The sequence below is a fragment of the Methylobacterium adhaesivum genome (assembly GCF_022179065.1).
GTDB classification, from domain to species: domain Bacteria; phylum Pseudomonadota; class Alphaproteobacteria; order Rhizobiales; family Beijerinckiaceae; genus Methylobacterium; species Methylobacterium adhaesivum.
The window spans coordinates 391,963-449,633 of sequence record NZ_BPQD01000001.1; the positions used below are offsets into that span (position 1 = coordinate 391,963).

The 57,671-nt window shown below is 70.5% G+C and carries 42 protein-coding genes (1 of these 42 running past the window's edge); 19 read left to right on the forward strand and 23 right to left on the reverse strand.

Annotation, left to right across the window (positions count from 1 at the left end; translation table 11 throughout):
* The 5 genes from MFF01_RS01845 to MFF01_RS01865 form a co-directional block, all read right to left on the reverse strand.
* On the reverse strand, nt 1–1,008 hold the 5' portion of the coding sequence (locus tag MFF01_RS01845) for a nitrate/nitrite transporter (RefSeq protein WP_238221406.1). Its footprint begins 258 nt before the window's first position; the window shows 1,008 of its 1,266 coding nt (coding positions 1–1,008); the start codon lies at nt 1,006–1,008; its stop codon lies off the left edge, out of view.
* A gap of 281 nt (nt 1,009–1,289) precedes the next feature.
* The gene (locus MFF01_RS01850) at nt 1,290–5,045 is read right to left on the reverse strand and encodes an AAA family ATPase (RefSeq protein WP_238221407.1); all 3,756 of its coding nucleotides are present in this window, start codon (nt 5,043–5,045) and stop codon (nt 1,290–1,292) included.
* Between the two features lie 98 nt (nt 5,046–5,143).
* On the reverse strand, nt 5,144–7,921 hold the full coding sequence (locus MFF01_RS01855) for a PAS domain S-box protein (RefSeq protein WP_238221408.1): 2,778 nt from the start codon (nt 7,919–7,921) through the stop codon (nt 5,144–5,146).
* 265 nt (nt 7,922–8,186) lie between these two features.
* Entirely contained in the window at nt 8,187–9,452 is a 1,266-nt protein-coding gene (locus tag MFF01_RS01860; RefSeq protein ID WP_238221409.1) for an exonuclease SbcCD subunit D, read from the reverse strand.
* A gap of 153 nt (nt 9,453–9,605) precedes the next feature.
* Nucleotides 9,606–9,848 (reverse strand): hypothetical protein, encoded by a 243-nt coding sequence (locus MFF01_RS01865; protein ID WP_238221410.1) that lies wholly within the window; start codon nt 9,846–9,848, stop codon nt 9,606–9,608.
* A gap of 340 nt (nt 9,849–10,188) precedes the next feature.
* Between MFF01_RS01865 and MFF01_RS01870 the strand changes: the two genes are divergently transcribed.
* The gene (locus tag MFF01_RS01870) at nt 10,189–11,103 is read left to right on the forward strand and encodes a L,D-transpeptidase (RefSeq protein WP_238221411.1); all 915 of its coding nucleotides are present in this window, start codon (nt 10,189–10,191) and stop codon (nt 11,101–11,103) included.
* A gap of 40 nt (nt 11,104–11,143) precedes the next feature.
* Here MFF01_RS01870 and MFF01_RS01875 read toward each other — a convergent pair whose 3' ends face one another.
* The gene (locus MFF01_RS01875) at nt 11,144–12,181 is read right to left on the reverse strand and encodes an alpha/beta fold hydrolase (protein WP_283207147.1); all 1,038 of its coding nucleotides are present in this window, start codon (nt 12,179–12,181) and stop codon (nt 11,144–11,146) included.
* Nucleotides 12,182–12,285: 104 nt separating this feature from the next.
* On the opposite strand from MFF01_RS01875, the gene MFF01_RS01880 reads away from it, so the two are divergent.
* Nucleotides 12,286–13,671 carry an MFS transporter gene (locus tag MFF01_RS01880; protein WP_238221412.1) on the forward strand — a complete coding sequence of 462 codons (1,386 nt, stop codon included), beginning with the start codon at nt 12,286–12,288 and terminating at the stop codon, nt 13,669–13,671.
* Between the two features lie 136 nt (nt 13,672–13,807).
* A complete protein-coding gene (locus MFF01_RS01885) occupies nt 13,808–14,605 on the forward strand; it encodes an SDR family NAD(P)-dependent oxidoreductase (RefSeq protein WP_238221413.1) in 798 nt (265 codons plus the stop codon).
* Between the two features lie 4 nt (nt 14,606–14,609).
* Here MFF01_RS01885 and MFF01_RS01890 read toward each other — a convergent pair whose 3' ends face one another.
* From MFF01_RS01890 to MFF01_RS01910, 5 genes are all read right to left on the reverse strand, one after another.
* A complete protein-coding gene (locus MFF01_RS01890) occupies nt 14,610–15,275 on the reverse strand; it encodes a TenA family protein (protein ID WP_238221414.1) in 666 nt (221 codons plus the stop codon).
* Nucleotides 15,272–16,159 (reverse strand): aldose 1-epimerase family protein, encoded by an 888-nt coding sequence (locus MFF01_RS01895; RefSeq protein WP_238221415.1) that lies wholly within the window; start codon nt 16,157–16,159, stop codon nt 15,272–15,274. Before MFF01_RS01895 ends, MFF01_RS01890 begins: the two co-directional genes overlap by 4 nt.
* A gap of 333 nt (nt 16,160–16,492) precedes the next feature.
* Nucleotides 16,493–17,803, reverse strand: coding sequence for a UDP-glucose dehydrogenase family protein (locus MFF01_RS01900; protein ID WP_238221416.1), 1,311 nt, complete (start codon nt 17,801–17,803; stop codon nt 16,493–16,495).
* 12 nt (nt 17,804–17,815) lie between these two features.
* The gene (locus tag MFF01_RS01905; protein ID WP_238221417.1) at nt 17,816–20,677 is read right to left on the reverse strand and encodes a glycosyltransferase; all 2,862 of its coding nucleotides are present in this window, start codon (nt 20,675–20,677) and stop codon (nt 17,816–17,818) included.
* 174 nt (nt 20,678–20,851) lie between these two features.
* On the reverse strand, nt 20,852–21,928 hold the full coding sequence (locus tag MFF01_RS01910; protein WP_238221418.1) for an HD-GYP domain-containing protein: 1,077 nt from the start codon (nt 21,926–21,928) through the stop codon (nt 20,852–20,854).
* A 278-nt stretch (nt 21,929–22,206) separates the two neighbouring features.
* On the opposite strand from MFF01_RS01910, the gene MFF01_RS01915 reads away from it, so the two are divergent.
* The 4 genes from MFF01_RS01915 to MFF01_RS01930 all read left to right on the forward strand — a co-directional run bounded on the left by MFF01_RS01915 (nt 22,207) and on the right by MFF01_RS01930 (nt 25,037).
* Entirely contained in the window at nt 22,207–22,542 is a 336-nt protein-coding gene (locus MFF01_RS01915) for a DUF2293 domain-containing protein (RefSeq protein WP_238221419.1), read from the forward strand.
* 119 nt (nt 22,543–22,661) lie between these two features.
* Nucleotides 22,662–23,189 (forward strand): hypothetical protein, encoded by a 528-nt coding sequence (locus MFF01_RS01920; RefSeq protein WP_238221420.1) that lies wholly within the window; start codon nt 22,662–22,664, stop codon nt 23,187–23,189.
* Between the two features lie 70 nt (nt 23,190–23,259).
* Entirely contained in the window at nt 23,260–24,195 is a 936-nt protein-coding gene (mepA, locus tag MFF01_RS01925; protein ID WP_373319603.1) for a penicillin-insensitive murein endopeptidase, read from the forward strand.
* Nucleotides 24,196–24,266: 71 nt separating this feature from the next.
* Nucleotides 24,267–25,037, forward strand: a complete 771-nt coding sequence (locus MFF01_RS01930; RefSeq protein ID WP_238221421.1) for an endonuclease/exonuclease/phosphatase family protein — start codon at nt 24,267–24,269, stop codon at nt 25,035–25,037.
* A gap of 37 nt (nt 25,038–25,074) precedes the next feature.
* On the opposite strand, the gene MFF01_RS01935 is transcribed toward MFF01_RS01930, so the two are convergent.
* The 9 genes from MFF01_RS01935 to MFF01_RS01975 form a co-directional block, all read right to left on the reverse strand.
* Nucleotides 25,075–26,538, reverse strand: a complete 1,464-nt coding sequence (locus tag MFF01_RS01935) for a phospholipase D-like domain-containing protein (protein WP_238221422.1) — start codon at nt 26,536–26,538, stop codon at nt 25,075–25,077.
* Between the two features lie 149 nt (nt 26,539–26,687).
* Entirely contained in the window at nt 26,688–31,565 is a 4,878-nt protein-coding gene (locus tag MFF01_RS01940; RefSeq protein WP_238221423.1) for an NAD-glutamate dehydrogenase, read from the reverse strand.
* Between the two features lie 234 nt (nt 31,566–31,799).
* Nucleotides 31,800–32,000 carry a hypothetical protein gene (locus MFF01_RS01945; RefSeq protein ID WP_238221424.1) on the reverse strand — a complete coding sequence of 67 codons (201 nt, stop codon included), beginning with the start codon at nt 31,998–32,000 and terminating at the stop codon, nt 31,800–31,802.
* A gap of 165 nt (nt 32,001–32,165) precedes the next feature.
* Nucleotides 32,166–32,948 (reverse strand): YfdX family protein, encoded by a 783-nt coding sequence (locus MFF01_RS01950; protein ID WP_238221425.1) that lies wholly within the window; start codon nt 32,946–32,948, stop codon nt 32,166–32,168.
* 151 nt (nt 32,949–33,099) lie between these two features.
* Nucleotides 33,100–33,678 carry a DNA-3-methyladenine glycosylase gene (locus tag MFF01_RS01955; protein ID WP_238221426.1) on the reverse strand — a complete coding sequence of 193 codons (579 nt, stop codon included), beginning with the start codon at nt 33,676–33,678 and terminating at the stop codon, nt 33,100–33,102.
* Nucleotides 33,675–34,427 (reverse strand): ribonuclease HI, encoded by a 753-nt coding sequence (gene rnhA / locus MFF01_RS01960; RefSeq protein ID WP_238221427.1) that lies wholly within the window; start codon nt 34,425–34,427, stop codon nt 33,675–33,677. The genes MFF01_RS01955 and rnhA overlap by 4 nt, the downstream gene beginning before the upstream one ends.
* Before the next feature lie 103 nt (nt 34,428–34,530).
* Nucleotides 34,531–34,914 (reverse strand): hypothetical protein, encoded by a 384-nt coding sequence (locus MFF01_RS01965; protein ID WP_238221428.1) that lies wholly within the window; start codon nt 34,912–34,914, stop codon nt 34,531–34,533.
* A gap of 192 nt (nt 34,915–35,106) precedes the next feature.
* Nucleotides 35,107–36,090, reverse strand: coding sequence for a CobW family GTP-binding protein (locus MFF01_RS01970; RefSeq protein ID WP_238221429.1), 984 nt, complete (start codon nt 36,088–36,090; stop codon nt 35,107–35,109).
* An 85-nt stretch (nt 36,091–36,175) separates the two neighbouring features.
* Complete coding sequence (locus MFF01_RS01975) at nt 36,176–36,748, reverse strand: TetR/AcrR family transcriptional regulator (protein ID WP_238221430.1); 573 nt, start codon at nt 36,746–36,748, stop codon at nt 36,176–36,178.
* Nucleotides 36,749–36,878: 130 nt separating this feature from the next.
* Between MFF01_RS01975 and MFF01_RS01980 the strand changes: the two genes are divergently transcribed.
* The 5 genes from MFF01_RS01980 (at nt 36,879) to MFF01_RS02000 (ending at nt 40,889) form a co-directional block, all read left to right on the forward strand.
* Nucleotides 36,879–37,847, forward strand: a complete 969-nt coding sequence (locus MFF01_RS01980; protein WP_238221431.1) for a quinoprotein relay system zinc metallohydrolase 2 — start codon at nt 36,879–36,881, stop codon at nt 37,845–37,847.
* A gap of 35 nt (nt 37,848–37,882) precedes the next feature.
* The gene (locus MFF01_RS01985) at nt 37,883–38,731 is read left to right on the forward strand and encodes a quinoprotein dehydrogenase-associated SoxYZ-like carrier (protein ID WP_238221432.1); all 849 of its coding nucleotides are present in this window, start codon (nt 37,883–37,885) and stop codon (nt 38,729–38,731) included.
* A 13-nt stretch (nt 38,732–38,744) separates the two neighbouring features.
* Nucleotides 38,745–39,329, forward strand: a complete 585-nt coding sequence (locus MFF01_RS01990) for a rhodanese-like domain-containing protein (RefSeq protein ID WP_238221433.1) — start codon at nt 38,745–38,747, stop codon at nt 39,327–39,329.
* Between the two features lie 312 nt (nt 39,330–39,641).
* On the forward strand, nt 39,642–40,466 hold the full coding sequence (gene panB, locus MFF01_RS01995; RefSeq protein WP_238221434.1) for a 3-methyl-2-oxobutanoate hydroxymethyltransferase: 825 nt from the start codon (nt 39,642–39,644) through the stop codon (nt 40,464–40,466).
* Between the two features lie 123 nt (nt 40,467–40,589).
* Nucleotides 40,590–40,889, forward strand: a complete 300-nt coding sequence (locus MFF01_RS02000; RefSeq protein ID WP_238221435.1) for a YjjA family protein — start codon at nt 40,590–40,592, stop codon at nt 40,887–40,889.
* A gap of 41 nt (nt 40,890–40,930) precedes the next feature.
* Here MFF01_RS02000 and MFF01_RS02005 read toward each other — a convergent pair whose 3' ends face one another.
* Nucleotides 40,931–43,120, reverse strand: coding sequence for a TonB-dependent siderophore receptor (locus MFF01_RS02005; protein ID WP_238221436.1), 2,190 nt, complete (start codon nt 43,118–43,120; stop codon nt 40,931–40,933).
* 222 nt (nt 43,121–43,342) lie between these two features.
* Nucleotides 43,343–46,627, reverse strand: a complete 3,285-nt coding sequence (locus MFF01_RS02010) for a DEAD/DEAH box helicase (protein WP_238221437.1) — start codon at nt 46,625–46,627, stop codon at nt 43,343–43,345.
* 210 nt (nt 46,628–46,837) lie between these two features.
* Here MFF01_RS02010 and MFF01_RS02015 point away from each other — a divergent pair, with 210 nt between their 5' ends.
* Together MFF01_RS02015 and MFF01_RS02020 are read left to right on the forward strand one after the other, a co-directional pair.
* Entirely contained in the window at nt 46,838–48,469 is a 1,632-nt protein-coding gene (locus MFF01_RS02015) for an alpha-D-glucose phosphate-specific phosphoglucomutase (protein WP_238221438.1), read from the forward strand.
* Nucleotides 48,470–48,701: 232 nt separating this feature from the next.
* Nucleotides 48,702–49,592, forward strand: coding sequence for a DMT family transporter (locus MFF01_RS02020; RefSeq protein ID WP_238221439.1), 891 nt, complete (start codon nt 48,702–48,704; stop codon nt 49,590–49,592).
* Here MFF01_RS02020 and MFF01_RS02025 read toward each other — a convergent pair.
* Entirely contained in the window at nt 49,583–49,843 is a 261-nt protein-coding gene (locus tag MFF01_RS02025) for a hypothetical protein (RefSeq protein WP_238221440.1), read from the reverse strand. The genes MFF01_RS02020 and MFF01_RS02025 overlap by 10 nt on opposite strands.
* Nucleotides 49,844–50,251: 408 nt before the next feature.
* Here MFF01_RS02025 and ileS point away from each other — a divergent pair, with 408 nt between their 5' ends.
* The 5 genes from ileS to MFF01_RS02050 all read left to right on the forward strand — a co-directional run bounded on the left by ileS (nt 50,252) and on the right by MFF01_RS02050 (nt 57,631).
* The gene (gene ileS / locus MFF01_RS02030) at nt 50,252–53,227 is read left to right on the forward strand and encodes an isoleucine--tRNA ligase (RefSeq protein WP_238221441.1); all 2,976 of its coding nucleotides are present in this window, start codon (nt 50,252–50,254) and stop codon (nt 53,225–53,227) included.
* Nucleotides 53,228–53,312: 85 nt separating this feature from the next.
* The gene (gene lspA, locus MFF01_RS02035; RefSeq protein WP_238221442.1) at nt 53,313–53,804 is read left to right on the forward strand and encodes a signal peptidase II; all 492 of its coding nucleotides are present in this window, start codon (nt 53,313–53,315) and stop codon (nt 53,802–53,804) included.
* Between the two features lie 300 nt (nt 53,805–54,104).
* The gene (locus tag MFF01_RS02040) at nt 54,105–54,755 is read left to right on the forward strand and encodes a hypothetical protein (RefSeq protein ID WP_238221632.1); all 651 of its coding nucleotides are present in this window, start codon (nt 54,105–54,107) and stop codon (nt 54,753–54,755) included.
* Nucleotides 54,756–54,885: 130 nt separating this feature from the next.
* Entirely contained in the window at nt 54,886–56,262 is a 1,377-nt protein-coding gene (locus MFF01_RS02045) for a M16 family metallopeptidase (RefSeq protein WP_238221443.1), read from the forward strand.
* A gap of 73 nt (nt 56,263–56,335) precedes the next feature.
* Nucleotides 56,336–57,631 carry a M16 family metallopeptidase gene (locus MFF01_RS02050; protein WP_238221444.1) on the forward strand — a complete coding sequence of 432 codons (1,296 nt, stop codon included), beginning with the start codon at nt 56,336–56,338 and terminating at the stop codon, nt 57,629–57,631.
* Nucleotides 57,632–57,671 lie beyond the last annotated feature (40 nt).

Genomic DNA, 57,671 nt, shown 5'->3' on the forward strand with positions numbered 1-57,671 from the left:
CGAGCCGGCCACCGCGGTGTTCGCCGGCCAGCGCAGGGGCACGAGCTGGAACAGGGCGCCGTTGCCGGCCCCAAGGGCGGCGAAGCACAGCATGAACAGGGCGGTGGTGAGGGCAAGGGACGGCGTCGCGGTGAGCAGCAGGAACGACGCGACGGCGGCGAGCAGCACCACGGAGAGGACGAGGATGCCGCCCATGCGGTCGGCGAAGTAGCCGCCCACCACCCGGATGCCCGAACCCATCAGGGCAGCCAGCATGGTCAGGCGTCCGGCCTCGATCTTCGTGACGGCGAACTGCTCGTAGAAGAACGTCGGCAGGAAGTTCGACAGGCCGATGAAGCCGCCGAAGGTGATGATGTAGATGAGGTTGAACGACCAGCCGTCCTTCTGGAACAGGCAGGAGACGTGCTCCTTGAACGACTGGTGCTCGGCATCCGGCGGCTCCTTCGCGAAGACGATCATCACGAGGAGCGGAATCGCCATGACGCAGCCGGCGAACCCGTAGACCGCCTGCCAGCCATAGGCCTGGGCGAGCGGCGGCGCGAACAGCACGGCGAGGACGGTGCCCGAATTGCCGGCGCCCGCGATGCCCATGGCGAGGCCCTTGTGCTCCTTCGGGAACCATCCCGATCCGAGCGACAGGGCCACGCCGAAGGACGCCCCGGCGATGCCGAGCAGGACGCCCATGGCGAGCACATCGTTGTAGGTGTGGACGAAGAAGAACCCGTAGGCCATCGCCGCGATGATGATCGACATCTCAGTGATGGCGGCGTTCTTGCGGCCGATATACTGGGCGAGAACGCCGAGCGGGAAGCGCATGATCGCGCCGGCTAGGATCGGCAGCGAGATCATGAACCCGGTCTGCGCCGGGGTGAGCCCGTAGGTCTCGGTGATGAACGGGCCCATGGCGCCGTTCAGGACCCAGATCGCGAAGCAGAAATCGAAGTACAGGAACGCGGCGAACAGAGTCGGAGGATGACCGGACTTCATCACGGTCTTGAAACTGGCCATGGAGTGCTCGTCTCGAGGTTCGCGGGGCCACGCGTCGCGTGGTCGCTCATGCCAAGGGATTCGGACTCGCGCCGTCCGTCCGCGGGGCGCCGTTGCCCCGCCTGTCGCCAACAAGGCGGCGCAGTGCACCTAGCATCGGCCGTGCCAAGGGCCGGCGGGAACGCTCCAGCCCTCACGCCCTACGGGACGACGCTGCCCGTCCCGGCGCCAGCGGAGGCACCTGCCACCCAGCGGTGCAATTGCCCCTCGGCGATGCAATCGCCGCCCAACGGTTGATCTGCCTAGAGGCTGGGCATTCCGCCATCGACGACCCGCACCACGCTGCGGCCGTTGCCACGCTTCTCCACCCGGACCTGCACGGCGATGCGCTCGATCATCGCCGCCACGTGGGTGATGACGCCGACCTTGCGGCCCCGGCCCTGCAGGGTCTCCAGGGCATCGACGGCGAGGTCGAGGGTTTCGGCATCGAGGGAGCCGAAGCCCTCGTCGATGAACAGGGTGTCGACGAAGGACTCGCGCCCCTCCAGTCCCGAGAGGGCGAGCGCCAGGGCGAGGGAGACGAGGAAACGCTCGCCGCCCGAGAGGCTGCGGGTGGCGCGCAGCTGGTCGCCCATGTCGCGGTCGAGGACGTGGAGGGCGAGGTCCGTGGTGGCGCCGCGCGCGAGGCGGTAGCGCGGACTCAGGGTGGCGAGTTGCGCGTTGGCGAGGTGGACGAGGTGCTCGAGGGTCACGCCTTGGGCGAAGCGCCGGAACTTGTCGCCGCTCGACGAGCCGATGGCCTCGTCGACGGCATCCCAGGTGTCGCACACGGCACGCGCGGCGGCGATCTCGGCGCCCAAACCGGCGGCCTGGGCGCGTGCCGCGTCGTCGCGGGCGAGGTCCGCCGCGATGGCGCCGAGGCGCTGCTGATGCGCCGCGATGGCCTCGGCGCCTGCCTCCGCCTCCGCCCGGATGGCCGCGACGTCGACCTCCGGCCCGGCTTCCAAGGCGTCACGGTCGGCCGTGCGGGTGGCGAGGGCGGTGGCGGCGTCCCGGATGTCCCGGTCACGCCGGTCGGCGGCCTGCCGCAGCCCGGCCCGGATCGCGGGGTCCTGCGCCAGGAGTGCGGCCACCGCTTCGGGCACCTGCGCGCCGCAGGCGGCCGCGAAGGCGTCGCGGGCGGTGGCGTAACGGGCTAGGGCGGTCTCCCGTTGAGCGGTGGCGTGCGCGCAGGTGCTGCGCGCGCCGGCAAGGGCGGCGAGGGCGGCCCCATGTTTCTCCGTGGCAGCCTTCAGCGTGTGCTGTGCCGCGAGGCGTCCGTCGTTGATCCGGGTGCGGTGAGCCGCCGTCTCCTCTCCGCCGAGGAGGGACGCGCGCCGAGCCCGGACATCCGCGAGGGCGGCCGACCGGGCGACCAGGGCAGCCTGCGTGGTGTCGCGAATGGCCTCGGCGCCCGCCAGGGCGGCCACGGCGCCGGCTCTGGCTTCGGCGAGGGTGCGGACCTCGCCCTCCAGGGCACGGCGGCGTTCGCCCAGGGCCCGGTACGCCTCAGCGGCCGCCGCGACCCCGCGCGCGGCCACGGGGCCGTCGCGGTCGAGGTCGCCCAGGGTCAGGCCGGCGGCGGCGAGGGCGGGCGTCAGTTCACGCCCGAGGGATTCGACGCGCTCCGCCAGGGCATCGGCCCGCGTCCGCGCGCCCTCGGCCGCGAGGGCGGCGGCCTGCAGGGCGGAACGCGCCTCGGTGACGGAAGCTTCCGCAACCTCCATCTGCGCACCCGACGCCTCGGCGGCCCGGCCGAGGGCTTCGATGTCGGCCCGCAGGGTCTCGGCGGCATCCAGGGTTTCCGCCAGCATGGCGCGGGTTTCGCGGGTCGCCGCCGCCAGGGCCGTCAGGGCGTCGGCGGCGTCCGGGCCGAGGTCGGCCGGAACCGCGAGGGTAAGGCCCGCTCCGGTGGCGACTTCCACCAGGGATTCCCGCAGGGCGGCGTAGGCCCGCTCTGTTTCGTCGCGGCTGCTTCGCGCGGCCTCCCCCGTCCGCACGGCCTCGGCCTGGCGGGCCGCCGCCGCTGCGCCCGCTCCGGCCGCACGGGTGCGGGCGGCGCCGGCCTCCGCCACGGTCGCGTCGAGTTCGGCACGCCGAGCGCGCATCGCCTCGGCGTGCCGGCTCAGGGAATCGTCCGCATGGGCGTGCGGGTGTTCGGTGCCGCCGCAGACCGGGCACGGCTCGCCCGCAACTAGGAGGCTGCGCAGGTGGGCCGCCCGCTCGGACACGCTGGCCTCGGCGCGCTCGGCCAGGGCGGCGACCTCGCGGCGCGCGCCCATGGCCTCGGCCTCGCGGATGCGGGCGGCCTCGGCCTCGGCCTCCGCCGCCCGTGCGGCCTCGGTGGCGGCATCACGCTCGGCATCGGCCGCGGTCCCGTTCCGCAGGGCTTCGGCGTGGCGGCGGGCGAGGGGGAGGGCCTCGCGCAAGAGTTCGGAGGCGCCGTCGAGGGCGACGGCGCGGGTGCGGGCCGCCGCCTCGTCCAGAGCGTCGAGGGCGGCCATGCGCTCCCGGCGCCGGGCCAGGGTCTGGCCGCGCGCGTCGCGGGCGTCGCGGATCTGCGCCTCCGCCTCGGCGATGACGCGGGTGCCGCGCTCCGCCTCGACCCGAGCCCGGTCCTGTTCCAGGCGGGTCGCGGTCAGCTGGGTCCGCAGGGTGGCACGCTTGGTGAACAGGCCGGCGACCTCGTCGGCTCGGCCCGCAAGATAGGCGCCCGCCGTATCGGCGTCGTGCCGGGCTGCGGTCTCCGCTCGGGCGGTGTCCGCTGCGTCGTGGCGCCGTTGCAGCTCGGAGAGGCTCGCTACGGCGGCATCGGCGCTCCGGGATGCCGCCGTGGCCTCGCCCCCGGCCCGCTCGGCCTCGCGGGCCGCCTGGAGGATATCGGCGTCGAGCTTGGCCGCCTCGCTCCAGATCGGGCCGAAGGTCTTGAACTGCGTTTCGGCCGCTTCGTCCGCTGCTGTCGCTCGACTCTGGATCTCCGCGGTCGCCGCCACCACGGTCTCGGCCTCAAGAACGCGGGCCTGCGCCGTCGCCAGGGCGAGGTCGGTGGCCTCGGCCTCGGACCGGGTGGTGCCGACGGCCTCGCAGGCGCCGCGCAGGGGCTCGACGGCGTCGAGTTCGACGAGACGCAGGCGATCGGCGGCAGCGGCCTCCTCGGCGGCACGGGCCTCGGCGAGGCGGGTTTCGGCGGCCGCGACCTGAAGCCGGGCCTCGGCGAGGCGGGCGGCCCCGTCGAGGGCGGCCTTGAGGGCGGCCTGGCGCTCCGACAGCGCCCCGACGGTCTCGGCGATGGCGCTCCGCTCGGCGCCGATCCGCTCCCGGGCCTCGGCGTCGAGGAGGCCGACGGCGTCGCGGCGCGTCTCCAGAACCTTGAGGGTGGCGCGCTCGGCCTCGGTGCCGGTGTGAACCCGCCGCGAGATCTCCGTGTAGATGCCGGTGCCGGTGATCTTCTCGAGGAGTTCGCCGCGCTCGTTCTCGGGGGCGAGCAGGAAGGTGTCGAACTCGCCCTGGGCCAGGAGCACCGTGCGCCGGAACTGCTCGAAGGTGAGATCGGTCAACGTCTCGACGGCCGCCGTCACGGCGGTCTTCTTGCCGCCCTCCACGGCGCTGCCGTCGTCGAGGCGATGCAGGGTGCGCCGGTCGGCCTGCAGGCGTCCGTCCGCCTTGCCGCGCGCCCGGACCGCCTCCCAGCGCACGCGGTAGGCGACGCCGTCCTGCCCGACGAAATCCACCTCCGCCCAACCCTGCGCCGCCCCGCGCCGCAGGATGGCGCGCCCGTCGCTCGAGCTCACGGCCTCTCCGCTGGGGTCCGGCGTGTCCTCCCGCCGTCCGGCGCTGACGCGGGGGTAGCGCCCGTAGAGGGCGAGGCAGAGGGCATCGAGGATGGTCGACTTGCCCGCCCCGGTCTCGCCCGTGATGGCGAAGATGCCCGTGGCGGCGATGGAGCCGGCCGCGAGATCGACGTCGAAGGGGGCCGCGAGGCTGGCGAGGTTCTCGCCCCGGATCGCCAGGATACGCAAACGCTGTCACCCGAAACGGAAGGAAAGCCCTTTCTAGGCCGCCGCGCCCGGCCTGTCCCGCCCGGTCGGTCCGTGGGGTGAGGATAACCGGATCCCGGTCACCCGTCCGCCTGGAACGCCGTCAGGGGGGCGACGATGCCGCAGGTGGCCCCGGCCGGCGGGTAGGCGAGGGTGATGGTGCCCCCGACCTGACCGGCGAGGCCCCGCTCGATGAAGCGCGACCCGAAGCCCTTGCGGGTCGGGGGCGTCACCACCGGTCCACCGAACTCCGTCCAGGAGAAGGTGAGATGCGGGGTCTCCTCCCGCTCCTCCACCGACCAGCGGATGGCGACGTGGCCGGTCTCGCACGACAGGGCGCCGTACTTGGCGGCGTTGGTGGCGAGCTCGTGCAGCATCAGGGCCAGGGACAGGGCGGGTTTGGCCCCGATCTCGAGTTCGGGGCCTTCGAGGCGGAAGCGCCCCGGCCGGTCCTCGTGCAGCTTCAGGGCGCCGCGCACCACGGGCTCCATGAGGGTCGAACCGATCGCCCCGCCCATGAGGAGGTCGTGCGCCTGCCCGAGGGCGATGAGGCGACCGGCCAGGACCTCCTTGGCGGTCTCGACGTCGGTGGCCGAGCGCATGGTCTGCGTCGCGATGGATTGCACCATCGCGAGCAGATTCTTCATCCGGTGGCTGAGTTCGCGGTTGAGGAGTTCCTGCTCCTCCTCCGCGCGCAGGCGCGCCAGGGCGACGCGGGTGCGGTCGACCACGTTGCGGGCGAAATCCACGAGGTCCGGGGTCCAGGCCCGGACGCGGTCGTCCTGTAGGCAGAACACCGCCACCATGCGCCCGCGCTCCATCAACGGGATGTTGATCATGCTGCGCACGCCGAGGTCGCGGAACACCTCCGGATGGCCCTTCGTACGGGGATCGTCGGCGACGTCGCGGATCACGACGTCGCGGCCGTCCCGCAGCTCGGGGAGATAGGTGCCGTAATCGGCGAAGCGGTATCGTCCCTCCCGTCCGACGACGTCCGGACGACTCCAGTCGCGGGCGATGTCGAGGTATTCCTCGGACGAATCCACGGCCCCGTAGGCGACACGGGTGACGCCGAGGGTCCGCCCGGCGATCTCGGCAGCCGTGAACGCGATGGCGACGGGGTCCTGCAGGTCGCGCAGGCGGTCGCCGAGTTCGACGAGGGCGGTCTGGCGCTCCTCCGCCCGCTTGCGGTCGGTGATGTCGATGGAGGCGCCGGGCAGGCGCAGGGGCGTGCCGTCCGCATCGCGCACGAGGCGGCCGCGTGCCAGCAGCCAGCGATGGGAGCCGTCCGCCTGCAGGACCCGATACTCGCAGGCGAAGTCGTCGCCCTCCGCGCCGGCGAGGACCCGGTCCAGTTCTGCCTGGAAGACCGGCAGGTCGTCGGGGTGGAAATTGCGCACGTAGTCCCGCAGCGGCGCGCCCGATGCGGCGCGCTCCGCATCGACGGCGTAGATGCGGGCGAAATTGGCGTCGGCGTAGACCGTATCGGTGGCGAGATCCCAGTCCCAGGTGCCGATCATGCCGGCGGCGTTCAGGGCGAGGGCGAGGCGCTCCTCGCTGCGGCGCAGGCGCGCACCCACCGCCTTGCGTTCCGTGATGTCGATGACCGTGACGACGGCGCCGCTGACGACGCCGTCCTCGATGATGGGGGCGTTGGAGGTGATCACGTCGATGGGCGTTCCGTCGCGGCGGAAGAACACCGTCTCGCGGTGGCGCAGGGCCACGCCGGCTTCGAGCGCCTTCACCACCGCGCAGTCCTCGCGGGGGAAGGGACGCCCGTCGGCGTGGTGATGATGGGCGGTGTCGTGCAGGTTGCGTCCGATCAGGCCGCCTTCCGACCAGCCGAGCATCGCCTCGGCGGCCGGATTGGCGAAGGTGATGGTGTCGTCCATGGAGAGGCGGAACACTGCTTCGCCGAGGTGGTCGGTCACGGTCTGGAGGAGGGCGGTCTGCTTCTGCATCGCCTCGTCGGCGCGGCGCTGGGCCGTGCGGTCGCACAGGATCTTGACGTAGCCCTCCTGAGCGCCGGTCTCGCCCTTGAGGGGCATCATCTCGCCCGTGGCCCAGAAACGCGAACCGTCCTGGCGCAGGTGCCAGCGCTCGTCGTTGGCCCGGCCCATGGTGCGGGCGGTCTCCATCTCGCGGGCCGGCGTGTCCACGGCCCTGTCCTCGGGGGTGAAGATGCGGTCGGCGACGTTGCCCAGCATCTCGGCCTCGCTCCAGCCGAAGATACGCTGCGCCCCGGTGTTCCAGCTCGTGACCCGCCCGGCGAGGTCCGTGGTGAGGATGCCGTAATCGATGGCGCTGTCGAGGATGGCGGCGTTGCGGCGCTCCCGCGTCCGGCGTTCCTTCAGGGCGCGGCGCAGATCGAGCTGGGCCATCACCTGACGCGACAGGGTGGTGAGGACGAAGGCTTGGTCCTCGGTGAGAACGCGCGGCTGCGTGTCGAGGACGCACAGGGTCCCGATGCCGACTCCCTCGGCGGTCACCAGCGGCATGCCGGCGTAGAACCGCAGGAACGGTGCCCCCACCACGAGTGGATTCTCCCGTGTGCGGGGGTCGCGGGTCGTGTCGGGAACGACGAGCAGCTCGCGCTGCCGCACGGTCAGGGCGCAGATGGCCGCGCTGAGGGGCGGCTCCGGCCCTTCGAAGCCGAGGGACGCCTTGAACCATTGCCGCTCCGCGTCGACGAGGACGACGAGGGAGACCGGCATGTCCAGCACCAGGGCGGCCACCTTCACGAGATCGTCGAGGACCACCTCGGCGGAGGTGTCGAGGATGTCATACTGGGCGAGGGCGGCGCGGCGGGCTTCGGCCTCCCGCCGGCTCGCGGCCGCGTCGTCGGTCGAAGTCATCATCTTTCCGTTCGCGAACGGTGGGCCGACCCCTCACAGGGCATCGCTCGAAGCGGGGTCCCGCGCGGAGCGCCCGGCACGCGCGAACAAACTGGCATCGGTCCTCCCCGGCGCAGGCGCGACGGCGCCCACGGGGGCATTCCTACGCGGGAACGGCTGGGTCAAGCTACCGCCAAGGGTCCGGCGGCAAGACCATTCCGATGGATTGTTGCCCCCGTGGCGATTCACATCGCGCGGGAGTCCGCAGGAGTTGCGGTCGTTCCCGACTTCAACCTCCGGGTGCCGTGCCTTCCGCTTCCGCCCTGGCGCGGTGGAAGATTGCGAGGTGTTCGGGGCCCGGAGGCTCGCCACGGGTACGGGTGAAGGCGAGGCGGAACAGGTCCTCGGGATCGCGCTCGGCCAGGCGGATGAGGTTCGGCCCCGCCGTGGCCTGGGTCTCCAGCCCCTCGGGCAAGGGCGCCACCCGCACGTCGACCACCCGGACGGGAAAGCCGTCGGCGATTCGGTCGATCTCGGCCCGGTAGCCGGGCCCAAGGCCGTCGCGGGCGAGGCGCACCTGCACGAAGGGGCGCTCGTCCAGGGGATGGTCGGCCGCGAGGCCGAGATCCCGAACCAGAGCCTTGAGATGGTCGCCAAGTTCGCCGAGCCGCATGTCGCCGGAGGCCGGCAGGCGCAGGAAGGGCAGGGGACGCGGGATCGGGATGAGTTCGATCTCCGCCGGTCCTTGGTCCAGGGTCACGAGGGTGACGGCATGGGCGTAGGGCTGCTCGGCCGCCGAGAGCGGAATCAGCGAGCCGGAATAACGGACGCTGTCGCGGCCCACGCGCTGCGCCTTGTGCAGATGCCCGAGGGCGACGTAGCGCGCCGCTTGCGGGAAGACGTCGGCCGGTACGGCATGTTCGCCGCCCACGAGGATGCGCCGCTCGGCGCCTTCCGATTCGAGCCCGCCGGCCACGTGAAGGTGCCCGGTGACCATGAGGGGGACGCCCGACAGGCGGGGCTCGGCCGCCGCGAACAGGTGCTCGTAGAGGGTCCGCACGGCGCCGACAATGGGAGAGCCGCCGCCCTCCGTCATCCGCTGGAGTGGGGGCAGGCAGGCCGCCGTGGGGTAGGACACCGCCAGCACCTGCGCGGCGATCTCGCCCCCGCGCCGCAGGGGAACGAGGTGATGGCTCAGATCGACGGCGCCGTCCCGGCGGCGCACGTTGCCGACGACATGGACGCCGATGGCTTCCAGCAGGGCGCGCGGTGCTTCCAGCCGCCCGGCGGCGTCGTGGTTGCCAGCCGTGATGACGATGGTCATGTCCGGCCGCGCCCGGTTCAGGCGCATCAGGACCTCGTAGAACAGGCGTTGGGATTCGCCGGACGGGTTCTGACTGTCGAAGACGTCACCGGCCACCACGAGGGCGTCGACCTCGCGCTCGATCACGATCCGTTCGAGGTGGGCGAAGGCGAGGGCGTGCTCACGCTGGCGGCCATAGCCGCGCAGGGTCTGCCCGATATGCCAATCGCCCGTATGCAGAACGCGGATCACACGCGAACTCCGGGGCAGGTCAGCCCGCCCGCTCGAGGATGGCGGGTCCTGCCCGCATGAGTGCCTTCTAGCGGGGCGGGCCCTCGGATTCGAGGGGGCGATCGGGCCTCGTCCCCACCTCGTCGCGCGATCGGCGAGCGATCCGGCGCAGGTTCACCGGCAGGTGGTCACGGTCCTCACCGTCCAGCCTTCGCCCGCCCGCCATAACTTACGCCGGGACTGGGCGCAGGCCCGGACCTCCGGCTCGGCCGATGTCCAGGCCGTGCTCGGCCCCTCCGGACGGGCGGGCGCCGTGGGGGCATCGCGCCGGAGGCCCGCCGCTCCGGCGGGCAGGGCGACGGCGAGGGGAATCAAGGCTGAGAAAACGATGAGCGGGAGACGCGCGAAGGCCGGCACGGGACGCGATCCATGATGGGATAAGGCTCGGAAGCAAGGTCCTGGCCCGCGTGAGGGTTCGGAGAAACCGCTCCGGAGCGTCGACCTTGCCCGTTCTATGTCGAACGGCCAAGGTTCTGGCAATTGGGTGATCCGGTCATTTGCTTCGATATGGTGAAGACTGCGATCATGACGGTATTCATGCGCCGGCTCGAAATGTGTCCGGCCGTCCGGCGCAGGGCTGATAAGTCATGGGTGTGACGTGACGCGGGCCTTCGCCCTTGCTAGGCCCACGCTCAAGCCTTGCCGCCGGCAAGCCCCGATCTTCTTGATCTCGAATCAGACGGCCCGAGCGACTCCGATGTCCCGCACACTCCCTCCGACCCGCCGCATCCTCCTCGCCGGTGGCGCGACGAGCCTTGCTCTTCTCGCCGGCTCCACCGGTGCCTTCGCGCAGGGGCGCGGCCGGTTCTTCGACGACGGCATCGACGGCGACGTGCCGTTCGACGACGAGCGCCTCTACCGGGACGAAGAGGGGCGCCTGTATCGCCGTCGGGGTGGACGCTACGAGCCTTATTCTGAGCGCGGGACCGATCCGCGCGCGCCGCGCCGCGAGGCCGTCGATCCGGCCTACGAGGACCCCAACCTCCGGCGTCCGGCGCCGACCCAACCTGCGCAGCCGGTGCAGGCCGCCCGACCGGTCGACGATGGCCCCATCGATTACGCCCGCGCCTATGCGGCGATCACCGACGAGCCGTTCCCGGTCAACGCCTTCAACTGGCGCAAAGCCAACCCGGCCTTCCTGCGCCAGGAGATCGCCTATACGGGCCGTGAGCCCGTCGGCACCATCGTGGTCGATCCGCGTGCGCATCAGCTCCTCCTGGTCCAGCCCAACGGCCGGGCCCGGCGCTACGGCGTCGGAGTCGGCAAGCAGGGTTTCTCGTGGTCGGGCGTCTCCACCGTGAATTCGAAGCAGATGTGGCCGGACTGGTATCCCCCCAAGGAGATGATCGCCCGCACCCCGAAGCTCGCCCGGCAGGTGACGCAGCTCCAGAGCGGCCTCGGCGTCCCCGGCGGCTCGCGCAATCCCCTCGGCGCGCGGGCGCACTACCTTTGGCAGGACAACAAGGACACGCTCTACCGCATCCACGGCACCCTCGAGCCGGAATCCATCGGCCGCAGCGTGTCGTCCGGCTGCATTCGGATGATCAACCAGGACGTGATCGACCTCTACGGCCGCGTCGAGATCGGCAGCCGTGTGGTGGTCCTGACCTGAGGCTCGACCGTTTCCCGAGACCCTGAAGTTTCAACGAGGCTCAATGGGCGTCGAGGAACTCCAGCACCGTCGCGTTGAACTGTGACGGGGCTTCGAGGTGGACGAGGTGCCCGACGCCCGGAACGACGTCAGCACGCCCGTCCGGCATCCGGGCCGCCAGGGCGCGCGCATGGGCGGCGTTGTCGCCCATGCCGGCCCGCAGGGGCTCCGGCGCGAAGGCCCGGCCCGGCGCGTTGCGGTCCCGTTCCCCCATCACGAACAGGGTCGGCGCCCGCACCAGGGGGATCTCGTGGACCACGGGCTGACCCCAGATCATCTGGTAGGAATTCACGAAGGACCGCAGCCAGCGCGGATACTCGCCCGAGCCCTTCACCCGCTCGCGCAGGGATACGAACGGCTCGATGGCCGATTCGGGGAGCGACAGGCTGTAGCTCGTCATCAATTGCCGGCGGTACACATCGGCCGTGATGTCGCCCTCGATGCGCAGGAGGCGCTCGGTGGAGACCGGCGGCACGACGAAGCGGTAATCCTCCAACCCGATGGGGGCTTCCAGCACGAGGCTGTTGACCCGCTCCGGCGCGTTGCGGGCCAGACGCACCGCGAGCATCCCGCCCATGGAATGGGCGACCACGTCGACCCTGGGCAGGCCGAGGGAATCGAGGAGCGCCACGGTCTCGGCCGCCAGGGTATCGAACGTGAACGGGCCGACGGGCTTCGACGATTTGCCGAACCCGAGCTGATCGGGCGCCACCACCCGGTAGCCCGCGCCCGTCAGGGCCTCGATGACGCCCTGCCAATAGCTCGACGGGAAATTGCGTCCGTGCAGCAGAAGGGCCGTCCGGCCGTTCGGGGTGCCGCCCGCCGGCACGTCCATGTAGGCGAGGCGCTGGGCCTCCCCGTCTCGGGTGAGGGGAAGGTAGGAGACCGGATAGGGATAGGCGAAGCCTTCGAGGGCGATCCCGACGGCCGGCTCGGCCGCCCGCGCCAGCGGGGCGCCCAGGCCGCCGCACAACGCCAAGCCGACGCACGAGGCCAGGCTGCCCGCACGGCAGGCGAGGAGGAATCGGGACGCGCGCATGGGTCGACCTCTGGTGAGCCCGGCGGGATGTCCTCCCGCCCGGGAACGATGCGACGTGACATAGAGCACTTGTCACGCCCGGGGGAACCGGCACGGGTGCGGCGATGACCGACCCGGCTCCGAATCCCGTGTCCCCGATCCAGGACGGCCTGCCCGTGCGCGAGCGGATGCTGGCGTTCCTCGCCATCGGGCTCGCCATGACCATGGCGGTGCTCGACGGCGCCATCGTCAACGTCGCCCTGCCGGTGATGGCCCGCGATCTCGCCGTCGACCCGTCGGCGGCGATCTTCGTGGTCAACGCCTTCCAGATCGCCGTGACGGCCGCCCTCCTGCCCCTGGCCTCCCTCGGCGACATCCTCGGCTATCGCCGGGTCTACCTCTCGGGGCTGGTGCTGTTCACCCTCGCTTCCGTGGCCTGCGCCGTTGCGCCGTCGCTCCCCCTCCTCGTGGCGGCGCGGGTCGCCCAGGGGCTCGGGGCGGCCGGGATCATGAGCGTCAACATCGCCCTCGTGCGGTTCATCTATCCGCACCGGCTCATCGGGCGTGGGGTCGGCAACGTCGCCCTCGTGGTGGCGATGGCCTCGGCCGCCGGGCCGACGGTGGGGGCCGCCATCCTGTCGGTGGCGAGCTGGCCGTGGCTGTTCCTCGTCAACCTGCCCGTGGGCCTCGTTGCCCTGGCGGTGGGGGCGCGCACCCTGCCGGTGACGCCGCGCAGCGGGGCCCGGTTCGATGGCCGCAGCGCCGTTCTCAACGCCCTGACCTTCGGGCTGCTCATCATCGGCGTGGACGGCCTCGGCGAACCTGGGGGACGCGCCCTCGCCCTGGCCGAGATCGGCGCAGCCCTGGTTATCGGTGTCGTTTTCGTCCGTCATCAGCTGCGCCTGCCGGCACCGCTCCTGCCCGTCGATCTCCTGCGGATCCCGGCCTTCGCCCTGTCGATGGCCACGTCGATCAGCGCGTTCGCGGCGCAGATGATGGCCTACATCGCCTTGCCGTTCTACTTTCAGGACGTGATGCATCTGTCCGAGACGACGACGGGCTTCCTCATGACGCCCTGGCCCATCGCCATCGCCATCGCGGCACCGCTCTCGGGCCGCCTGTCCGACCGCACGGCGCCCGGGCTCCTCGGCGGGCTCGGGCTGGCGATCCTGTGCGCGGGCCTCGTCGCCGTCGCCTGCCTGCCCGCCCATCCGAGCCACCTCGACATCGGGTGGCGCCTCACCCTCTGCGGCCTCGGGTTCGGCCTGTTCCAATCGCCCAACAATCGTATCATCATCACGAGCGCCCCGCGGGATCGCAGCGGCGGTGCCAGCGGCATGCAGTCGACGGCACGCCTCACCGGGCAATCCCTCGGCGCGGCCGCTGTCGCGGTGGTCTTCGGCATTTTTCACGCCGCCGCCGGGGCCGTCACCGCCGCTCTGTGGTGTGCCGCCGGGCTCGCGGCCTTCGGGGCCGTCGCCAGCATCCTGAGGCGCATGCCCGACGAGTGATGCCGACAGGGTGAACAAAGTGTTTCATGTGAAACAGTCCTGAACGCTCCCGCATGGCCGCCCTGAGGCGGTGAAGGGCGGCGAAGGGCGTCCTCGTGCGTTGATAGGTCGTAACCCCGACTTGAGGAGGCTCGACATGAACATGGATCTCACCGGCAAGCGGGCCCTCGTCAGTGGGTCGACAGGCGGCATCGGCTACGCCATCGCCAAGGCCCTGGCCGAACTCGGCGCCACCGTGGCGATCAACGGACGGGCGCAGGATCGCGTGGCGAGCGCCATCGAGCGTCTCAAGACGGAGACCGGCAAACAGGCCTTCATCGCGGCACCGGGCGACGTCTCAACGGCGGCCGGCGCCGACCGCCTCGTCTCGGGGCTCCCCGACGTGGACATCCTCGTCAACAACACCGGCATCTTCGAACCGAAACCCTTCTTCGAGATTCCGGACGAGGATTGGCAGCGCTTCTTCGAGACGAACGTTCTCAGCGGCGTGCGCCTGTCGCGGGCCTACACCCCGGGAATGGTGACGCGCGGCTGGGGCCGGGTGGTGTTCATCGCCTCGGAATCCGCCCTGAACATCCCCACCGAGATGGTCCATTACGGCATGACGAAGACGGCGCAGCTCGCGATCTCGCGGGGTCTGGCCGAGACGGTGTCGGGCACCGGTGTCACGGTGAACAGTGTCCTGCCCGGTCCGACCCTGTCGGAGGGCGTGGCCGACTTCATGAAGGCGATGGCGCCGGAATCCGGCGAGGCCGATCTCGATGCCATGGGACGCGCCTTCGTCAGGGAGCATCGCCCGACCTCGCTCATCGGCCGCCTCGCCACGGTGGACGAGGTCGCCAACATGGTCGCCTACGTGTGCAGCCCGGCGGCGAGCGCCACGAGCGGCGCGGCCCTGCGGGTCGATGGCGGCGTGCTGCGCTCCATCGCGTGAGGGATCAGATCGGCCAGGCCGCCTCGCGGTAGGCACCGTCCCAGAACAGCCATTCGAGGCGGGTGGCCTGGGCGTAGGCGTGGTGCATGCGGGCGACGACTGCCGGCGAGGCCCCGGCCGCGGCCTCGTCTGTGGCGGCGATCATTGCGGCCACGGCCTCGCCGAATTCCTCGCCCGCGTAGGTGTCGATCCAGGCGCGGTAGGGATTGTCGGCCCCGGCGCGGGAAAAGATGTCGCGGCCGACCTCGGCGTAGATCCAGAAGCACGGCAGCAGGGCGCCGAGCACCACCTCGTAGGGTTCGCCGTAGGCCGTGGCGAGGAGATACGACACGTAGTGGTCGCAGGGCGGCGAGAGGGGCGTCGCCGAGAAGGTCTCGGGGGCGATGCCGTAATCGCGGAAGAATCCGCCATGCAGGGCGCGCTCGACCACGATCGCCGTCTCGGCCGCGCGGGCGAACTGCACGATGCGGTCGGGATGCGGCGCCTTGGCGGCGGCAAGCGCGAGCGCCCGGCCGAAGCCGATGAGATAATGCGCGTCCTGGACGATATAATGGGTGAACCGGGGCCGGCTCAGGGTCCCGGCGGCGAGTTCCGCGTTGAACGGCATCGTGCGGATCGCCTCGTAGGCCGCCGCATTGGTGGCCCAGGCCTGCGTCGAGAAGGGGCTCATGCGGCGGCGGCCTCGCGCGACAGGGTGACGCCGTGGCGGGCACGGCCTTTCGGCGCCAGGAGGCGCTGCGAATCGCGCCGGTCGAGCTCGCCCGTATAGCCGGCCCAGTCGGCGTGGCCGGTCCAACATTCGAGGGACAGGAACGGCGCCGTCGGCCGGGTCCAGACGGCGAGGTGCGGGAAGTCCGAGACCTCCATGCGGATGGCGCTGCCATCGGGGGCGATGAAGCGCATCCATTCGCTCGCGGCATCGCGCAGGACCAGCGCCTCGGTGAACAGAGCCGGATCGAGGGGCAGGGTCGCGCCCTCTAGGGGAATCGCCCGCTCCGTGCGCAGGAGCAGGCCGCCCGCGCCGACCTCCGGCACCAGGGGGCGTTCGGGATTCTGGAAGCGCACGCGGTAGCCGCCCTCCGCGCTCCGCTCCCCGCCCGCGAAAGGCCAGGGGAAGGCCGGATGAAAACCCAGCGCGTAGGGCAGGGGGGTGGGACCGGTGTTCTCGATCCAGGCCTCACAATCGAGGCGGCCGGGGCCGACCCGTGCGGTGATGTCGAGGCGGAACGGGAACGGGTAGTGCGGCAGGGTCGCCTCACTGTCCTCCAGGCGAAGGGTCACGGTGTCGTCCGTGCGCTCCAGAACCGTGAAGGGGAGGTCGCGAGCAAAGCCGTGCTGGGCCATGGGGTAGGTTTGGCCGTCGACCCGGACGGTGCCGTCCGTCGAGGCGCCGACCACAGGAAACAGCCAGGGCGCGTGCCGGTCCCAATGCGCCGGATCGCCGGTCCAGAGATACTCCCGCCCCCCGACGCGCCAGGAGACGGGTTCGGCGCCGTCGGTGGCGATGACGGCCTGGGTGCCGTCCCCGGCCGTGATGGTGATGCGTTCGCCCATGGCGCCCCCCGTTCGTCCCGCTCGAGCGTCGTCTTGTCCCGAAAGCCGGAAACCCGCCTTTCGGGACGACGCTACATCCATCCTTGTGGGCTGCCGGCGCCCGCAACGCCAGCCGCCACGCCTCGAAGGCGAGGATCGGCCACGGGCCGATGGCGTGGTTGCGGATCCTGGCGAGCACTTCGCGCAAAGGCCGTTCGCGGACGCCGCCGCGCACGAGGTGGCGCGGTCGGCCTTCGCCGGCCTGTCGACGGGCAGGGAGGCGAGACGGCAGGGAGGAGGCGTGGACCGACGCGTCCGCAAGGCCGCCCCTGGGATACCGTCGGGGGAGGGCGCTCAGGCGCTAGGGACGCCGACGCCGATGTAGCGGAAGCCGTGGCGGGCGACGTCGTCCGGGCGGTAGACGTTGCGCAGATCGACCACGGTGCGGCCGGGCATGCGTTCGCGGAGCAGCGCCCAGTCGAGGGCGCGGAAAGCGTTCCATTCGGTCACAATCACGAGGGCGTCGGCGCCCGTGGCGCACTCGTAGGGGTCCTCCGCGTAGGCGATGTCGGGCATCAGGGCGCGGGCGCCCGCCATGCCTTCCGGATCGTAGGCCCGCACCCGGGCGCCGCCGTCCTGGAGGCCCGCCACGATGGCGAGCGACGGCGCGTCGCGCATGTCGTCGGTGTTCGGCTTGAAGGTGAGCCCGAGGACCGCGATGGTCTTGCCGCGCACCGATCCGCCACAGGCCGCCGTGACCTTGCGGGCCATGGCGCGCTTGCGCTGGTCGTTGACGGCCACGACGGCTTCGACGAGGCGCAAGGGGGTGCCGGAATCCTGCGCGGTCTTGACGAGCGCCAGGGTGTCCTTCGGGAAGCACGAGCCGCCATAGCCCGGTCCGGCATGGAGGAACTTACCGCCGATGCGGTTGTCCAGCCCAATGCCGCGCGCGACCTCCTGCACGTTGGCGCCTACCTGTTCGCAGAGGTCCGCGATCTCGTTGATGAAGGTGATCTTGGTGGCGAGGAACGCGTTGGCGGCGTACTTCGTCAGCTCGGCCGTACGCCGGCCGGTGACGAGGATCGGCGCCTGGTTGAGGTAGAGCGGCCGGTAGACCTCGCCCATCACGGAGGCGGCGCGCTCGTCCTCGGCGCCAATGACGATGCGGTCGGGCCGCTTGAAGTCCGAGATCGCCGCGCCTTCGCGCAGGAATTCGGGGTTCGAGACCACGGCGAAGGCCGCGTCCGGCCGGGCCTCGCGGATGATGCGCTCGACCTCGTCGCCGGTGCCCACCGGCACCGTCGATTTCGTCACCACCACGGTGTAGCCGGTGAGCGAGGCGGCGATGTCGCGGGCGGCGGCATGGACGTAGGAGAGGTCGGCGAAGCCGTCGCCGCGCCGGGACGGCGTGCCGACGGCGATGAACACCACCTCGGCCTGGGCGACGGCCTGGGCGACGTCGGTGGAGAAGGTGAGCCGGTGATGCCGGACGTTCTCGGCAACGAGGGCGTCGAGGCCGGGTTCGAAGATCGGAATGCGCCCGGCGTCGAGGGCGGCGATTTTGGCAGGGTCGGTGTCGACGCAACACACGGTGTGGCCGAAATCGGCAAAGCACGCCCCGGAGACGAGGCCGACATAGCCGGCGCCGATCATGGCGATCTTCATGCGGTGATGTCCTCAGGCCAGGGATATCGGGTCGGTCGAAGCCGACGCCGGTGCTGCGGGCGGTCGCCCGGCTTTATCGCCGATGGTGAGGGAATAATAGTCGCGCAACAGAGACGGGTAGTTGGCAAACTGAATTTCGCCGGATGCTTCGTTTGTCGAAGTCTTCGCGAGGTCGAGGGCGAGCAGCACGTCGTTGAGGCGGCCAGGATCGTTGGCGAGGGCCGGATCGAGGCGATGGCCGGTGCCCGCCGCCCGCAGGCGATCGGCCGGCGCCCCCAGATCGAACACCGCGACGGGCAACCCCGAAACCAGGGCGATGGAGAGGGTGTAGCAGTAGGTCTCCGGCCAGATCGACGGAATCAGGACGAGATCGATCTCGTGGCGGGCAAGAAGGGCCAGGGCTTCCTCACTGTCCGCATAGCGCCCCGTTTCCACGACGCCCATGGCCGCCATCTTCTCGGGAATGTCCGAGTAGCCGATGATGGTGAAGGCGAGGGCGAGGTCGCGCCGCTTGGCGTCGCGGGCCAGGGCATGGACCACGCCCGACCCCTTGTGCGCCCCGATGGCGCCGAGCACGCCGATCCGTCGGGTGGGCCCGGCGCGCAGGGGCCGGCGCGGGGCGGGATCGGGCAGGTCCTCCTCGTGGGGCGCGACGGTGATGGCGAGCGGCCCGAAGATCGCTTCGATGCGGGTCGCGGTATCCCGTGACGGGGCGATGAGCCGGTCGGCCGCCCGGTAGAAGGCGCCGTGGCGCGCGACCTGGTCGAGTCCCGGCTTGGCCTCGCCGCAGGCGCAATCGGCGCAGGGACGTCCGCCGGGTAGCCCACAATAGAGCCCCTCGCGGGTCACGAGGTGATTGCGCAGGCAGACGCTCGAATAGTCGTGCAGGGTGACGACGGTCCGGCCGGGGGCGGCCTCGATGAGGTCCATCAGGGCGGATGCCGCCGTCGTATCGAGGCCGTAAAAGGAATGGACGTGGACGAAGAGCGGATCGAGCCAGCTCAGGAACCGCGCGACGATGCGATAATCGTCCAGGACGGACAGGATCCGCAGGTTCGGCATGTAGGGGCCGTCTTCCCCGAACAGGCCGACCGCGATGCCTGCCCCGTCCGTCACCGTGAGGGTCACGACGCGGACCCCCTCCTCGGCGAGGCGCCCGGCGAGATGGTCCGCATGGACCGAGGCGCCTCCGCCCTTGGCGTGGACGACGAAGACCGCCGCGCGCGGCCCGGCCGCCCGCGCCAGGCGGTAGAGATCGAGGTTGAGCCGCACGTCGGCGGCCGGATCGGCGGCGACGAAGCGCTCGATGCGCAGGGTATAATCGGGGTGCTTGGCGAGGAGCGCGGCCTGGCCCTGCGTGTACTCGGAATCGTAGACCTCCGAGAACGAGATCTTGCCCGAATGATAGACGAACACGTCCGCCGCGAGGATGTTGCGCGCGCCCGCCTTGAGGACACGCATGCAGTAATCGTTCTCCTCGCCGTACCCCTTGCCGAACGCCTCCGCATCGAGGGGCCCGAGTTCGGCGATGAGCGACCCGCGCATGTAGAAGCAGAAGCCGACGCCCGTCGGCACCTCGACCCAGCGGCCGGGATTGGCCGCCGCCGCCGCCGCGTCGAGGGCACGGGGCGAGAGTTCGAGGGCCACCGTGTTGTTGCGATCGGAATCCGGGTAGCTGCAGATCGTGGCGTTGTTGGAGAACGGCGTGATCGTGCCGACGAGCGGATCCCGCGCCGCGTGGGCGAGCAGGCGGTCGATCCAGTCGCCGTACACGATGGTGTCGCTGTTGAGCAGGATCACGTCCCGCGCGCCCGTCAGGTCCAGGGCGCGGTTGATGGTGCCGACGAAGCCGAGGTTCTCCGGGTTCTCGTGATAGGTAAACAGGCCGCGTCGGGCCAATGCCCGCAGATCGTCGGTCAGGCGCGCATCGGGGCTGCGGTCGTTGAGAACGAGGAGCGAGAATCGCGCGGCCTGAGCTTCGGACAGGACCGCGTGAAGGGCGCGCAGAGTCTCGTCATAGCCCTTGTAGACGGGTACCACCACGACGACCCGCGCAGCCTCGATGGGAGCCGCAGCCGAGACCCCGTTCCAATCGGCCGCATCGGGGGCACGGGTCCGTGGCCACTTGGCGTTGCCCAAGGGATTGGGCTTGCGCCCCTCCGCCTTCCCGAAGCGCAGGTAATGGAAGAACGGGTTGGTGCCGCCGAGGGTCAGATCGGGGTTCGTTCGGACATAATAGGAGGTCCAGAAAAGCTCCGTCGGGTCGCGGCCCTCCTTCCAGCCGTGGCTGGCGTAATGGGCGACGGGGTCGATGCCCGAAGCGGCCACGTCGGCGTAGCTGGCCCGGTAATGCGCCACATCGAAATGCGGTCGAATGGCCGCGATGACCTCGGAGAGGGGCGTCCGGTCGCCATGGGCCTCGGCGAAGGCCGGCACCTGCGTTGTCGAGACGTAATGATAGAAGGGGCTGACGTTCAGCAGGCGCACATGCGGATGGGCCTGGAGATAGGCGGTGCCGTCGAAGTCCGGGCGTGGGTCGAGGCCCCGCCGCCAGCCGGACGCGAGATAGTCGAGCAGGGCCGTCTCGGGATCGGCGAGGCCCGTGAGCGACCCGTAGTGCCGCGCGTCGAAATAGGGACGGACCACGTCGGCCTGCACCGCGTGGAACGCTTCGGGCGTCGCAGCCCGTGTCGAACGGCCCGCTCGTGCCGCCCCGGCCTCGGCGTGGGCTTCGAGGGGGTTTCGCGTCAGCCCTGCCGTCTTGAGGTATCTATCCTTGTAGTACAGGGTCGAGAAGTTCGGCGCCGGATCACGCCCTTCGCGGAAGCCATGCCTGAGATAATGATCCAGGGGGCCGCCGCCGTAATCGCTCACATCAGGGTATTGCGTGGTATAATATTCGACATCGAAGAGCTTTCGGACGCGGCGCGAGCGTATCGAGAAAAAAGAATACGCTTTTTGCCTCATGGCGTACTGTGATCCTCCCCGGCAGGGTGTTCCGTACGCGTTCGCAGTCCGATCGGTCAACCCGCGCGACGGCGGGTCATCTCATGCCGCCGGCACCTGCGCCAGGGGGGCGACGACGGCGCCGCGGTAGGCGCGCAGGAGATCGACGTCGAGCTTCCCTCCCATATCCTGCATGATCTCGTGTGCCGCTTCGTGCGGCAGCGGATCACGATAGGCCCGCCGTTCCGTGAGGGCGGAATGGATGTCGCAGATGGTGACGAGGCGGACGAGGTCAGGAATCTCTCCCCCCGACAGGCCGTCCGGATAGCCGCTGCCGTCGAGCATCTCGTGGTGATGGCGCACCACGGCGAGAAGGCTCGAATCGAACTCGCCCTGGCCTTCGATGAGGTTGGCGCCCACGGAAGGATGGGTGCGCATCACCGTCATCTCGTCGGCGGTCAGCCGGCCGGGCTTGTTCAGGATCGTCAGGGGGATTCGTGACTTTCCGATGTCGTGCAGCAGGGCCGAACGCACCAGGCGCATCTGATCGTCCCGGCTGAGCGTCAGGCCCGCACCGAAGGCGGCGGCGTAGCCGGCCACGCTGAGGGAATGCTGATAGAGCTGCTGATCGTAGCGGCCGATGATCTCGAGCCAGGTGCGGATGCCGCATTCGGAGACGGCCTCGAGGATCGCCGCGCTTCCGGCTTCCACGGCGGCGAAGGAGACCGGCTCGCCGCGGCGAGCCGCGTCGAAGGCTTCGGCGACGGTGCGACTGGCCGTGTCGGCTCGAGCCACGATCGCGGGTCCGCGCCGGGCCACCCCCTCGCAGCCGCGTCCCCGCGCGGCCTGCAGGCCGTCCATGAGATCGAACACTGCCGCCAGGACGGTCATGCGCGGCGCATTGGCGGGAAGGAACCGGGTCGGCACCGGGCGTGTGGTGACGGGGCGCGGGGCGAGCTGGAGGCTCGGAACGCGAAGGCCCTCCAGAAGCGTCAACCAGCGCGCCGCCGCGGCTTCGTCCCGCGTGACGTCCACCACCGCCAGGAACGGGCGCTGCGCCGGCATCTCCGCCCCGGACACGATCTGCCGGCAGGTGACGACGGTGTTGATCGCCTGCACGAGGAAACCCGCCTGCTCTGGGCGGTCCGAGATGACGAGAACGGATGGTTCCTGAGTCACGAGTGCGTCCGTTCGCAATGGCGCACGGTCCAGTCCCGATGTGGGCGAACTGTCACCTTTATCGATACCATTATCGAACACTTTACTACAAAACATTTCACGCGCCGCGTTCGCGCGGCGAAACAAGCGAAGGCCGGGCCGAGGCGGCCAAGGCTGGAATTCGGCCGCCGTCTGCCGCACCCCCGGTCCTTGTCCCCTCCCGGCCGGCATGCCACACGCCCGGTGCGGGCGGAGGACGGGCGCCGATGGGGAAGCGGATCTTGGAGGGGGGCGCTTCCATGAACCGGCGCGAGCGGGTGGCCGCCGCCCTCCTTCGGCTCGCGCCGCGCCTGCCCGATTTCGAGGCGGGGGCGGTCCTCGACCGGGCCCTGGCGAGTCCCGGCTTACGTGCGGCGGCCCCCGAAACCGCCGCCTGGCTCGGCCTCGTGGCCTATGCCCGGCACGTCTTCACCGAGTACGACGCGCTCCTCGACGACGGGTACGACCGGGACAGTGCCCGCCATTTCGTGCGCGACGACCTCAATGCGGCGCTCGGGGCCTGGGGCGTGCGCCGGCAGATCTCAGAACAAGAGGCCGACGATCCTGGCGATTGCGGAGCCGACGACGCGTTCTGAAATCGGCCACGATGCTGTGGGACCGGGCCGAACGTAGGCCGACACGCGAGCGGAGTGGATCCCATGACGACGAGCGCCCATCGTATTCTTCCGCCCCCGGTCGTGGGCGCTTGAGGCGGATGCGGACCTTCGCCGCCGTCGCCGTCCTGTTGCTGGCATCGGGCGCGCAAGCCCAGGAACCGGCCCGTTCCGCCGAGACCGTCGATCCGGACGCCTGCACGGGGTTCGATTGGCCGCTCCTGCGCGAGCAGGCGTGGTTCGCCGCACCCGGCCTGCCACGGGTGGCCAGTGGCGGCGCCCTGCCGGCCGGAATGCCCGGCGCCTTCCTGGGCCTGAAGCCGCAGGCGGAGGTGGCGCCGCCTTTCCCGCCCTCTCGGGAGGCGAAGCCCGGAACCTATGGCGGCGTGCTGACGGTGCCGGCCCCGGTCACGCCCGGCGTGTATCAGGTCACCCTGTCGGCCGGCGCCTGGATCGATGTCAGTCAGGACGGCACGACCCCGCGTCCGCCCCTGGCGCACACCATGCGGCCGGGGTGCAGGGGGCTCGCCAAGAGCGTGCGGTTTCAGCTCGGGGCCGCGCCTATCACCATCGTGATCAGCGGCGCCAAGGCCGACACGATCCGCATCGCCGTCGCGCCGGCCGAGTAGGTCGCTCGCAAGCCCGCGATGGGCTAGCTTCCCCCCGGTTCTCGATCATCCCCCGCCTGGAGCAAACGCCCTGTCCCGCAGCCGGTCCCTCCGCCCGATCCCCCTCGCGACCCTCGCGATCCTCGCCCTCGGCACGGCCGCGCAGGCCCAGGACCGGGGCACCCTCGACCCCAAGCCCCTGCCGCCCCTCGCCGATCCGGATGCGCCCGGCACGCCCGCCAAGGCCCTGTTCGGCCGCGTGACGTCGCCCGCGCCCGGGCCGGCCCACGCCTTCGGGTCCTACGCCAAGGGCTGCTTCTCGGGTGGCGAGGCGCTGGCCGTCGACGGACCGACTTGGCAGGTGATGCGCCTGTCGCGCAATCGGATGTGGGGCACCCCGCCCCTGGTGGATTTCCTCGAGCGGCTCGCCGCCAAGGCGCCGCGCGTCGGCTGGTCCGGTCTCCTCGTCGGCGACATGTCGCAGCCGCGCGGCGGCCCGATGCTCACGGGCCACGCCTCGCACCAGCTCGGCCTCGACGCCGACATCTGGCTGACCCCGATGCCGGACCACCGCATGAGCCGGCGCGAGCGCGAGGAGACCTCCGCCACCAACGTGGTGCGGGCCGACCGCCTCGACATCGACCCGCAGGTCTGGATGCCCGAGCACTTGAAGCTCATCCGCCTCACGGCGCAGCAGCCCGAAGTGGCACGCCTCTTCGTCAACCCGGCGATCAAGAAGGCCCTGTGCCGCGAGGCGGGGGGCGACCGCGCCTGGCTCTCCAAGGTCCGGCCCATGTACGGGCACAACTATCACTACCATATCCGCCTCGCCTGCCCGGCGGGACAGGACCAGTGCGGCGACCAGGCCCCGCCGCCCAGTGGCGACGGCTGCGGCGAGGAGCTCGCCTACTGGTTCAGCGACGCGGTGCTGAACCCGCCGAAATCGACGAAGCCTTCGAAGCCCAAGCCGCCGATGACCATGGCGGCCCTGCCCGCCGCCTGTCGCGCGGTGCTCAAGGCGCGCTGACGTGCGGCAAGGCCGGTGACGCAAGGATCGCCGGTCTTTCCAAAGCCCCGCTTCGTTCCACTTAAGGCGCCATGCTGAACGATCGCCGTCTCGCGTTGCGTGCCCTGCGCCGCTCCGATCACCCGACCCCGGTGCTCGACCGGCCAGGCCAGCGAAAGATCCTGAGCTGGAACCTCCTGCGGCGCACGGGCGCCAACGTCGCCGCCCTCGTGGCCCTGGTCGAGCGCGAGAAGCCCGATCTCGTGCTGATGCAGGAGGCCACGAAGGAGATCGCCGGCCTTCGGGACCGACTGGGCGGGGATTACGCCTGGGCGCCCCTGCCGGGACGCATCCATGGCCCCGCCCTCTGGAGCCCGACGCCGTTCGTCGCCCCTCCGCTCGTCGTCGAGCTGCCGTCCGGGGCCATGTTCGACCGGGTCTGCCAGATCCTCGATCTCGGCGGGTTCGGGGTCGCCAACGTGCATCTTTCTCACGGGCAGATGCTGAACCGGCGCCAGTTGCGGCGGATCGCCGAGAGTCTGCCCGACTGCGCGGCGGTGATCGGCGACTACAACCTCGTCGGCCCGCCCCTGCTCGCCGGGTTTCGCGATGTCGGCCCGCGCCTGCCGACCCATGCCATGGGCCGCCTCGTGCCCCTGCGTCTCGACCGCTGCCTCGTGCGGGGGCTGACCTGCCACGCCTCCGCCGTGCTGCCGCGGGGGCCCTCGGATCACCGCCCCATCATCGTCCACCTCGCGCCGACCGCGGTGGCCGCCCGGCGGTCCGAGCCTGAGGCCGCCGGCACGTCGCTCGATCGCTTCGCGAAGCGGATCTCGGCCTCGCTCAAGCGCCGCGTCGGCTGAGCGCGTCCATCTCGGCCGCGATCGCGCGGAGGTGGGCTCACAGGTAGGGCAACGCGAGGCGCACGCCGGCATCGCGCAGCCGAACGGGCAGGGAGCGGGCCGCCAGATCCGCGTAGGTGAGGCGAAGCTCCATCTTCGCGCGCATGATGGCGTCGAGTTCCTCGGCGAGGGTGGAATCGTAGAACTCGACATTGACCTCGAAGTTGAGGCGGAAGCTGCGCATGTCCCAGTTCGCGGAACCGACGAAGCACCACGTCCCGTCGACGACGAGGAGCTTCGAATGGTCGAAAGGCGGCGCGTCGAGCCAGATCCGTACGCCGCTGCGCAGGAGCGGCTCGACATGGGCCCGCGTCGCCCAATCGACGAAGCGGTGGTCGCTGACCTTGGGGATGATGACGTCGACGCGGATGCCCCGGCTGGCGGCAAGGCACAGGGCGCCGGTGAGAACCTCGTTCGGGAGGAAGTAGGGCGTCGAGAGGCGGATGCTGCGTGTGGCGCAGGCCACGGCCTGGAGGATCACGAGCTCGATCTTGCGCAGGTCCGCGTCGGGTCCCGAGGTGACCACCCGCGCCGGAACGGTGCCGGCGGGGACGAGGCTCGGGAACCATGCCTCGCCGGCGAGATCCTCCCCCGACACGAAGATCCAGTCGCTGGCGAAGGCGGCGGTCAGTTGGTCGACCACCGGGCCGACGATGCGGAAATGGGTGTCGCGGATCGGATGGGGCGGGGCTTGCGACACTCGGTTGCCGTCGGCGATGTTGAGGCCGCCCGTGAAGGCGGTTCGGCCATCGACGATGAGCAGCTTCTTGTGGGAGCGCATGTTCAGGAACGGCATCCGCCACGGCAGGGCGGAGTGCATGAACCGGCCCACCGGAACACCGGCGCGCTGCAGGCGCCGGGTGACGCCGGGGCGGAAATAGCCGCCCCCGATGCCGTCGATGATGACACGAACGGCGACGCCGCGGGCCTGGGCCGCCGCCAGGGCGTCGCAGAAGGCCCGGCCCGTGGCGTCGTCGCGGAAGATGTAGCTCGACAGGGCCACCGAGGTTCGCGCCGCCGCGATCGCGGCGAGCATCACCGGATAGGCGGCGTCGCCGTTACGGAACGTGGTCACGGCATTGCCTGGCCGCAGGGGCAGATGCGTGATCCGCCGGCCGGCGTGATCGAGGGGACGAAAGGCTAGCGGCAGGGTCTCGGGCAGGGGCGGCGGCGTCTGGACGTCATCCGGCGAGAGGGTGGAGCCGGCGTTCTGCGTCGGGCGGATGCGCAGCTTGTGCGCCCGGCGCGTGACCCGGTTGACGCCGAACAGGGCGTAGAGCCCGGCGCCGAACAGGGGCGAGAGCCAGGCGAGCCCGATCCAGCCGATGGCGCCCCCGACCTCGCGCTTGCGCAGGAGCACGTGCATGGTCACGACGAGGGACAGGCCGAGTCCGAGGACGGCGAAGACTTCGGACCGGATCGACAGCATGGCGCCGATCCAGTTCAACAGGGCCTGTTCCAACGCCGCTCCTCGCTGTGCCGCGTGAACCCCCCGGTGCCGGACGATTCTCGCTTCGAGACCGGCGGGAGGGCGGGCGTTTCACGAGGGACACGCCACCTCGCCCGTGCCCGGCTTGATACGGGAAACGACACCCCGCACCAAGCGGGCCCTCAGGGGCGGGCGAGATCGGCGAGCAGGCTCGCCGCCACCGTCGCCTTGGAGACCGTGAGCCCCGTGCCGGCGATGGCCTCGACGGCGTGACGGATGCGGGCGAGGGCCGGCCCCCGCGCGGCGATCCAGGCCTCGACGGCCTCCGGGCCATCGCCGACATCGGCCACCACCTCCGCCGTCAGCCGGCGGTGGGCCGTGGAAATGCCCGAGACGGCCCGTTCCAGGGCGATGCGGTCGAAGATGTCGTCCACGGACACCTTTCGGGCGGCGGCCACGAGGTCGTCGAGGCGGAACTGGTGGGCGAGGGCGAAATGCGTCGCCGCGATGCCGGCCACCGGACGGCCGCCATCCTCGGCCACCCGAACGATGTCGGGACCGGCGGAGAGGGCCGCCAGGGAAGCGAGGCGCCGGGCGGCGTCGGGGGGCAAGCCGTATCCGATGAGCTCCGCCTGTCGGGCGTCCAGGGCCTGCATCGCCCGCCCGTCTAGAACGTCGGGAAGCGCGGCCATCACGGCGGCGATGCCGTCGCGGTAGCGCGCCACCAGGGGGGCGATGCCGCCCGAGAGGTCGAGGTTGCGGATGAACCAGACGATGCGGCCGGTGAGCAGATCCTGCACGTCGGCGTAGAGGTCGAGCTGGGCCTGTCCCGGTACGATCCCGGCCAGCCGGTCGATGGCGAGGTTCAACTCCATCAGGCCGAAGGCGTCGCGGGTCACGGCGTAGGCCTTGGCGATGGTGGCCGCATCCGCCCCGGTCTCGTCGATGAGGCGGGTGACGAGGGAGGGGCCGCCCCGGTTGACGATGATGTTGGACAGCGCCGTGGCGATGATCTCCCGGCGCAGGCGGTGGCCCTTCACCGCGTCGGGAAACTGACTGCGCAGGGCTTGCGGGAAGTAGCGCTGGAGTTCGCGGTCGAAATACGGGTCGTTCGGCACCGGGCTCGCCAGGATCGCGTCGTAGAGCGACAGCTTGGCGTAGGCGAGCAGCACGGCGTATTCCGGCCGGGTCAGGCCCTCGCCCCGGCGCACGCGTTCGGCGATGGCGGCATCGTCGGGCAGGAATTCCACGGCGCGGTCGAGGCGCCCCTCGGCCTCCAGGGCCTGGAGGGTCCGCACCGCGAAGGCGGTCTCGCCGGCGCCCCGGCGCAGGGCCAGGGACAGGGCCAGGGTCTGAAGTTCGTTGTTGCGCAGGACGAGGGCCGCGACCTCGTCGGTCATGCCGACCAGGAGGGCGTTGCGGGCGGCGGCGTTGAGGCGTCCGTCGCGCTCCGGCCCCATCAGGGCGATCTTGATGTTCACCTCGACGTCGGAGGTGTTCACGCCGGCGGAATTGTCGATGGCGTCGGTGTTGAGGCGGATGCCGGCGCGGGCCGCCTCGATGCGGCCGCGCTGGGTCATGCCGAGATTGGCGCCCTCGCCCACCACCTTCGCCCGCACGTCCGCGCCGGTGATGCGCACGGCGTCGTTGGCCCGGTCGCCGGCCTCCGCGTCGGTCTCGGTCGTGGCGCGGACATAGGTGCCGATGCCGCCGAACCACAGGAGATCGGCGGGCGCCTTCAGGATCGCCTGCATCACCTCGGCGGGCGTCGCCTCCGCCGCCTCGACGCCGAGAACCGCCGCGATCTCGGGCGAGAGGGGAATCGTCTTCAGGCTGCGGGAGAACACGCCGCCGCCCCGGGAGAGGAGGGCCGGATCGTAGTCGCGCCAGCTCGAGCGCGGGAGGTCGAACAGGCGCCGCCGCTCGCCAAAGCTCGCCGCCGGATCGGGGGCGGGATCGAGGAAGATGTCGCGGTGATCGAAGGCCGCGACGAGTTTGAGGCTTTCCGACAGCAGCATACCGTTGCCGAACACGTCGCCCGACATGTCGCCGACGCCCACGACGGTGACCGGATCGGACTGGACGTCCACGTCCATCTCGCGGAAATGGCGCTTGACCGCCTCCCACGCACCGCGCGCGGTGATGCCCATGCGCTTGTGGTCGTAGCCCTGGCTGCCGCCCGACGCGAAGGCGTCGCCGAGCCAGTGGCCGCGCTCCAGCGACAGGGCGTTGGCGATGTCCGAGAAGGTGGCGGTGCCCTTGTCGGCCGCCACCACGAGGTAGGCGTCGTCGGTGTCGTGGCGAACCGTGTCGGCGGGCGGCCGGATCGCGTCGTCGACGATGTTGTCGGTGAGCTCCAAGAGGGTTCGGATGAAGACCCGGTAGCTCTCGGTGCCTTCCGCGAGCCAGGCCTCGCGGTCGGAGGCCGGCGGCAGGCGCTTGGGAAAGAACCCGCCCTTGGCGCCCACGGGCACGATGACGGCGTTCTTGACCTGTTGCGCCTTGACCAAGCCCAGGATCTCGGTCCGAAAGTCCTCCGGCCGGTCGGACCAGCGAAGGCCGCCGCGCGCCACGTAGCCGTAGCGCAGGTGCACGCCCTCGAGGCGCGGCGCGTAGACGAAGATCTCGAAGAACGGGCGCGGCAGGGGCATGCCGCTCACCTTCGCGCAAGCGAACTTGAACGCGATGGTCTCGCGCGGCCCCCCGTCGGCCCCGGTCTGGAAGAAGTTCGTCCGCACGGCGGCTTCGACGAGGTTGACGAAGCGGCGCAGGATGCGGTCGTCGTCGAGGCTGGTGACGCTGGCCAGCGCCTCCTCGATCTCGGCGCGGATGGCGGCCTCCCGCGCGGCGCGGTCCTGATCTGCCAGGGAGTCCTTCCCCTTCTGGGCGTCCTGCCCCGCCGGATCGAAGCGGGCGTGGAACAGGGCGACGATCCGGGCGGCGATGGCGGGATGCCGCGCCAGGGTGGCGGCGAGGTAGCCCTGCCCGTAGCGGACCCGGAGCTGGCGCAGGTAGCGCCCGAGGCCGCGCAGGAGCGCGACGTCGCGCCAGCCAAGGTCGGCCTCGAGGACGAGGCGGTTGTAGCCGTCGGATTCGGCGTCCCCGGCCGCGATGGCGAGGAGCGCGGCCTCCAGAGGAGCTGCGAGGCGGTCCCGGTCGATGGGCGCCCCCGTGGCCCGCTCCAGCAGCATGTCGTGGAGCCAGACGGGCACCGCGTCCGGCCCCTCGCCGACCCGGATGCGGTAGGTTCGTTCGTTGACGACCCGGAACCCGAGGTTCTCCAGGGCCGGAACCCGGTCCGACAGGGACAGGGCGCCGCCCCGCGAAAACACCTTGAGGCGGATCTGATGCGCCTGATCGGCCTCGCGCCGGCCGATATCGACGGCGCGCGGGCGGCTCTCGCTCAAGGCGTCGAGGATGGCGATGTCGGCGATGGCGACCCGGGGCTCGAAGCTCTCGCGGTAGGCGGCCGAGAACGCATCGGCGTAGCGGGCAGCCAGGGCCCGTGCCTGCCGGCCGGGCATCGCCTCGGCAAGCGCCAGGCGCAGGTCGTCGCCCCAGGTCCGCACCAGGGCGCCGATCTCGGCCTCCAAGGTGGCTGGATCGGGCTCCGCCGCCCCCGCTTCCGACAGGCCGATGATGTAGTGGGTCCGGGCGAGGGAGCCTTCGGGAAAATCCGGATAGGCCGCCGAGAGCCGGCCGCCATAGGTTCGGGCGAGGTGGAGGCCGATGCGGGTGCGGACCTGCGAATCGTACCGGTCCTTGGGCACGTAGACGAGGACGGAGACGAACCGGCCGAAGCGGTCGGGCCGGGGCAGGACCCGGATCCGCGGATGCTCGGCGAGGCTGCCGATGGCGAGGGTGAAGCGGTAGAGCCGATCGGTCTCGATCTGGAACAGGTCGTCCCGGGGATAGGTCTCCAGCACGTCGAGGAGGCTGCGCCCGGCATGGCTCGTCGGGTCGAGGCCGGCGCTGGCGATGACCGTGTCGACCTTTTTGCGGAGATAGGGAATCTCGCGGGCGAGCGCCGTGTTGACCGTCGCCGTGAACAGGCCGACGAGGCGGACCTCACCCGCGAGGGTTCCCTCGTCGGAGAACAGCTTGATCCCGATATAGTCGAGATGCCCCGCCCGGCGGACCCGCGACCGGATGCTCGACTTGGTGACGAGGAGGGCCTGGGGCCCGTCGAGGAAGGCACGGATCTCGGGCGTGTCGTCGGCGACGGCCTGTCCGCCGCGCAGGACCTCCAAGCCGGGATCACGCAGCACGCCGAGGCTGACGCCCGGCAGGGCCGCCCGGCCGTTCTCGGCGAGGGCATACTCGCGCAGGCCGAGGAGGGTGAAGTGACCGTCGCGCAACCATTCGAGGAAGGCGTGGGCCTCCGCCACTTCCGCCGCCGGCAGGGATGGCCGCCCGGCGCCGTATTGTTCGATGAGGGCGGCGAGGCACGCATCCATGGCGTCGCGATCGTCGGTGGCGCGGGCGACGTCGCGGAACACCTGGGCCAGACCGGCCTCCAGGCGGTCGCGGGCCTCGCCTGCGTCGAGGCGGTCGAGGTGGAGGTGGATGAAGCTCTCGCGGGTGAAGGCGCCCTGAGCGTCCGCCGTGGTCTCGCCGACCACGCGCACGAGGGAGCCGTCGGGGCTGCGCTCGACACCGAGGATCGGGTGGGCGACGAGGTGCGGGGTGAGGCCCTGCTCGGTCAGTTCCGCGAGGGCGGAGGCGAGGAGGAACGGCCGATTGTCGTTGACCACCTCGACCACGGTCAGTTCGCGGGGCCGGCCGTCGCGATCCACGGTCAGGTCGGAGAGGCGCAGGTCGCAGGGCGTGCCGGGGATGCGGGGCGCGGCGAGGTGCCGGCGGGCCGCAAGGGCGAGGTCGGCGATGGCCTCGGGCGTGTAGGGGGCGAGATCCTCCGGAGAGGTACGCCCGAACAGGTCCCGGACGAACCCGCCCGGGCCGTCGCGGCCGTCGACGAGGGCGGCCGCCGCGGTGAGGAGACCGTCCCGGATCGACCGGGCCTCGGCGCTCGCCAGGACGGTTGCTGCTTCGCTGCCCATGGTCCGATCCTTCCGCGTCCGCACCGCCCTTGTCCGTCCGGGTGACGGACGATCCAGGAGGATGCCGCTGCGAACCCGGCCGGGGGTGGCGGATGATGCACAGGGTCGCAAACCCGTTTCAATCAGCCGAGGCATGCCCCGCCCTATGGCGGGTGACGCCAATGCCAAGCTGTCAGAGGCAGGCGCCGATTCCGCCGGAGCGTGCGGATCGGGGTTTCGCGCGGGCGCGTCGCCTCAGGAGCGGTGCGTGAGGTGTCGCCACTCGAAGAAGCCGAAGGCGAACAGGCTCGCCGCACCCATCATGATGAAGCTCCAGCCCCAATCGGCGGGAAGCTGGCCGTCGATGGGATGGCCGATGACGCCCGCCGCCAGGGCGATCCCGAAGACCGTCAGGGTGGCCGAACACAAAAGGCCCAGAATCATCACCTTGAACATGGGACAGGTGCTTTCCATGAAAGGGCGGGCGCCCGCCGATGATGTCGATCGGATGGCCCGCTTGCGCCGGGGATCGCGAGCGGCAGGCCGCCGGGGGACTGACGTTTTTCGCGACGTCTGCGGCGACTCCGACCCGAGCAGGGGCCGCTGCGGTTTCATCCGCGTTCAGTTCACGGACTTCTGCGGCTGCGCCGTTCCGGCGGCGTCGGACACCGTCTTCGCCGCCGAGGTGTTGGCCGTCGCCTTCTTCGGCAACGCGACGGTATCCACCATGGTGAAGCGCACGCCGTCCTCGGCCTTCTTCAGCACGGCGTTCGCCTCGTAGTACTTGCCCTGACCGATCAGGGTCGCGGCCTGATCGACATCGGCCGTGGTCTGCGCCAGGGGCACCACCGCCAGGGTGAAGTTCACGTCGACGCCGGCGAGCTTCAGCGTCTCGACGGCGGATTTCCTGTCGCCCTTCTCGAGGCTCTTGTTGGCGTCCGTCACGGCAGCCGTCTTGGCGGGGGTGGCGACGAAGTCCTCGCCCAGCGTCAGCTGCCCGTCGATGGGCAGCCAGGCCACCGGCTGGGTTCCGGGCTTCGCCTTGTCGGCCGTTTCGGCGGCTGCGGGATGCGCGGGCTTCACGGTCGACCCTTTCAGATCCGCTTCGGCTTTGACGAACACCGCCTCGTCGGTCTTCGCCTTCGTCAAGGCCTCCTGGGCCTTGGCGATCTCCTCCTTGGCCTGCGCCGGGGCCGCATCGAAGATGGCGATCCGGGCCGAGTGCAGATCGCGGAAGGCCTGGGCCCCATCCTTCGAGAGTTTCCCGACATCCCGGTCCGCCGCCTTCTGGGCGGTCGTGATCTCGGGGGTGGACACCGTCTTGGCCTGCTCGTTTGCCAGGGCCACGCCGCCGATCATCGTCGTGGCGGCCAGGACGAGGGCGAGAGTTCTTGCTTTGGACATGACGACACCTGTTCTCGACATAGCATCACCATCCGGGAAGTTCATGGCGCATTAGACTTGATCTATAGCCTGGACTTGCCTTGGTAATTGGAGAACGTCCCTTCCGAACCTCGGTTTCATGAACATTTCGTAGGGATTCCGTAATGTCCCGCTATCCCCCGGCCCGCTTCCGTACGACCGGCCGGCTGACGAAGCGCGATCCCGCGACGAGGAAGCGCCAGGGCGTCTCCACGGCGCGGGTCAGGCCGATGCGGCGGTCGGCGACGACGTCCCCGCCCGGCGCGCCGAGGGTCAGGGCGAACGGGGCGCGGTCCAGGGGGAGGCCGTCCTGCGCCCCCGTCACGCCCAGAGCCTGGCACAGGCGTCCCGGCCCGGCGCAGAGCCGGCGGGGATCGTCGAGGCCGCGCCGGGCCACCATCGCGGCGAGGTCGTGGCGGGGCTCGAGGGCCCGCAGGAGCACGGCGCTGCCCGGCTCGCACACGAGGTTGAGACACCAGTGCAGGCCGTAGGAGCGGTAGACGTAGGCGTGTCCGGCGGGGCCGAACATGCTCGCGTTGCGCCGGGTCGGGCCGCCGAAGGTGTGGGAGGCGGGATCGGTCCGGTCGTAGGCCTCGGTCTCGACGATGGGGCCGCCCGCGCCGTCGATCCGCAGGTCGCAGCCGACGAGGTCCCGCGCCACCAGCGCCGCCGGACGGGCGAAGAAGGACGCCGGCAGCGCCGATGCGCTCATGGGGCCTTGGCGGTTTTCGCGGCCTCGCGGGCGCGGGCGAAGTCCTCCGGGCCGAGGTGGAGGGCGACGCGGATCGCCGCCTCGACGAAGGCCGGGGCGGTGAGCCCGGCGGCCTTGGCGGCGCGGGAAATCTCCGGGCCGAGGGCGAGGTCGACGGGCACCGACGTCGTGCGGGGGGCGCTCGCCAAGCCGGCTGCGAGGGCCGCCGTACCGGTAAGGCGGGCGGGAGCGGAGGCGCTCGGCGCCGAGGCGGGTATCGTGGCGGTCAAGCCCGCCACCGGGGCGGCCGGGGTCACCATGGGGATGGCCGTCGCCGGGGCCGCCAGGGCCTCGCGACGCCCCTGGGCCGCGAGGCGGTCGGCCCGCTCGTTTCCGATCTCGCCCGTATGGCCGCGCACCCAGGTCCAGCGCACGTCGCGCTTGGCCGCCAGGGCGTCGAGGGTCTGCATGAGGTCGACGTTCTTCACCGGGCCGGTGCTCGTGCGCCAGCCCTTGGCCTTCCAGCCCTTCATCCATTCCGTCACCGACTTGATGACGTACTGGCTGTCGCAGCGCATCTCGATGGCCGCGCCCTCGGGGAAATGGGCGAGGGCGCTGATGGCGGCCGTCAGCTCCATGCGGTTGTTGGTGGTGGACCGTTCGCCGCCGCACAATTCGATGGTGCCGGTCTCGGCCCGGATCACGACCCCCCAGCCGCCGGGGCCGGGATTGGGGTCGCATCCGCCGTCGGCGTAGACGATGGTTCGCATGGGGATCGCACTCGGGTCCGCGGGAGGCCGTCCGGCTTCGGGCGCCGCCCATAGCACGAGCGCCCCCCGGTCCGGCACCCCGTCCGCGGGCCGGGGGATGCGCTCAGCGTGGATTCTGCCACGTGGTGGCGGGCTGGGTGACGGCGGGCGGGCGCGGGGCCGTCACCGACCCCGTGGTCGCGGCGGCGGGGATCGTCCGGCGGGCCTCCTCGCCGCGCTCGGCCACGTTCACGGGCCGGGCCTGCGCCGCCTGCCGCCGAGCGCGTACGGCTCTGGTCCGCCGGGCGCGGCGGGGCCGGGCGCGCTCGGAATTCGATCCGACGACACCGCCCACCACCGCACCGACCACGGCCCCGATGGGACCGCCGACCACGGCGCCGGCCACGGCTCCCGTGCCGACGCCCACCACGGTGTTGCTCGCGGCCTGCGCCGTCACGGGCATCGCCAGCACGCCGAGGAGCAGCGCGCTCAGAGCCAGATTCTTCATGTCTCGGACCTCTCGGAATCGCTCGTCCAACCTCCGTCCGTGGGCGCGAAGAGGACGCGTCACCGGACGATCCCGGTGGCGCGTCGGCGCACCGGATTCGAGGTGCTCGTGTGGCGCCCCACCGTGACCAAATCGGGGCCGGATCTCCGACCCCGTGACGCACCCGGCAAGCGGGTACGTCACGGGGGGCACTCAGGCCGCGCAGTCGAGGAAGCCGGCGCGGATCGCCTCCGGGTCGAGCTTGCGCCCGATGAACACCACCCGCGACACGCGCGGCTCGCCGTCCTTCCACGGACCCTGGAGGTCGCCATCGAGGATCTGGTGGACGCCCTGGAAGACGAAGCGCTGGGGCTCGTCGGGGAAGGCGACGATGCCCTTGCAGCGCAGGATGTCCGGCCCCTGGACCTGAGTCAGGGTCGAGATCCACGGCATGAATTTTTCGGGGTCCACCGGGCCGTCGATGCGGGCGGAGACTGACTGCATCTCGTCGTCATGATGGTGATGGTGGCCCTCCTCCAGGAAGTCGGGCTCGATGTCGAGGATGCGGGAGAGATCGAAGGCGTTGCGGTCGAGCACCTGATCGAGGGGCACGTCGCAGCGGCTGGTGCGGTGTACCTTGGCGTAGGGGTTGATCGACCGGATGAGGCCCTCGACGCGGTCGAGGTCGGCGGGCTCGACGAGATCGGCTTTGTTGAGCAGGATCACGTCCGCGAAGGCGATCTGGTTCTTGGCTTCGGGGGCGTCCTTGAGGCGGTCCGCGAGCCATTTCGCGTCCGCCACCGTCACCACGGCGTCGAGGCGGGCGGCCCCGCCGACATCCTCGTCGATGAAGAACGTTTGGGCGACGGGGGCCGGATCGGCGAGGCCCGTGGTCTCCACGATGATCGCGTCGAACTTGCCGCGGCGCTTCACCAGCCCGTCCATGATGCGGATGAGGTCGCCCCGCACGGTGCAGCAGACGCAGCCGTTGTTCATCTCGAACACTTCCTCGTCGGCGCCGATGACGAGGTCGTTGTCGATGCCGATCTCGCCGAACTCGTTGACGATCACGGCGTAGCGCTTGCCGTGGTTCTCCGTGAGGATGCGGTTGAGGAGCGTGGTCTTGCCGGCGCCGAGATAGCCCGTGAGCACGGTTACGGGGATCTTCTGGGAGGCGGTGGTCGCGCTGTCGGACATGGCGGCTCTTTTCGAATTTCCGGACGAATGCGGCCGGGGATGCCGGTGTTATATTGTATCAACCCCCGGGGATGAAAGCCCGGTGTCAGGCGCCACGCGGGCTCAGGGTCTCGCACAGGGTGTCGAGGGTGCCGCGAAATCCTGCGGCGCCGGCGAGCACCCGCTCCAGCAGGAGCGCGCCCTCCAGGGTCGCCACCACCAGTCGCGCCGTGGGACCGGGCGACACGCCCGCCCGGACGCTGCCGTCGCCAAGGCCATCGGCCAGCACGCCCTCCAGCCAAGTGATGTGCTTGTCGAAGAATCGCGTGATGGCCGCGCGGACGGAGTCGGGCAGGGCGTCGCGCTCCACCGCCAGCACGGCGCAGAGGCAGCCGAGATCGTCCTCGACACCGCCGAGATAGAGCCGGCCATAGGCCGCGATCCGCGCGACGCCGCCCTTCGCCTGCGCCAGGATCGACGCGAGGGCAGCGTCGTAGCGCTCGTCGTAGGCGGCGACGAGAGCCAGGGCGAGATCGGCCTTCGTCGGGAAGTGGTGATGGATGCTCGCCTTGCGGATGCCCACCACCGCCGCGAGGTCGGCGTAGCTGAAACCCGAATAGCCCCGGCCGCGAACCAGGATCTCGGCCTGCAGGAGCAGTTCCGTGCGCGTGTCTCTCATGAGGGTATCGGCATGGCGGGCGCTTCCGGCGGCACAATCAAGAAAGCCGGATCGCGGAAATGTGCCGTTGACGGCGCGAGGAATCTACCTACTAAATGGTAGCCAAGAAAACAAGCGGAGGACGTCCGGTATGGTGGCCCAAGTCGGCCTCACACGCCCCGTCGCGGGTGGTTTCCGGGCGAACCGGCGCGAGGCCCTGTTCGGCGGCCTGTGCCTGTGCTGCCTGCCGACCCTCGGGCGCGCGGCGGAGGGGTTCGCCCTCGACGAGGTCGGTCTCGGCATCTTCATCCGGCGCGGACCCGACGCCGAGGCGACGGCCGACAACGCTGACGCCATCGCCAATATCGGTTTCATCGTTGGCGAGCGTTCGGTCCTCGTGACGGAATCCGGCGGCAGCCTCGCCGACGGGCAGTGGCTGCGCGCCGAGATCCGCAAACGGACGGACAAGCCCATCAGCCACGTTGTGCTCACACACGTCCACCCCGACCATTGCTTCGGGGCCGAAGCGTTCGAGGCCGACAAGCCCGTGTTCATCGGGCATCATGCCCTGCGTTCCGCCCTGGACGCACGCGGCGAGTATTACCGCACCCGCCTCGTCGAGATCCTCGGGGCGGACCGGGCGGGCCGCGTGGTCTATCCGACCTTGGAGGTCGCGGACGGCGCCGAGGTCGATCTCGGCGGGCGCAGTCTCACCTTCCATGCCCACGGGACGGCGCACACCAACTGCGACCTCTCCATGCGGGATTCGGCCTCCGGCCTGCTGTTTCCCGCCGACCTCCTGTTCGTCGCCCGCATCCCGTCCCTCGACGGCAGCCTCCTCGGCTGGCTGAAGGAGGCCGAGGTGTTGAAGGCCATGGGCGCCGACGCGGCGGTGCCGGGCCACGGCCCGACCCGCGTGGCGTTCGCCCCCGCCCTGGCCGATCTCACCCGCTACCTCGGCACCCTGCGCGACGAGACCCGCAAGGCGGTCGCCGCCGACATGCCCATCGAGAAGGCGGTCGCCACCATTGGCCGCTCGGAAGCCAAGAACTGGGCCCTGTTCGACCTCTACAACGGCCGCAACGTCACCCAGGCCTTCAAGGAACTCGAATGGGAGTGATCCCGCCCCCATCTATCCCCGAGAGGAGACACGCCATGAAGCCGTTCACCGCCGCCCTCGCCCTATCGCTCGCCGCTGCGCTGCCGACCGCCGCCCTGTTCGCCGGCCCCGTCCTATTCACCGGGGCGGCCCTGGCCGCCGGCGCTTCGGACACCGATGCCGAACGCCTTGCCCGCTGGAACGAGATCCGCACCTCGATCTTCGGTGACAAGGCGGTGCAGCCCACCGACACCCTGGTGACGGTCGATGCCCCGGTCCGGGCCCTCGACGCCGCCCTGGTGCCCATCACCCTGACCATGCCGGAGAAGGACAAGGTCGCGGGCGTGTCCCTGGTGATCGACGACAACCCGTCGCCCTATGCCGCCAACATCACCTTCGGCCCCGCCGCCGATCCGGGCGAGATCAAGCTCCGGGTGCGGGTGAACAACTACACCAATGTCCATGCCGTGGTGCGGACGAAGGACGGCGGGTTGTTCGAGACGGCGAAGTTCGTGAAGGCATCGGGCGGCTGCTCGGCCCCCATGGGCATGAGCGACGAGGAGGCCATGAAGGGCATGGGCGACATGCGGATGAAGTTCGCGGAAGCCGCGCCCGGCGCCAAGTCGACGGAGGCGACGCTCATGATCCGCCACCCGAACTTCTCCGGCATGCAGATGAACCAGATCACCCGCGACTACACCCCGGCCCGCTACATCCAGAAGGTCGTGGTCTCGCAGGGCGACCGCAACATCCTGACCCTGGACGGCGACATCTCCATCGCGTCGAACCCGGTGATCAACTTCGCGTTCCTGCCCGAAGGCAAGGCACCCGTCACGGTGGTGGCCTCGGACAATCAGAACGGCCGCTGGGAGCACAGCTTCCCGGTGCCGAGCCCGAGCAACTGAGGGCGAGGTCCGTATGATCCCCCTCGCTCGCCTCACCGCCGCCGCCCTCCTCACCCTCGGGGTGGCGGCGGCGCCCGCCGACTCGCCGGTCAACGTGCCCGAGCCCGACGGCTTCCACACGGGTCCGCAGCAGGGCTACACGCCGCCAACCCTGAAGGGCGCCGTGGTGCTCGACATCGATGGCCTCCACCGGGTGGTGGCCGAGGCCCGGCCCGTGCTCATCGACGTTGCGCTCGCCGACCGGCGCCCCGCCGGCATGGCCCCCGACAAGCCCTGGCTGCCGGCCCACCGCAGCATCCCGGGCGCCGTCTGGATGCCGAATGCAGGCGCCGCGCCCCTCGACCCCGCCCACGAAGCCCTGTTCCTTGCCCGCGTTGCCGACCTGACGGGCGGCGACAGGACGAAGCCCATCGTCACCTTCTGCCATCCCGATTGCTGGGGCAGCTGGAACGCGGGCAAGCGCCTCGTCCAGGCCGGCTACACCGCCGTGCACTGGTTCCCGGCAGGCATCGAAGGCTGGCAGGAGCGGCACGAGACGGCGGTGCTGAAGGAGGACCCGGCTTGGGCGGCTCGGCCCGCGAGCGCAGCGCAACGCTGAAGCGGGCGACTTCGAATCGTTCCAGCCTTCGCCGGTGCAGTTGACACCGGCCGGGTTGTGGCGGAAGAAAGGCGCGCACAGGCGGCCCAAGTCTAGGGAGGAAACGCCCACTGAATAGTGCGGGACGGCGACGCCATCGCCGTCACCGCAACGTGGGTGGTCTAGCGTCGCTCAAGTCGTCTCGGTTGACAAGACCTTTCAATTCTTTCTCTTCGTCTATGTCGGCCCGCGCGTTTCGATGCGGGTCGGTGTATGACAGCCCACCCAATGCCCGTCCCCGCCGCGCGGGGGCCGTGAGCCCGGTGGAGTTCGATGTCCCAGGTTGTCCAATCGCGCCGTATCCGTGCCGTCGATCTCGCCAAGCGCAAGGCGGCGGGCGTCAAGATCATCGCGCTGACCGCCTACCACGCCCACACCGCCAGCATCCTCGATCCCCACTGCGACTTCATCCTCGTGGGCGATTCCCTCGGCATGGTGATGCACGGCATGGAATCGACCCTGCCGGTGACCCTGGAGATGATGATCGTCCAGGCCCAGGCGGTGATCCGCGGAACCACGCGCGCCCTCATCGTGGTGGACATGCCGTTCGGTTCCTACGAGGCGAGCCGTGAGCAGGCCTTCCTCAACGCCGCCCGCGTTCTCAAGGAGACGGGGGCCGGTGCCATCAAGATGGAGGGCGGCGCGCAGTTCGCCGACACCGTGGCCTTCCTCGTGGCGCGCGGCATTCCGGTGATGGGCCATATCGGCCTGACCCCCCAATCGGTGAACACCATGGGTGGATTCAAGGTGCAGGGGCGCGCGGGCGGCGACGAGGAGCGCCTCCTGGCCGATGCTCGCGCCATCAGCGAAGCGGGCGCCTTCGCCATCGTGCTGGAGGGCATCGTCGAGCCCGTGGCCCGCGCCATCGCGACCGCGCCCGGGATCGCGGCGGCCACCATCGGCATCGGCGCCAGCACGGCCTGCGACGGCCAAATCCTGGTGCTCGAAGACATGCTGGGGCTCAGCGACCGTGTCCCGAAATTCGTCAAGCAGTTCGGATCGTTGCGGAGCCAGATCGAGGGCGCCGTGGCAGCCTATGCCGAGGAAGTCCGCGCCGGGCGCTTCCCGGCCGACGAGCACACCTACCCGCCGGCGTGACCCCGGTGCGGTCGCGCACGAAATCGTGGCAGGGTGCGTGGATCACGGTTACCATTCATCAACCGTTCGAGGGCCAGATTTCATCCTGAAGACCGGATTCGAGATCCTTCAAGGAACAGCATCATGAAGCGGACCCTCCTCTGCGCGGCGCTGGCCGGCAGCCTCGCGATGACGGCGGTGCCGGGGGCCCAGGCCCGTGACGGCATCGGCCCCGGCGGCGCGGCGGCCCTGGGCGTGCTCGGCGGCCTCGCCATCGGGGGCGCCATCGCCTCCTCGCAGAACAACGGCTACTACCCCGGCCGCCCCGTCTACCGCGAGCCGCGCCCGGTCTATGTCGAGGAAGAGGTCTGCCACATGGAACGGCGCGGCTACATCGACGCCTACGGCGACGAGCATATCCGCCGCGTCCGCGTCTGCGAATAGTTCATTTCGGGGCGAAGGTTCGAGCCTTCGCCCCGTCGCCCTCACCAGCGATAGCCGAGGCTGGCGATGATCCTGCGCTGGGTGCCGTAGAAGCACGAGGTCGCGTTCGAGCACGACGAGACGAAGCGTTTGTCTCCGGCGTTCTGGATGTTGACCGCTGCGCGCCAGCCGTCGCGCTCGTAATGCACCGCCGCATCGAAGGTGACGTATTCAGGCACCTTGAGGCTGTTGGCGACGTCCGCGTAGGAACGGCCGACATAGTTCACGCCACCGCCGAAGCCGAAGCCTTTGAAGTCTCCGACGGGGATCGTGTAGTCGGCCCAGAGCGAGGCGAAGTTTTCGGGAATGCCCACCGGCACCCGGCCGACGCCATCGCCCGTGCCCTCGATCGTGCGCAGGCCGTAGATCGTGTAGGACGCGATGAGGTTGAGGCCCTCGGCGAGGCTGGTGGTGGCCGACGCCTCGAAGCCCTGCGAACGGACCTTGCCGAGCTGGACGTTCTGGAAGGCGAAGTTCGGGTCCGGCGTCAGCACGTTCGAGCGCACGAGGTCGAAGGCCGCCACGGTGAAGAAGGTGTTCCAGCCGACGGGCTGGAACTTGGCGCCGACCTCGATCTGCTCGCCCTTGTCGGCCTTGAACGGGCGGTTGCCCGCGTCGGCGCCCGGCGTCGGATTGAACGAGGTGCCGTAAGTGACGTAGGGCGCCAAGCCATTGTCGAAATTGTAGATCAGGCCCAGACGCCCGGTGAAGGCGCTCTCGTTCTGCGTGGTAGAATTGGCCAGGACGAGCTTGTCCTGGAGATCGTTGGTCACGAAGTCCTGGCGGCCGCCGATGAGGAAGGTTAGCCGCTCTGTGAGCGCCACCTGATCCTGCGCGTAGAGGCCGACCTGCTGAAGTTGCTGATTGATGACGCGGTAGGGCAGGGGGCGGGCACTGGCCTGGAAGTAGCGCGGCGACAGAATGTTCAGCGAGGCGACCGGGAAGGTCGTGCCCTGGTTGTCCGACAGGCTGTAGCGCTTGTAGTCGACGCCCATCAGCAGGGTATGGCCGAAGTATCCGTCGTTAAACCGGGCTTCCGCCTGATTGTCGACGGTGAACAGCCCGGCACGCGGCGTGGTGAGGAAGCCGTAGCGGGCGAGTTCGGTCTGGGCGGTGTCGGCGTAGCCGTTGCCGACGTAGCGCTGGTCGCGCACCTCCGTGAACGAGAACCGGAAGTTCTGGCGGACCGTCCAGACGTCGTCGACATGGTGCTCGAACTCGTAGCCGAGGTTCGCCTGGTTGCGGGTGTAGCTGTCGATCAGGGGATCGCTGGCGTTGAGGGTGCGGGTGATGCGCAGGCCGGACGCGTTGGGGCGCACGGTGCCGAGATAGGGCAGGAACTGGCCGGCGCCGCCGGTCTCGTCGCGCTGGAAGCTCGTCAGCACCGTGAAGGTGGTGGCTCCGTCCGGCTTATAGGTGAAGCTCGGTGCGATGTAGTAGCGGTCCTCCGGCGCGAACTGGACCTGGGCGTCGCTGTTCTGCAGCTTGCCCGTCAGACGGTAGAACCAGTGGCCGGACGCGTCCGCCGGGCCGCCGAGGTCGAAGGCGGCATAACGCTGGTTGAACGAGCCGCCGCCGAGTTCGACGTAGCGGAACGGCTCCACGGTGGGACGCTTCGACACGATGTTGACGAGGCCGCCCACCGGCGAACCGCCGAACAGGGTCGCGGCCGGTCCACGCAGGACCTCGATGCGCTCGGCGCCGAACGGATCGATGCGATAGTTTGCGAACGAGGTCTGGAAGAGCTGCAATCCGTCGCGAAACAGGCCGGTCTCGGTGGCCGAGAAGCCCCGGATGAGGAACCAGTCGAGGCGCGTGTCGGGGCCGAACTGGTTGGCGTAGATGCCCGGCGTGTAGCGCACGGCCTCCGAGACCGTCTGCGAGCGCTGCGCCTCGATCTGCTGCGCGCCGATGACGCTGATGGATTGCGGGGTGCGGATGAGCGGCGTGTCGGTCTTCGTCGCCGTGGCGCTGCGGCTGGCGACGTAACCGGGCACGGGTCCCCGCGCCGTCTCGGGCCGGGTCCCACCGGGTGCGCCGGACCCGAGGCCGCCGCCGCTGCCTTCGACGCTCAGGGTCTCGAGGGTGACGGCGTTCTGCTGGGCCTGTGCCGCCCCCGCGAGGACGAGGAGCGAAACGCCCGCGAGGGCGGCGCGCGCGAGGGGCCTGCATCGCATCGACATCGGGGACATGCTGCGTTCTCCGGGGCGCGGACGCGCGCCTGCAATCCCGCACGAGGTGCGGGGCAATGGCGCCATGCGCTGTTTAGAATTATCGTAAACTGTTGTGATACAACGGCTTTATGCGATCCGTAGACGTCGGCTCGACGGCATACAAGAGCGCCACGATCGTCTCTCGACGACCGTGGCGGCCAGGGCACAGCGGGTTCGGAACGGTCTCACGACCGGGTGGGATCAGCCCCGTCGGCGAGCCTCGCCGAGGCGTTCGAGGAGGGCGACGGCGAGGCGTCCGCGCTCGGCCGGGCATTCGCTGCCGCGGCGCAGGAGCACCCGGCGATTCTTGAGCACGAGATCGTCCGAGACGGGCACGAGGAGGGCGGGGGCGTCCGGATGGAGATCGGCCGCGAGCCCCTGGGGGCCGCCGCTGAGGCGTGTGATGCCGAGGGCGCAGCAGCCGACACGCAGGCGCGCGAGGGTGACGAGATCGGCCACCGCCTCCGGCAGGGGACCGAACCGATCCTCGACCTCGCCGCGCAGGGCCTCGACCTCCTCCGGCGAGCGCAGTCGCAGGAGCCGGGTGTAGAGGCTCAGGCGCAGTTCGGGCTCCGGCACATAGTCGGCGGGCACGCGGCCCGTGAGACCGAGGTGGATGTCCGGCGTCCAATCCTCTGCGGCCTCCCCCTTGGCCGCCCGCAGGGCGAGATGGAGGAGATGCTGATAGAGGCCGAGGCCGATGAGCTTGACGTGGCCGGCCTGGTTCTCGCCCACGAGGTCGCCGGCGCCGCGCAGATCGAGGTCGCGGGCGCTGATGGCGAAGCCCGCGCCCAGGCGGTCGAGGGCTTCGAGGGTGCGCAGGCGCTTCTCGGTCGCCGGCGTCAGGGGCTTCTCGGGACGGTTCAGGAGATAGGCGACGCCCCGGCGCTGGCCGCGCCCGACCCGGCCGCGCAGCTGATGAAGCTGGGCGAGGCCGAAGCGTTCGGCCTCCCACACCAGCATGGTGTTGGCGCGGGGCACATCGAGGCCGCTTTCGATGATGCTCGTGGCGAGCAGCACGTCGCCCTCACCATCGGCGAAACGGACCATCACGTCGTCCATCTCGGCCGCCTTGAGGTCGCCATGGGCGATCATCGTCGTGAGTTCGGGCACAAGGGCGGAAAGCCGCTTGGCCATCGGCGCGATGTCCTCGACGCGGGGACAGACGACGAAGCTCTGGCCGCCGCGCCGGTGCTCGCGCAGGAGCGCGGCGCGCACGGCCCCGTCGTCGAACGGCATGATCACCGTGCGGATCGGCTGACGCACGCTCGGCGGCGTGGCGATGACGCTCAAGGATTGCAGGCCGACGAGGGCCGATTGCAGGGTGCGGGGGATCGGCGTCGCGGTCAGCGTCATCACGTGGCCGTCGCCGGCCGCGCGCCGCAGGCTCTCCTTCAGCTTAGCGCCGAAGCGCTGCTCCTCGTCGATGACCATGAGGCCGAGATCGGCGAAGGTGACGCCCTTGGCTGCCAACCCTTGCGTGCCGACGACGAGGCGGATGGAGCCGTCGGCGAGGCCGGCCTTCACGCGCTTCCCCTCCGCCGTGGAGACGAGGCGCGACAGGTGGGCGACCTCGATGCCGAAGCGGGCGAACCGGCGCTGGAAGGTCTGGACGTGCTGGCGGACGAGAACGGTGGTGGGCGCCACCACGGCGACCTGCTTGCCGGAGAACAGGGCCGCCGCCACGGCCCGCAGGGCCACCTCGGTCTTGCCGAACCCGACGTCGCCGCAGACGAGGCGGTCCATGGGCCGGCCCGAGGCGAGGTCGGTCAGCGCCCCGTCGACGGCGTTCGCCTGATCGGCGGTGAGGTTGAAGCCGAAGCCGGCGGCGAAGCGCTCCATCTCGTGGGTCGACGCCTCGAGGACGGGCGCCTTGATCGCGCGCCGCTCCTCGGCGCTCTTCAACATCCGCTGCGCGGCCTTGGCGAGGGTGGCCTCCGTCTCAAGGCGCCGGCGTGCCCATGAGCCGCCGTCGAGGCGGTCGAGGGTGACGGCGTCGGGCTCCGAGCCGTAACGCCAGATCCGGTCGGCCTGGCTCACCGGCACCATGAGGACGGCGTCGTTGGCAAAACGCAGGCGCAGGGCATCCTCCTCGCCCTCACCCATGGCGATGGCCTCCAGGCCCTCGAACACGCACAGTCCGTTGTCGCGGTCTACGGCCACATCCCCCACGCGCAGGTCGACTTCGCCCATGGGCAGGATCGCGGTCTGGCCGGCACTGGTGGTCGCGGCCCGACTGCCGAAGAGATCGGCCGCCGCGATCACCGCGACGTTGCCGTCGGGGACCCGGAACCCGGCCTCGACGGGGGCGGCCAGGACGAGGACGTCGCCGTCCGGCGCCCGCAGCACCTCGGCCCAGTCCGCGACCCGGCGCGCCTTGCGGGACAGCGCCTTCTCGGCGGCCCGCACGAGGCGCGGCAGAGCCTCGGCCGGCCCCGTGAGGAGCACGCGCTCGCCCGCTGCGACGTGGGCCCGCACCGCCTCGGCGAAGGCCGGCCCCGGACGCGCCTTGCGGACGAAGGCCGGCAGGGCGATGGCCTCGGCATCCTTGCTCGATGCCAGGGTGACGGGGCGCTCGCCCTGGAGGGCGTCCCACGCCTGCGGCTCGAGGTAGAGCGGGTAGGGCAGGGGGGCTGTGCGCCCCGCCCCCTCGCGCCCCTCGGCGATCTGTTCAAAGAAAGCCGTGGCCCGGTCCTGCGCGCCGCTCTCGATCACCAGACGGGCGTCGGGCACGTAGTCGAGGGGCGTGACGAGGCGCGGGTACAGGCGCGGCAGGTCGTGCTCCTGGCCGGTGAACGGACGCAGGGTCACGCCGGTGTCACGCGGCAGGACGATCTCGGTGGCGGAATCGACGACGAGTGTGGCGACGTCGGCCAACGACCGCTGCGAGACGGGATCGTAGGAGCGGATCGCGGTGACGCGGGCCTCGTCGTGCTCGATCCGGCACGGGCGCGTCGCAGCGGCGGGAAAGATCTCGACGGTGCGCCCGCGGACGGCGACCTCACCGGGTTCGTCCACCCGGTCGTCGAGGATGTAGCCGAGGCGCTGGAGTTCGGTGGTGAGGGTCTGCGGGTCGAGGCGGTCGCCAACCCGGATCTCGATATGGGCATCGGCCCAGGTCTCGGGCGGCGGCACCCGCTGGATCAACGCCGGGGCGGTGGTGAGCACGATATCGGGCAGGTTCTTCGCATCGGTCAGCCAGCGCAGCACGCCCGCGCGCGCACCCATGACGCCCCGCGAGGGCGAGGCACGGTCGAAGGGCAGGCAATCCCATTCCGGATAGATCGCCACGCTGCGGTCCGGCGCCAGGGCGCGCAGGATGTCGGCCAGCGCCCCGAGGCGGTGGCGCTCCCGCGCGATGTGGATGAGGGGGCGTGCATCGGCCTCGCGGTCGAGGAGGGCCACCGCTAGGGCGCCCGTGGGCACGAGGGGCGCGATGTCCGCGTCGCGGTGGGCGGGGGCCGTCTTGGTCCTGCGCTTTGCCATCGAGGATGCGTACCGCCCTGCTTGTGTTCGTTGGCAAAGGGAACGCGCCGGGGCGCGTCGGGCTCCCGGCGGAATCGGCTTGTCCCCTGTTTGCCGCAGGTGGAGGCTGCGATCGCGTGACGTTGCCGCAAGCCCTTTGAACTCGGGAACGGTTACGCTCTAAGCTCATGCCCGATCCGGCCCCGAGGCCGGCGCGGAGATGTGAGCACGATGACGGCCAAGAGTGTGGCGACCACCCCGTTCCCCGACCAGAAGCCCGGCACCTCCGGCTTGCGCAAGAAGGTCGCGGTGTTCCGGCAGCCGCGCTACGTCGAGAACTTCGTCCAGGCGATCTTCGATGCGATCCCCGAGCGGGCTGGCGCCACCCTGGTGATCGGCGGCGACGGCCGGTTCTTCAACCGCGAGGTGGTGCAGACCGCCCTCAAGATGGCGGCGGCCAACGGGTTCGCCCGCGTTCTGGTGGGACGGGGCGGCCTGCTCTCGACGCCAGCCGCCTCCTGCGTCATCCGTAAATACGGCGCCATCGGCGGCCTCGTCCTGTCGGCGAGCCACAATCCCGGTGGCCCGGACGGCGATTTCGGGATCAAGTTCAACACGGCCAACGGCGGCCCCGCCCCGGAGGACGTCACCGCCGCGATCTTCGCCCGGACCCTCGCGCTCACCGAGTACCGCATCGTCGAGGCGCCCGATCTCGACCTCGACGCCGTGGGTGAGACCTGCATCGGCGCCATGGCGGTGACGGTCCTCGACCCCGTGGCCGATTACCTCCACCTCATGCGGACGCTCGTCGACTTCGAGGCGATCCGGGCTCTTTTCGCGGGGGGCTTCCGCATGCGCTTCGACGCCATGAGCGCGGTGACGGGGCCCTACGCCCACGCCATTCTGGAAGGCGAACTCGGAGCCGCGCCCGGCACCGTGGTCAACGGCACGCCGCAGCCGGATTTCGGCGGCCACCACCCCGACCCGAACCCGGTCCATTGCCACGATCTCTACGATCTCATGCTTAGCCCCGACGCGCCCGATTTCGGCGCGGCTTCGGACGGCGACGGCGACCGCAACATGATCGTGGCGCCGGGCCTGTTCGTGACCCCGAGCGACAGCCTCGCGATCCTCGCCGCCCATGCCCACCGGGCGCCGGGCTATGCCGCCGGCCTCGCGGGCGTCGCCCGCTCCATGCCGACGAGCCGGGCGGTGGACCGGGTGGCGGCCTCATTGGGCATCCCCGCCTACGAGACGCCGACCGGCTGGAAGTTCTTCGGCTCCCTGCTCGATGCCGGGCTCATCACCCTCTGCGGCGAGGAGAGTGCGGGCACCGGCTCGGACCACGTGCGTGAGAAGGACGGCCTCTGGGCCGTGCTCCTGTGGCTCAACGTTCTGGCCGCCACCGGCACGCCTGCCCGCGACCTCGTCCACGCCCACTGGGCCCGCTTCGGACGCGACTACTATACCCGTCACGACTACGAGGAGATCGATTCCGACGCCGCCAAGGCGCTGATGAGCGGGCTGCGAGCGAAGCTCGCCGATCTGCCGGGGCAGCGGTTCGGCGACCTCACCGTCGCGACCGCCGACGACTTCCGCTACGTCGATCCCGTCGACGGGTCTGTCACCGCCGAGCAGGGGGTCCGGATCGGCTTCGCCGAGGATGCGCGCGTGGTCTACCGCCTATCGGGCACCGGCACGGCGGGCGCCACCCTGCGGGTCTATGTCGAGCGCTTCGAGCCCGCCACCGGTCGTCTCGACCGGCCGGTGGCCGAGGTGCTGGCCTCCGCCGTCGCCGCGGCGTGCGCCATCGCCGACATCGCTGCCCTCACCGGCCGGGACGCCCCGAGTGTCGTGACCTGATCCGGCCCCGGGCATGGTCCGCCGGCTATGCCCGGAGGCCCTATCCGGATCCGTTCGGTGAAACGGTGCAACGTGAGTCCCTTCCTCGCCTGGCGCGGGTCCCCTCTCCTGGAAGGAGAGGGACAGTGTGAGGTGTGTGACCTTTCCGGAAATGGACCACACCTCACCCCAACCCTCTCCTTCCAGGAGAGGGAGCCGGTCGCGGCCGCTCAATCCGAAGTGATCAACTGGTATGACGGATCAGGAAGCGGCCCGGAGGCGCGCCGGCATCGCGCTCATGTGCGGGACCCTGGTGTTCTTCGCCTGCCTGGATGCGTCGGCCAAGAGCTTGGCGCGTCTGGGCGTCGATCCCCTCCTCACCACCTTCATGCGCTACGCCGTCAGCGTCGTGGCGATCTCGCTGGCCATCAATCCCGTCACCTCGCCGGGGGTGATGCGCACCAACCGGCTCTGGCTACAGATCCTGCGCTCGCTGCTTCTGTTCGGCTCCACCGCCCTGAACTTCCTCGCCCTGCGCTACCTGCAGCTGGCCGAGACCCTCTCGATCCAGTTCGCCGCGCCCCTGGCCGTGGCGCTCCTTGCCGGGCCGGTGCTGGGAGAATGGACGACGCCCCGGCGGCTCGCGGCCATCGGCGTCGGCTTCCTCGGCGTGCTCGTCATCGTCCGGCCGGGCGTCGGGCCGGTGCAACCGGCGGTGCTGCTCAGCCTCGGCAACATGCTGTGCTACGCCCTCTACATCCTCGCCACGCGACGGCTCGCGAGCATCGATTCCACGGCCACCACCATGGTGTATTCGGGGCTCGCGGGCCTCGCCCTGATGACGCCGCTGCTGCCGTGGATCTGGACCGCGCCGCCCGGCTGGCTCGCCTGGGCGCTCCTCGTCGGGGTCGGCCTGTTCGGCACCTTCGGGCACTGGCTCCTGGTGCTCGCCCATGCCCGCGCGCCCGCCAACGTGCTGGCGCCGTTCATCTACACCCAGCTCCTGTGGTCGGTGCTCCTCGGCTACCTCGTGTTCGGCGACGTGCCGAACCGATGGACGCTTTTGGGGGCATCCATCGTCGTGGGCTCGGGGCTCTACCTCCTCGCGCAGGACCGCCGGACGCGGCGGCCGCCTCAGCGGTGATGGCGGTGATGCCGGCGCGACTTCATCCGCGTGCGGTAGGCGCGCCGGCCCGGATCGATGCCGAGCGCCCCATTGACGGTGCCGACGGCGCCGCCGACCGCACCCCCGACGATGCCGCCCACGGGACCGGCGACCCGGTCGCCCTCGGCGGCGCCCCGGCGGATGCCGCCGGGAAGTCCCTGCGCGTCGGCGGCGCCGGACAGGGCAAAGGTCGAGAGGATGAGGCTGGCGGCCAGCAGAGCATTTCTCATGGCGGTTCTCTCCTGTGTCTTGGTTTGTCCTCCGGCACGGGCAGAGGCGCCGGGGCTACGAGGACAACGGCCGAGCTTGGAAAAAGTCCCCGGGGGATTTGCGCCTGCAGGCCGAGTCCGGATGCTTCTGCGGCGAGGCGGCTCGCGACGAAAACCGGTTTCCACTTTCCCGGCGGATGCTTTAGAAGCCCGCGCATGTGCGCTGATGCCGATCCGCGCGGTCCGGACGTCTCGCGTTCCCCCGGCCGCCTGCGAATTATGAGCCCGGCCTCCGTCTGAGGGCCGCTGCGACGCGCGCCCGGCGGAGGTCGGGAGGGCACTCGATTGCCCCTTCCGCCGCCGGTCCCTCGCGGACCGCCTCCCGCTTCAGCGCCCGACTCCATCGCGGCGCCCGGACTTTAGAGAGCCATGACCGACCCCACACAGCCCGCCGGCGCGGCCGCCCGCGACTATTCCAAGACCCTGTTCCTGCCCCAAACCGAGTTTCCCATGCGGGCGGGTCTGCCCGTGCGCGAGCCCCTGCTCCTGGAGCGCTGGGCGGCCACCGACCTGTACGGGCAGATCCGCGCGAAGGCCGCCGGCCGGCCGAAATTCGTGCTGCACGACGGCCCGCCCTACGCCAACGGCAACATCCACATCGGCACGGCGCTGAACAAGATCCTCAAGGACTGCATCGTCCGGGCGCAAGGGGCGCTCGGCTTCGACGCCAACTACGTGCCGGGCTGGGACTGTCACGGCCTGCCCATCGAGTGGAAGATCGAGGAAGCCTACCGCGCCAAGGGCCGTAACAAGGACAGCGTGCCGGTCCTCGAATTCCGCCAGGAATGCCGCGCCTTCGCCGGGCAGTGGCTCGACACCCAGCGGGCCGAGTTCAAGCGGCTGGGCGTCACCGGCGACTGGGACCATCCCTACGCCACCATGACGTTCCCGGCCGAAGCGACCATCGCCCGCGAGCTGATGAAGTTTGCCACGACGGGCCAGCTCTATCGCGGCTCGAAGCCGGTGATGTGGTCCGTCGTGGAGAAGACGGCGCTCGCCGAGGCCGAGGTCGAGTACGAGGACGTCGTCAGCGACACCATCTTCGCGGCGTTCCGGCCAACCGTTGGCGCCGCCGGAGATCTGGCAGACGCGCGGGTGGTGATCTGGACCACGACGCCCTGGACGATGCCGGGCAACCGCGCCGTGGCCTATTCGAAGCGCGTCGCCTACGGGCTCTATCGGGTGACGGCTGCCGCCGAGGACAACTGGGCCAAGGTCGGGGACGCGTACCTCCTCGCCGACACCCTGGCGGCCTCCGTCTTCGCGAGCGCCCGCGTCGAAGGCTTCGAGCGCCTGCGCGACGTGACCCCGGCCGAACTCGCCGGCCTGACCCTAGCGCATCCGCTCGCCGGCCATGTTCCCGGCTACGACTTCCCCGTCCCGCTCCTCGACGGCGACCACGTCACCGATGAGGCCGGTACCGGCTTCGTGCACACGGCGCCGGGCCATGGCCGCGAGGATTTCGAGGTCTGGATGGCCAACGGCCGGGCGCTTGCCGAGCGCGGCATCGACACCCGCATCCCCTACACCGTGGATGCCGATGGTGCCCTGACGGAAGACGCGCCCGGTTTCACGGGAAAACTCGTTCTTAACCACAAGGGCGAAAAGGGCGACGCCAACAAGGCCGTCATCGCCGCCCTCACGGAGGCTGGCACCCTCGTGGCGCGCGGCACCCTCAAGCACAGCTATCCTCATTCCTGGCGCTCGAGGAAGCCCGTCATCTTCCGCAATACGCCGCAATGGTTCATCGCGATGGACAAGCCGGTGGAATCGCTGGGCAGCCGCACCCTGCGCGAGACGGCGCTCCAGGCCATCGACGACACCCAGTGGGTGCCGCCCCAGGGCAAGAACCGCATCAACGGCATGGTCGGCAACCGGCCCGACTGGGTGGTCTCGCGCCAGCGCGCCTGGGGCGTGCCGATCACGGTGTTCGTGAAGAGGGGCACCCACGAGGTTCTTCGCGACGACCGTGTGAACGCCCGCATCGCGGACGCCTTCGAGGCGGAAGGCGCGGATGCCTGGTTCACCGATCCGGACGGCGCCCGCTTCCTGGCGCCCGACTACGATCCGGCCGACTACGAGAAGGTCACGGACGTCCTCGACGTCTGGTTCGATTCCGGCTCGACCCACGCCTTCGTCCTCGACGACGCGAAGCAGTTCCCCGGCCTCTCGGGCGTAGTGCGCAAGCGCGACGGCGGCACCGACACGGTGATGTATCTCGAAGGGTCCGACCAGCATCGCGGCTGGTTTCAGTCGTCGCTGCTGGAATCCTCCGGTACGCGGGGACGTGCGCCCTACGACATCGTCCTCACCCACGGGTTCGTCCTCGACCCCAAGGGCCTGAAGATGTCCAAATCCAAGGGCAACGTCGTCGCACCGCAGAACATCATCAAGGATTCGGGCGCCGACATCCTGCGCCTGTGGGTGGCGGCCTCTGACTACACCGACGATCTCCGCATCGGCCCGGAGATCATCAAGACCTTCGCCGAGACCTACCGCAAGCTGCGCAACAGCTTGCGCTGGATGCTCGGCTCCCTTGCGCATTTCGAGACGGGTGCGGAGATCCCGCATGCCGAGCTGCCCGAGCTGGAGCGCCTGATCCGGCACCGCCTCGCGGAGCTCGATGGCGAGATCCGCGAGGCCTACGCGAGCTTCGATCTCAAGCGCGTCGTGGCCCTGCTCAACGGTTTCATGACCGGCGACCTCTCGGCGTTCTACTTCGACGTGCGCAAGGATGCCCTCTACTGCGATCCGATCTCGTCGAAGGTCCGCCGGGCCGCCCTGCAGGTCATCGACGAGACCTTCCGCCGGGTCACGATCTGGCTCAGCCCCGTCCTCGCCTTCACGGCGGAGGAGGCCTGGCTCGACCGGTATCCGTCGGAGACCGGCTCCGTGCATCTCCAGACCCTGCCGGAGACCCCCGCCGCCTGGCGCGACGAGGCGCTCGCCGTGCGTTGGCAGAAGGTCCGGCGCGTGCGCCGCGTCGTCACCGGCGCCCTGGAGATCGAGCGGGCGGGCAAACGCATCGGCGCGAGCCTCGAGGCGGCGCCGACGGTGTTCGTCGCCGATGCGGACCTGCGCGGCGCCCTCGACGGGATCGATTTCGCCGAGGTGTGCATCACGTCGGCCATCCGCATCGAGGCCGGCGAGGGGCCGGCGGACGCCTTCCGCCTCGACGACGTGCGCGGCGTCGCCGTGGTGCCGGCCCTCGCCGAGGGGCGCAAATGCGCCCGGTCGTGGCGAGTCACCCCGGAGGTCGGCACGGATGCGGCCTATCCGGACGTGACGCCCCGCGACGCCCAGGCCCTGCGCGAGTGGGATGCCGCCCACGGCGCAGCGGCGTGAGTCTAGCGGAAGCACGACACCGTGACGCTCTTCCCCCGCGGGGGAAGGGGTCTGCGCGTCCCCCATGCGCCCTCCGGACGAACTGATGACCCCGTTCCGCCTCGGCCTTGCCGGTCTCCTCGCCACCCTGGTCCTCGATCAGGCCTCCAAGCTCTGGCTCTATCGCGGAACTGACCTTGTCCTGACCCAACCCTGGCGGATCGCCCCCTTCGCCGATCTCCTCGTGGTTTGGAACAGGGGCGTGTCGTATGGTCTGTTTCAGCAGGATGGCGGCTTCGGCCGCTGGCTCCTCGTAGGCATCTCGGCACTCGCTGCCATCGGCCTCGTGGTGTGGATGCGCCGCACGGACTCGCGCCTCCTCGCCGTCTCCCTCGGCCTGGTGGCGGGCGGCGCCATCGGCAACGCCATCGACCGGGCGGTCTACGGGGCGGTGTTCGACTTCGTGCACCTCTACTGGGGCACGTGGTCATGGTACGTGTTCAACATCGCCGATGCCGCCATCGTCGCGGGCGTCGTGGGCCTCGTGATCGACAGCCTGCGGCCGGACCCGCGCAAGGCGGCCGTGCCGCCGGTCTGAGCGTCGCGCACGAAACTCCCTTCGGGCCGTCGTGCTGGGAGCGAGAACCGGCGGGGACCGTCAGTTTTGTGCGGCCCTCTGCGCCGCTTCGGTCGCCCGTCGCGGCGCACGGAGCCTGTGATCCGTAAACCACAGCGTGAATCGTTGTCGGCGCCGGTCTGGCGCCCTGCGGTCAAGGCGCCATACGATCGCCCGAAACCGGGATCAGGCGTTTGGAGCCGGATCAGGATCGCCTTCGTGAACGCGACCAACCGGGCCCGGGCTGCCGGGCGTGGACGACCGGACAGCATCGGGGGCGGCATGATCACACGGCCTGGATTCCTCTCTTCCGTCACCGGCCTTCTGGCGGGAGCCATTGTCCTCGCCGGCTCCGCGCAGGCACAGCAGGGCGTGTTCATGCGCGATGCCCTGAGCAACATCGGCCTCATCGAGCCCGAGAAGCCGGCCATCACCTACCGCGAGCGGGCGCCCCTCGTGATGCCGCCGAAGCTCGACGGCAAGGCGCTGCCGGCGCCGCGTCAGGCCACCGCCTCGCCGCAATGGCCAAAGGACCCGGAGATCGCTCAGCGCGAGCGCGAGCGAATCGAGGCCCGCAAGCCCATCGTGCGGGGCGCGCAGGGGCGCACGGACGACAACAATATGACCCTCTCCATCGACGAGATGCGGGCCGGGCGCCGCGCCGACGCGCAGGTCCGCACGGAGCCGGGGCGGCCCGAGGGCGAGACCGCCGACCGCAATTCGTTCTGGTCCAACCCCTTCGGCCTGCGGTCCGAGGAGGCGTCCGAGCCGTCCCTGGTGGAACCCGACCGCGACGTGCTGACCGACCCGCCGACCGGATACCGCAAGCCGCCCCGCAAGGTCGCCAAATCGAGCGGTGAGCCGATCAACAACCCCTCGCGCGAGCGCGAGGAAGCCGATCCGGGCGCCTATATCCGCTCGCGCGGCAACTGACACACTCCGCCGGCCCTGCGGCCGGTCCGTGGCGCTGGTCCGGTCTATGCGACGCGGGGCCGGGCCTCCATGTGATGCTCAACGAGACGGACGGTCCCGTGCGGACCGGACGCTGAAGGAAAGCTCTTCGATGCACCTGTTCCGGAAGGACGTTCCGCTCCTCGGCTCCAGCCGCCGCCACGCCAGCGCGAGCCGGGTCGAGGCCGCGCCGCTCGGGCGCTCCGAGGCGGGCGGCCCCGATGTCGGTGCCTTCACCCTCGACAACGGCCTCGACGTGGTCGTGGTCCCCGATCACCGTGCCCCCGTCGTCACCCATATGGTCTGGTACCGTAACGGTTCGGCCGATGATCCGCGGGGGCAGTCCGGCATTGCCCACTTCCTCGAACACCTGATGTTCAAGGGCACCGAGCGGCATCCCGTCGGCGCCTTCTCGAAGGCCGTGTCGGGTCTCGGCGGCCAGGAGAACGCGTTCACGAGCTACGACTACACCGCCTATTTCCAGCGCGTGGCCCGCGACCATCTCAAGACCATGATGGAGTTCGAGGCCGACCGCATGACCGGCCTCGTCCTCGACGATGCCGTGGTGGCGCCCGAGCGCGACGTGGTGCTGGAGGAGCGCCGGATGCGGGTCGAGACCGACCCGTCGGCCCAGCTCTCCGAGGCCATGGCGGCCTCTCTCTTCGTCCATCATCCCTACGGCACGCCGATCATCGGCTGGATGCACGAGATCGAGGACCTGAACCGCACCCACGCGCTCAACTACTACAAGCGCTTCTATACCCCCGAGAACGCCATCTTGGTGGTGGCCGGAGACGTGACCGCCGAGGACGTGCGCCGCATGGCCGATGACACCTACGGCCGCGTGACGCCGCAGGGCGCCCGGCCCGTGCGGGTGCGGGCCCGCGAGCCGGAGCCGAAGGCCCTGCGCCGCTTGGCCGTGGCCGACCCGAAGGTGGAGCAGCCGACTCTGCAGCGGCTCTACCTCACGCCGTCCTGCATCACCGCCCAGGACGGCGAGTGCCATGCCCTCGAACTCCTCGCGGAGGTGATGGGCGGGGGCTCGACGTCCTACCTCTACCGCAAGCTCGTCATGGAACTCGGCGTCGCCGTGAATGCGGGCGCCTGGTACATGGGCTCGGCCATCGACGACACCCGCTTCTCCGTCTACGCGATCCCCGCCGAGGGCGTGAGCCTGGAGAAGCTTGAGGAGGAGGTCGACCGCGTCCTGCGCCGCGCGCCCTCCGAGGCCCTGACGGCCGAGGCCATCGAGCGGGCCAAGACCCGCCTCGTGGCCGAGACGGTCTATTCTTCCGACAGCCAGTCGTCGCTCGCGCGCATCTACGGCTCGGCCCTCGCCATCGGCGAGAGCATCGACGAGGTGCTCCGCTGGCCCTCCGACATCGAGGGGGTGACCCAGGCGCGCCTCGCGGCGGTGGCCGAGCGCTACCTCGTGCCGCAACGTTCCGTCACGGGCTACCTGACCAAGACCCGCGACGCCGACGCCTGAAGGCCCGGCCACCCGGATTTCGAGGCTGCGGCGCGAAACACGCGCCGCGCCCGGCACAGACAACGAGGTTTCCATGACCATGGCTCCCCAACTGGTCGATACCGCGACCCACGCGTCCAACTCGCCGACACAGGCCGTTCCCGTCGCCACGGCGGCCGGCATCGAAGCCTGGCACGTCGAATCGCAGGTGGTGCCCCTCATCGCCCTGGCCTTCACCTTCGAGGGCGGCGCCGCCCAGGACCCCGAGGGCAAGGCCGGCGTCGCCCAGATGCTGGCCCGCCTCCTCGACGAGGGGGCCGGAGATCTCGTCTCGGACGCCTTCCAGGAACGCTTGGCGGCCCGGGCCATCGAGCTCTCGTTCCATGCCGGGGCGGATGCGCTCGGCGGCTCCCTCAAGATGCTGGTCAAGCACGCCGACGAAGCCATCGACCTCCTGGCCCTGGCGCTCGCCAAGCCCCGCCTCGACCCCGACGCCATCGAGCGGGTGCGGGCCCAGACCCTCGCGGGCCTGCGCTACCAGCAGAACGATCCGGGCGTGATGGCCTCGCGCCGCTTCTTCGCCGAGGCCTTCGCCGGCCATCCCTATGCCCGGCCCTCGTCGGGCACGCCCGAGAGCATCGCGGCCATCACCCGCGACGACCTCGTGGAGCTCCATCGCAAGATCGTCGGACGTGGTGCCGTGAAGGTCGCGGCGGTCGGCGCCATCGATGCCGCGCGCCTCGCCGATGCCCTGGAGCGCGCCTTCGGCCGCCTCGATCTCGCCGCCCCCCTCACGGTGGTGCCGCAGACGCGGGTGGGCAATCTCGGCCAGCGTCACGTCGTCGATATCGACGTGCCGCAATCGGTCCTGCGCTTCGGCATGGGCGGCGTGCCGTGGCGCGACCCCGATTTCATCCCGGCCTACGTGCTGAACCACATCCTGGGCGGCGGCTCCTTCACCTCGCGCCTGTTCCAGGAGGTGCGGGAGAAGCGCGGCCTCGCCTATTCGGTGGGCACGTCCCTCGTCAGTCACCGCGCCTCCGCCATGACCTGGGGCTACACCGCCACGAAGAACGAGCGCGTCGGCGAGGCCCTCGCGGTGATCGGCGACGAGATCGGACGGCTGATCTCCGAGGGTCCCTCCGACGAGGAACTGCAGAAGGCCAAGGACTACCTCACCGGTTCCTACGCGCTGGGCTTCGACACCTCGACGAAGATCGCCCATCAGCTCGCCCAGATCGCCTTCGAGGGCCTGGGCATGGACTATATCGCCCGGCGCAACGACCTCGTCGCCAACGTCACCCAGGCCGACATCCGCCGCGCGGGCGCCCGCACCTTCGCGGACGGCAAGATGCTCGTGGTGGCGGCCGGCCGGCCCACCGACTTCTGAGAGACATCCGGGGATGCTCCGGGGCATGGCGGTTGCTACA

What these genes read in the sequence shown, in the direction of transcription:
- MFF01_RS01855 (WP_238221408.1), bottom strand. Translation starts at nt 7,921, where the DNA reads ATGATGACTTCGACCGACGACGCGGCCGCGAGCCGGCGGGAGGCCGAA.
- MFF01_RS01870 (WP_238221411.1), top strand. Translation starts at nt 10,189, where the DNA reads ATGTCCCGCACACTCCCTCCGACCCGCCGCATCCTCCTCGCCGGTGGC.
- MFF01_RS01875 (WP_283207147.1), bottom strand. Translation starts at nt 12,181, where the DNA reads ATGCGCGCGTCCCGATTCCTCCTCGCCTGCCGTGCGGGCAGCCTGGCC.
- MFF01_RS01880 (WP_238221412.1), top strand. Translation starts at nt 12,286, where the DNA reads ATGACCGACCCGGCTCCGAATCCCGTGTCCCCGATCCAGGACGGCCTG.
- MFF01_RS01885 (WP_238221413.1), top strand. Translation starts at nt 13,808, where the DNA reads ATGAACATGGATCTCACCGGCAAGCGGGCCCTCGTCAGTGGGTCGACA.
- MFF01_RS01890 (WP_238221414.1), bottom strand. Translation starts at nt 15,275, where the DNA reads ATGAGCCCCTTCTCGACGCAGGCCTGGGCCACCAATGCGGCGGCCTAC.
- MFF01_RS01895 (WP_238221415.1), bottom strand. Translation starts at nt 16,159, where the DNA reads ATGGGCGAACGCATCACCATCACGGCCGGGGACGGCACCCAGGCCGTC.
- MFF01_RS01900 (WP_238221416.1), bottom strand. Translation starts at nt 17,803, where the DNA reads ATGAAGATCGCCATGATCGGCGCCGGCTATGTCGGCCTCGTCTCCGGG.
- MFF01_RS01915 (WP_238221419.1), top strand. Translation starts at nt 22,207, where the DNA reads ATGAACCGGCGCGAGCGGGTGGCCGCCGCCCTCCTTCGGCTCGCGCCG.
- MFF01_RS01920 (WP_238221420.1), top strand. Translation starts at nt 22,662, where the DNA reads ATGCGGACCTTCGCCGCCGTCGCCGTCCTGTTGCTGGCATCGGGCGCG.
- MFF01_RS01930 (WP_238221421.1), top strand. Translation starts at nt 24,267, where the DNA reads ATGCTGAACGATCGCCGTCTCGCGTTGCGTGCCCTGCGCCGCTCCGAT.
- MFF01_RS01940 (WP_238221423.1), bottom strand. Translation starts at nt 31,565, where the DNA reads ATGGGCAGCGAAGCAGCAACCGTCCTGGCGAGCGCCGAGGCCCGGTCG.
- MFF01_RS01945 (WP_238221424.1), bottom strand. Translation starts at nt 32,000, where the DNA reads ATGTTCAAGGTGATGATTCTGGGCCTTTTGTGTTCGGCCACCCTGACG.
- MFF01_RS01950 (WP_238221425.1), bottom strand. Translation starts at nt 32,948, where the DNA reads ATGTCCAAAGCAAGAACTCTCGCCCTCGTCCTGGCCGCCACGACGATG.
- MFF01_RS01955 (WP_238221426.1), bottom strand. Translation starts at nt 33,678, where the DNA reads ATGAGCGCATCGGCGCTGCCGGCGTCCTTCTTCGCCCGTCCGGCGGCG.
- rnhA (WP_238221427.1), bottom strand. Translation starts at nt 34,427, where the DNA reads ATGCGAACCATCGTCTACGCCGACGGCGGATGCGACCCCAATCCCGGC.
- MFF01_RS01965 (WP_238221428.1), bottom strand. Translation starts at nt 34,914, where the DNA reads ATGAAGAATCTGGCTCTGAGCGCGCTGCTCCTCGGCGTGCTGGCGATG.
- MFF01_RS01970 (WP_238221429.1), bottom strand. Translation starts at nt 36,090, where the DNA reads ATGTCCGACAGCGCGACCACCGCCTCCCAGAAGATCCCCGTAACCGTG.
- MFF01_RS01975 (WP_238221430.1), bottom strand. Translation starts at nt 36,748, where the DNA reads ATGAGAGACACGCGCACGGAACTGCTCCTGCAGGCCGAGATCCTGGTT.
- MFF01_RS01980 (WP_238221431.1), top strand. Translation starts at nt 36,879, where the DNA reads ATGGTGGCCCAAGTCGGCCTCACACGCCCCGTCGCGGGTGGTTTCCGG.
- MFF01_RS01985 (WP_238221432.1), top strand. Translation starts at nt 37,883, where the DNA reads ATGAAGCCGTTCACCGCCGCCCTCGCCCTATCGCTCGCCGCTGCGCTG.
- MFF01_RS01990 (WP_238221433.1), top strand. Translation starts at nt 38,745, where the DNA reads ATGATCCCCCTCGCTCGCCTCACCGCCGCCGCCCTCCTCACCCTCGGG.
- panB (WP_238221434.1), top strand. Translation starts at nt 39,642, where the DNA reads ATGTCCCAGGTTGTCCAATCGCGCCGTATCCGTGCCGTCGATCTCGCC.
- MFF01_RS02000 (WP_238221435.1), top strand. Translation starts at nt 40,590, where the DNA reads ATGAAGCGGACCCTCCTCTGCGCGGCGCTGGCCGGCAGCCTCGCGATG.
- MFF01_RS02005 (WP_238221436.1), bottom strand. Translation starts at nt 43,120, where the DNA reads ATGTCCCCGATGTCGATGCGATGCAGGCCCCTCGCGCGCGCCGCCCTC.
- MFF01_RS02010 (WP_238221437.1), bottom strand. Translation starts at nt 46,627, where the DNA reads ATGGCAAAGCGCAGGACCAAGACGGCCCCCGCCCACCGCGACGCGGAC.
- MFF01_RS02015 (WP_238221438.1), top strand. Translation starts at nt 46,838, where the DNA reads ATGACGGCCAAGAGTGTGGCGACCACCCCGTTCCCCGACCAGAAGCCC.
- MFF01_RS02020 (WP_238221439.1), top strand. Translation starts at nt 48,702, where the DNA reads ATGACGGATCAGGAAGCGGCCCGGAGGCGCGCCGGCATCGCGCTCATG.
- MFF01_RS02025 (WP_238221440.1), bottom strand. Translation starts at nt 49,843, where the DNA reads ATGAGAAATGCTCTGCTGGCCGCCAGCCTCATCCTCTCGACCTTTGCC.
- ileS (WP_238221441.1), top strand. Translation starts at nt 50,252, where the DNA reads ATGACCGACCCCACACAGCCCGCCGGCGCGGCCGCCCGCGACTATTCC.
- lspA (WP_238221442.1), top strand. Translation starts at nt 53,313, where the DNA reads ATGACCCCGTTCCGCCTCGGCCTTGCCGGTCTCCTCGCCACCCTGGTC.
- MFF01_RS02040 (WP_238221632.1), top strand. Translation starts at nt 54,105, where the DNA reads ATGATCACACGGCCTGGATTCCTCTCTTCCGTCACCGGCCTTCTGGCG.
- MFF01_RS02045 (WP_238221443.1), top strand. Translation starts at nt 54,886, where the DNA reads ATGCACCTGTTCCGGAAGGACGTTCCGCTCCTCGGCTCCAGCCGCCGC.
- MFF01_RS02050 (WP_238221444.1), top strand. Translation starts at nt 56,336, where the DNA reads ATGACCATGGCTCCCCAACTGGTCGATACCGCGACCCACGCGTCCAAC.